Source organism: Verticiella alkaliphila, from assembly GCF_018904615.1.
Lineage (GTDB): Bacteria > Pseudomonadota > Gammaproteobacteria > Burkholderiales > Burkholderiaceae_B > Verticiella > Verticiella alkaliphila.
The window spans coordinates 1-57,671 of record NZ_JADCNH010000012.1 but is presented as its reverse complement, the minus strand read 5'-3'; the positions used below and the strand labels follow the sequence as shown (position 1 = coordinate 57,671).

Below are 57,671 nucleotides of genomic sequence, written 5' to 3'. Positions count from 1 at the left end.
TGGTCGAAGGCCTTGCCGAGTTCCCACGGACGGCCGACTTCGCGCATCTGGATCTGCAGATCGCGGCGGGTCATGTCCAGGCCCACGGCATAGCCGAAGACGTGTTCCAGGGCCTTGTCCTGTTCGATCTCGAAGCCGCCCTTGCCGATCGCCACGACGAGTTCGATCTCGTAATGCAGATTGGACGTCTGGCTCGGATAGGCGAGATCCAGCGTGCTGCCTTCGGCCACGGGTACGACGGCATCGGCGGGCTTGCAGAAGAAGAACGGCGGTTCGCGATCGGGATCGAAGCCCATTTCGCGCGCATGCGCCGCGTAGTTGCGGCCCACGCAGTAGACACGGCGCACGGGGAACTGGGCGTCGCTGCCGACGACGGGAACGCCCACGGGAGGGGCGGGCTGGAAGACGTAGCTCATGGAAGTCCTTTCAGAAAGTCGATTACAGGCGCTCTTCGCGCAACAGGTTGAGTGCGGCTTGCACCGGCCGGTCAGAGTAGCTGAACAGCACCGCATCTTCCATGGCGCCCAATTCGAGCGGGGCCCACGGCGGGACGACGAAGATGTCGCGCGGGCCGAAATGGAAGGACTGTTCGCCGACCCGAGCCACCCCCGTGCCTTCGACGACGCTGAAGATGGTGCCATCCGTGCTGCGGTGCGGCCGCCCCTGGAAACCCTTGGGCAGCAGCTGCATGAAGGTGGCCATGGTGGGCATCGGCCAGCCGCCGGTGGCGGGATTGACGTAGCGCAGCTTCACGCCGTCCCAGGCGTCGAGTTCGCCGTGACGCGCGAGCTGGTCGAGCGCTTCGCGGCTGCGCACATAGGGGTAGTTGAAGATGGGGGACGATGCGCGGCTCGCCTGGTGGCGCACCGGCAGCATGTTGTAACCAAAGCGCGCGAAGCTGTCGCCCTCGTTGCGGGTGACCGGCTGCACGGCCTGCGGGTAGTTCTCGGCGAAGCCCGCATCCAGGCTGCGGATCAGGGGGATGTCCAGGCCGTCCAGCCAGATGACGGGCTCGCCGCCATCGGCCTCGGTGGGATTGCCGTGATCGTGCCAGGTCCAGGAGGGCGTGATGATGAAGTCGCCGGGGTGCATGGTGGTGCGCTCGCCATCCACCGCCGTGTAGGCGCCCTTGCCTTCGACGATGAAGCGCAGCGCGGACTGGGTGTGGCGGTGGCTCGGGGCGACCTCGCCCGGCAGGATCAGTTGCAGGCCCGCATAGAGCGTCTGCGTGATGCTGGCCTGACCGGTGAGGCCGGGATTCTCCAGGATCAGCACGCGGCGCACGGCCTCCTCGGCCGAGATCAGCGAACCCGACTTCATCACGTCGGCGCGCAGGTCGTCGTATTTCCAGAACGCGGGCAGGCAACGTGGCGCCGGCTGACGGGGGACCAGCGAATGCAGCGATTCCCAGAGGGGCGCGAGATGCTTGCGAGCAATGCTGTCGTAGTACTCGGCACGCTCGGCCGAGGGCTGGGAAGCGGACATGGCAGTCTCCGGATCGGGACCGGGGCAGCGAATCGCCGACCACGGCGGCCCCGCATTCAAGGCACGGTGGCTCTGATCCGGAGTTTGCGCGTCATGCCATGCTTTTCAAAATGACTTTATCGTATCATCCATACATAAACGAATATACCTTGGGTGAGACGATGGACTGGACGCACCGACTGCGCCTGCGCAACCTGCGCATGCTGCTGAGCCTGGCCCAGACGCGCAACATCAGCCACTCGGCCGCCGCGCTCAATACGACCCAGCCAGGGCTCTCCAAGTGGCTCAAGGATCTGGAGGACGACATCGGCCTCCCGTTGTTCGAGCGCCATGCGCGCGGTCTGCGCCCCACGCCCTACGGCGAAGTGCTGATCGACCATGCCCGACGCATGGATGCCCAGCTCGAGCGTGCCGCCGAGGACATGGCCGCCTTGCGCGAGGGTGGGAGCGGGCGCGTGGTGATCGGCGCCTCCGGCGCCTCGGCCTCGGACACCGTGCCGCTGGCGGTGCTGCAACTGCTGGAACGCATGCCGCAGGCGCGCATCAAGCTCGTCGAGAACACGATGGATGCGCTCATGGTCAAGCTCGGCCAGGGCGAACTCGATATCGTGGTGGGTCGCTCCGCGCCTGAGCATCTGGATCCCGGCCTGCGCCACGAGACGCTCTACATGGAGCCCTTGCACATGGTGGCCCGGCCCCGGCATCCGCTCCTGTCGCAGCAAAGCCTGGCCTGGTCGGATCTGCTGGCTTACCGCTGGCTGCTGTGGCCCAAAGGCACGCCGATCCGCACCTCGCTCGAGGCCGCGCTGGAATCCGCCGGTCTGACCGTGCCCACCGACCACATCGAGTCCAACTCGGTCACGATCAATCTCACGCTCCTCAACACCACGGACATGATCGGGGTGGCCTCGCACCGCTCGGCCCTGCGGCTCTCGCACATGAACACGCTGCGGCTTCTGCCGATCCGGCTGCCGGGTTTCGGATCCGTGGCGATGTACTGGCGTCACGCCGAACTCTCCGGCAACGCGGCTGTGAGCACCGCCCTGGACTGCCTGCGCGCCGTCAGCGCGAACGCATCGCCACCCTGACCAAATCAATTCAATAAAAGTATCGGTCCATTCGTTTTGAGCATGGAAACGAAATGGATCGTGATCCGCTCCTATACTCGGCTGACGGGCCCGCCTCACCAGAAGACCGAAGACGGAGACGAGACATGCAACGCCATTCTGCTGCGCGCCTGCGCGGCGGCCTGCGCCAGGCCGCCGCTTTGTTCACCCTTGCCTGCCTGCCGCTGGCAGCCACGGCAGCCAACACTTACCCGGAGCGTCCGATTTCCCTGGTCGTGCCTTTTTCCCCCGGCGGCGGCACCGATATCTCGGCCCGCCTGCTCGCCAACGAACTGGGCCGCATCACGGGCAGTACGGTGGTGGTGGACAACCGCCCCGGCGCGGGTGGGCAGATCGCCGCCGACGGCGTGGCCCGGGCTGCCGCGGACGGCTATACGCTGCTCTTTGCCAACTCCGGCATGATGGCCATCAACCCCTGGCTCTACACCCTCCAGAACGATCCCGCGACAGCGTTCGAGCCAGTCTCGCTCTTCTCGGACCTGCCCTTCGCGCTGGTGGTGTCGCCGCAGCTCAAGGCCAATTCCGTGGACGAACTCCTGGCGCTGGCGCGGGCCGAGCCCGGCAAATACACGTTCGCCAGCTCAGGCCCCGGTGGCGCTCCGCACCTCGCAGGCGAGATCTTCCAGCAGGCCACGGGCGTCGAGCTGCTGCATGTGCCCTACAAAGGCGGGGGGCCGGCGATGGCCGATCTCGTGGCCGGCCACGTCGACATGCTCTTCGCCTCGGTGCTGGAGACGGTATCGTATGTGCGCGCCGGTCAGCTGCGCGCGCTCGCGGTCACCGGCGAAGCCCGCTCGCCGGCCATGCCGGACGTGCCGACCCTGGCCGAAGCCGGCGTGCGCGATGCCCAGGTCGGCTCCTGGACGGCCGTGCTCACGCCTGCCGGCACGCCAGCCGCCGTCATCGACCGCCTGGCGAGCTTGATCGCGCAGGCCGCGGCCGACCCCGCCGTGCAGGAAAAGCTCACGGTCCAGGGCGCCGTGGCCCGCAGTTCCACCCCCGAGGAACTCGCCGACGTGGCCAAGCGTGATCGCGCGCACTTCGGCAAGATCATCGAGACGCGCCAGCTGAAATCCCCTTGAACCTGCGCCCGGCCATGCGCCGGGCATCACCGACAACCGCATGACGACCCAGCCCACTTCCTTGCCCGAACTCTGGATGGCCGGCCCCCTGGCCCCCGATCTCATCGCCCAGATCGAGACCCGCTACCGCGTGCACCGCGGCTGGACGATCGACGATCCGGCCGCCTACCTGCGCGAGCATGGCGCGGCTATTCGCGGCATCGCCACGAGCGGGCGGTTCGGTGCCACCCGCGAGCGCATGGCCCAACTGCCGGCGCTCGAGGCGATCATCAGCTATGGCGTGGGCTATGACCCCATCGACATCGACGCGGCCAAGGCACTCGGCCTGCAGGTGAGCAACACGCCCGGCGTGCTGGACGACTGCGTGGCAGACACGGCACTCGCGCTGATGCTGGCCGTCTCGCGCCGCATCTGCGAGGCAGACCGCTTTGTGCGCTCGGGCGCGTGGCCCACGACCGGCTTCGGCCTGGGCCAGCGCATGAGCGGCAAGCGCTGCGGCATCGTCGGCCTGGGCAACATCGGGCTGCAGATCGCGCGACGGGCCGAGGGCTTCGGCATGCAGGTGGCCTATCACAACCGCCGTGCGCGCCCGGATGCGCCGGCGCACTATCGCTACGTGGCGGATCTGGTCACCCTGGCGCGCGAGAGCGACTACCTGGTGCTCGTCGTGCCCGGCGGCGCAGCCACGCGCCACATGATCGATGCTGAGGTACTCGCTGCCCTGGGCCAACAGGCCTATATCATCAACGTGGCACGCGGCACCGTGGTCGACGAGACAGCGCTGGTCGAGGCGCTGCAGGCGGGCCGCATCGCGGGTGCCGGGCTGGATGTGTTCGAGCACGAACCGCAGGTGCCCGAGGCGCTCTTTGCCATGGACAACGTGGTACTGCTGCCGCACATCGCGAGCGGCACCCACGAGACGCGCCAGGCCATGGCGGACCTCTTTCTCGCCAATCTGGACGGCTGGTTCGACGAGCGTCGGCTCGTCACACCGGTGTTCTGACCTTTCCACCTTCCGCGCGGCCGGGCCCTGTGCCTTGACGCGCCTCACGACTACAGGACTCTTGCCATGGCTCTGACCGGCAACATGATCATCGGCCGCGACGCCGTGCGCGGCACCGAGGGCGTCCAGCGCGCCTACGACCCCACCCGCGATCAACACCTGGATACGGAATTCGGCCTGGGTGGCAAGGCAGAGGTCGAGCGCGCCGCCGCCCTCGCCCAAGCCGCCTTCGATCCGTACCGCGCGCTGTCGCCCACGCGCCGCGCCGAGTTCCTCGACGCCATTGCCCAGAGCATTCTCGACCTGGGTGACGAGCTCATCGAGCGTGCCCACGCCGAAAGCGCCCTGCCCGTGGCCCGCCTGACCGGCGAGCGCGGCCGCACCGTCGGCCAGCTGCGCCTCTTCGCGCAGGTGCTGCGCGACGGCCACTACCTGCACGCCACCATCGACCAGGCCCAGCCGCAGCGCCAGCCGCTGCCGCGCTCGGACCTGCGTCTGGCACGCATCCCCGTGGGCCCCGTGGCCGTCTTCGGCGCGAGCAATTTCCCGCTGGCCTTCTCCGTGGCCGGCGGCGACACCGCCTCGGCCCTGGCCGCGGGCTGCCCGGTCATCGTGAAGGCGCACAGCGCCCACCTCGGCACCTCCGAGCTCGTCGGCCAGGCGATCCAGAAAGCTGCGATTGCGACGGACATGCCGGAAGGCGTGTTCTCGCTGCTCTTCGGTGCGGGCCGCTCCGTGGGCGAGGCGCTGGTGGCCCATCCGGTCATCCAGGCCGTGGGCTTCACGGGCTCGCGCCAGGGCGGCCTGGCGCTGGTGAACATCGCCAACAACCGGCCCCAGCCCATCCCGGTCTATGCCGAGATGAGCAGCATCAACCCGGTCTTCCTGCTGCCTGCCGCGCTGCAATCGCGCGCGGACGCCATCGGGCGCGGCTTTGCGGATTCGCTCACGATGGGTGCGGGCCAGTTCTGCACGAACCCGGGCCTGGTGATCGCCGAAGCCGGCGCGGGCCTGGATCGCTTCCTGGCCTCGGCCACCGAAGCCCTGGCCGCCAAGCCGGCCACCACCATGCTCACCGACGGCATCCACCGCGCCTACGACCAGGGCGTGTCGAGCGTGAGCAGCCAAGCGAACGTGACCTGCGCCGTGCAAGGCCAGCAAGCCCAAGGCCCGAACGCCGCGCGTGCCGCACTCTTCGTGACGGATGCCGAGAGCTTCCTGGGCAACGAGGCCCTGCAGGCGGAGATGTTCGGCCCGGCCTCGGTGGTGGTGCGCGTGCGCGATGCTGCCGAGATGCGCCGCGTGGCCGAGCACCTGGAAGGCCAGCTCACGGCCACGATCCAGCTGGACGATGCCGACATCGACGCCGCGCGTGCGCTGCTGCCGGTGCTCGAGCGCAAGGCCGGCCGCATCCTGGCCAACGGCTTTCCGACGGGCGTGGAAGTCTCGCACGCCATGGTGCACGGTGGCCCCTTCCCCTCGACTTCGAGCGCGCTGCACACCTCCGTGGGCGCCTCGGCCATCGACCGCTTCGTGCGCCCCGTGTGCTATCAGGACCTGCCAGATGCGCTGCGTCCGGACGCGCTGAAGGATGCCAACCCGCTGGACGTGTGGCGCCTGGTGGACGGCCAGCCGGTCGCGCCCAAGGCCTGAGCCTGCAGGTAGACCGCCCGGCCACTCAGGCCGGGCTTGCCCCTGGGGCCGCCGGCTCCAGGGGATCGAAGGCCCCGCGCACCACGTGATCGAGGAACAGCGCGAGCGCCGGATTGTCGTGTGCCGTGCGCCACGCCAGAAAGACATCGGCCACCAGGTTCGCCTGGCGCAGGGGCCGGAATACCACGCCTTCCGGGCACAGTTCGCGCGCCGAATCCGGCACGATCCCTACCCCCAGCCCCGTGCGCACCAGCGTGAGCAACGTGTGCGTCTGGCTCGCCCGCTGCACGATGCGCGGACTCACGTTGCGCAAGGCGAATGCCCCGGTGATGCGTTCATGGAAGTACCGGCTCGCGCCAGGCTCGTAGGCCACGAACGCAAACGCATCGAGCGCTTCCAACGGCACGCTCGCGTGCTCGGCGAGTACGCAGTCCGGCGTCATGGCCAGCACCAGCGGCTCGCGATCGATCAGGTAGTGCGACACGTCGGGCACGCGGGGAATCTGCCGGCTCAACACCACATCCAGCTCGCCCGTGAGCAGCAGGCGGCTCAGCTCGCCTGAGACCATCTCCCGCAACTCGATGTCCAGGGTGGGCATCATGCGCTGCGCGCGCATCACGAGCGCCGGCATGAGGCGATAGCCCGATACGGCGGTGAAGCCCAGCGTGATGTGACCCGCCTCGCCGCTGGCGGTGCGCTGTGCAAGCTGCACCGCGCGATGGGCGTAGGCGAGCAGATGGCGCGCATCGCGCAGGAAGCGGCGGCCCGCCGCGGTGAGGTGCACGACGCGGCTGCTGCGCTCGAAGAGACGCACGCCGACATGGGCCTCCAGCAGCTGGATCTGCCGGCTCAACGGCGGTTGCGTCATGCACAGCCGCACGGCCGCACGACCGAAGTGGAGTTCTTCGGCCACGGCCACGAAGCATTCGAGTTGGCGCAGGTCCATAGCAATATCAAAGAAAAACGCGTCCGCACAGCGGAATGGCCCAATCTGAGCGGCCCCACGCCAGCCCGATGACGCCGCCCCCCTCCTGTATCATCGATCGAGACCCGCCGCGAGCGCGGCACCTCTTTGGAGACACGGACGATGAATGGCGCGGACAGCCTTTGTACCACCTTGCTCGATAACGACGTTGACGTGTGCTTCGCCAACCCGGGCACCTCGGAGATGCACTTCGTGGCCGCGCTCGATCGCCAGCCACGCATGCGTTGCGTGCTGGGTGTGTTCGAAGGCGTGGTGACGGGCGCGGCCGATGGCTATGCCCGCATGATGGGCAAGCCTGCCGCCACACTGCTGCACACGGGCCCCGGCCTGGCGAACGGTCTGGCCAATCTGCACAACGCGCGCCGGGCCCGCTCGCCCATCGTCAACGTGGTCGGCGATCACGCGAGCTATCACCTCGCCCTCGACGCCCCGCTCACGAGCGACATCGACAGCCTCGCGCGGCCCATGTCGCATTGGGTCCGTCGCGCCGCCTCCGCCGATACCGTGGGACGCGACACGGCTGACGCCATCGCCGTGGCGCGCGAGGGCAAGGTCGCCACGCTCGTGCTGCCGGCCGATACGGCCTGGACGGAGACGCGCAACACGGCGCGCGTTCCCGCCGCGTCCGATGAGCCTGCCGACATGCCTGCCGCCCGCGAGATCGCCCGCGCCGCCCAATCGCTGCGCAACGGGCGTCGCACCACGCTCATGCTGGGCTTCGGTGCACTGACCGAAGCCGGCCTGGCCACCGCAGGCCGCATCGCCCAGGCCACGGGCGCGCGCCTGCTCGCCGCCACGTCGAATCCGCGCATGGCGCGCGGCGTGGGTCGCGTGCCCATCGAGCGCCTGCCCTATCCCGTCGATGCCGCCGTGGCCAAGTTGAAGGAAGTAGAGCAGTTGATCCTCATCGGCCCCACCGAGCCGGTCGGCTTCTTCGCCTATCCCGGCAAGCCCGGCCGCCTCGCCCCCGAAGGCTGCGACGTGCATGCCCTCGCCACGGCAGACCATGCCCTGGAAGACACGCTGCAGGCGCTCGCCGAAGCCCTGCGCATCCCCGCCGATGGACCCACGGGTGCCACGCCCGGCCGGCATCTGCCGGACATGCCGGCGGCGGGCCGCCTCACGGTGCAGACGGCCAACGCCGTCGTCGCCCGGCTGCTGCCGGAGAACGCCATCGTCGTGGACGAGTCCGTGACCTCGGGCGCCTCGTTCTTTCCGCTGGCCCAGGGCGCACCCGCGCATGATCACCTGCAACTCACGGGCGGCGCCATCGGGCTGGGCATGCCCATGGCGACGGGCGCCTCAGTGGCCTGCCCCGAGCGCCGCGTCGTGAACCTGCAGGCCGACGGCAGTGGGCTCTACACCGTGCAGGCGCTCTGGACCCAGGCGCGCGAGCGTCTGAACGTGGTCACGATCGTCTATGCGAACCACGCCTACAACATCCTGCGCGGCGAGATGGCGCAGGTGGGCGGCGGCGAGCCTGGCGAGAACGCACGGCGTCTGCTCATGCTCGACGACCCCTGCGTCGACTGGGTCGGCGTGGCGCGCGGCTTCGGCGTGCAGGCCGAGCGGGCCGACACCGTGGAGCGCCTTGCGGACGTGCTCGCCGCCGCCCTGGCGGGCAACGGCCCCTTCCTCATCCAGGCCGACATCGCGAGCTGATCCTGAGGGATGGCACGGCGCTGGCTGACGAGCTGGCGTCGCGCCGGAGCCGGTCTGGCGCACCCACGTGGACGCCGCATGACCCTGCTCCTGAGCTTCATCGAACCGATCGGTCTTTTCCTGGAACTGGTCGGGGTCTTCATCATCGTGGCAGGCGCCGCCTATGCCACCTGGCGCTGTCTGCGCACGCGCCACGAACCGCACGCCTTCGGCCGCTATCGCCTGGACCTGGGCCGCGCCCTGCTGCTAGGCCTGGAATTCCTCGTGGCGGGCGACATCATCCGCACGGTGATCATCGATCCCACGCTGGAGAGCGTGCTGATTCTTGCGATCATCGTGCTGGTGCGCACGGTGCTGGGCGTGGCCCTCGCCTTCGAGCTGACCGGGCGCGGGCCCTGGCGGCCCAACGACAGCAATGCCGCGATGGCCCCGCCGCCAGAGGCCACCCGGCCCCGCGACCTCAGTTCGCCTTGATGCCGCGCTCGCGGATCAACGCACTGAAGCGCTCGGAGTCTTCCTTGGCGCGTGCCGCGAAATCCTGCGGGCTCATGGGTGCGGGCTCACCGCCCAAGTCGATGATGCGCTGCTTGACGTTCGGCACGGCGAGCGCCTTGTTCACTTCGGCGTTCATGCGCTGGACGATGGCCGCGTCCACGCCGGCGGGCGCGTAGAAGCCGAACCAGCTGTCGGCATTGAAGCCTTTCAGGCCCGCTTCGTCCAGCGTGGGCGTATCGGGAAAGAGCCCGGAACGCTTGGGGCTGCCCACGGCCAGGAGCTTCAGCTTGCCTTCGCGCACATGCTGCAGCCCGATGCCGGGATCGAACATGTAGTTCACCTGACCGGCGAGCAGATCCACCATGGCGGGGGCTGCGCCGCGATACGGCACATGGACGGACTCGGTGCCCGCGGCGGCATTGAACATCTCGCCCGCGAGGTGCGGTGAGCTGCCGTTGCCGGCCGAGCCATAGCTCAGCTTGCCCGGGTTGGCCTTGGCATACGCGATGAAGCTCTTGATGTCCTGTGCGGGCAGACCGGGGTTGGCCACCAGGAAGACGAGGATGCGCGCCGCGGCGGCCACGGGCTGCAGATCCTTGTTCGGATCGAAGCTCATGTTCGGATAGAGGTGGGGATTGACCGAGGCCACGCCGCCCGAACTGAAGAGAAAGGTGTAGCCATCGCCATCGGCGCGCGCCACCGATTCGCCCCCGATGTTGCCGTTGGCCCCCGCGCGGTTCTCCACCACGACAGGCTGGCCGATCGCCTCGGAAATCGGCTGGGCGATGACGCGCGCCATCACGTCGGCCGCGCCACCCGGCGGGAAGTTCACGACCAGGCGCACGGGCTTGTTCGGCCAATCGGCCGCGGCAGCCTGAGCGGTGGGCAACGCCGCCGCACAGGTGGCCGCGATCGCGACGGCCAGAAAGGTACGGCGGCCTGCGCCGCGTCGGGAACTCGCTTGCATGGGGTGTCTCCGAAAGATTGTTGTTATGCGGGGGGCTATCGCGCCCACCTACATAGTTTGGCATCAAACAATCTCGCCGCAAACCCAGGGGAATCCTGAGGGTCCGCCAGGCACCCGGTGGTATCGTACGCGGCCCCCCTGAAGGAGATGGCCATGGCCGACGTCACGATCTACCACAACCCCGCCTGCGGCACGTCCAACAAGGTGATCGCGCGCGTACGCGAACGCGGCATCGAGCCGACGGTGATCGAATACCTGAAGACGCCGCCGGATCGCACCACGCTGCTCGCCCTGATTGCAGCCACGGGCGAGCCGGTGCGCGCCATCGTGCGCGAGAAGGCGCCGCCCTATGCCGAGCTGGGCCTCGACGACCCGGCGGTGAGCGACGAGGAACTCGTCCAGGCGATGCTCGATCACCCCATCCTCATGAACCGCCCGGTGGTGGTGACCGAGCGTGGCACGCGGCTCTGCCGCCCGGCCGAGCTCGTGGACGCGCTGCTGCCCGAATAAGGTGTGCTGAGGGGATGCCCCGGGCGTAGCGCCAGGGGTGAACCGGAGGAAGACGCGCGCCGCGCCTAGGCCGGCACGTCGTCCAGGATGCGGTAGAGCAGGTCGAAATCCGCGGGCTTGACCAGATGGTGATCGAACCCCGCGGCGCTCGCCCGCGCCCGGTCCAGATCGGTGCCGTAGCCGGTCACCGCGATCAGCACGGGCGTGCCCAGCTCGGCGTCGCCGCGAATCCGGCGCGCCACTTCATAGCCATCCATGCCCGGCAGACCGATATCCAGCAGCACCGCCTGCGGACGGTAATCGCGCATCACGGCGAGCGCCGTGCGGCCGTCTGTGGCCACCTGGACCGTATGCCCACGCGCCTTGAGTACCAGACTCATGGCCTCGGCCGTGTCCGGGCTGTCGTCCACCACCAATACCCGTCGTGGATTGCCGTCGGCAGCAGGTTCGGGCTCGATCGACAGGGGCTTGGGTACGCGTGCCGTCAGCGGCAGTGTCACCACGAAGCGGCTGCCCTGGCCCAGACCAGCACTGTCCAGCGCCACGTCCCCGCCGTGCAGACGACTCAGCCGCTTGACCAGTGAGAGTCCGATGCCCAGGCCGCCCTGGGCGCGGTCCAGCGGCCGCTCTTCCTGGGTGAAGATGTCGAACACCTGCGGCGCGAGTTCCGGACGAATGCCCGGGCCGTTATCCTGCACCCACACATCGATGCTGGTGCCATCGGGCGATACCGCATGGCCAATCTCGATGCGCCCGCCCTCCTCGGTGAACTTGGCGGCATTGTTGAGCAGATTGCCGAAGATCTGCACGAGGCGCGTGAGATCGCCATCGACCGCCACGAGCGGATCCGGCAGATCCACGACCAGACGATGGCGCTTGGCCTGCACGAGCGAGTGCACGGTGTCGGCGGCGGCCTCGAGCACCGTGCGCAGCGACAGCACTTCGCGGCGCAACACGATCTTGCCGTGATTGATGCGGGAGACGTCCAGCAGATCGTCCACCAGGCTGGAGAGGTGATCCAGCTGGCGACCGACGATGGCCAGCGCGCGGGGGTTAGGCGCATCGCCACGCTCCTGCGCGAGCAGCATCAGCTCGACCGCGCTGCGCATCGGTGCGAGCGGGTTGCGCAACTCGTGCGAGAGCATCGCCAGGAATTCGGACTTGTGCCGATCGGCTTCGATCATGACAAGTTCAGCCTGCTTGCGCAGGGTCACGTCCTGAGCGACGCCGGCTACCTGGAAGACGCCCGGCGCGTGCGGATCGTCCAGCCGGAAGCCGCGTTCGGCCACCCAGCGCTCGACGCCGTCCCCCGTGCGCATGCGGTACTCCATCTCGTAGGCCGTGCCATCCTGGCAGAGCATCTCGAAATGCGCGCGCAGTTGGGGCTGGTCATCGGGATGCACCGCGTCTAGCCACGTGAAGACGTCCTGCTGCAAGCGCTCGGGCATATGGCGCCAGTGCGACACATAGGCCGGGCTCACGTAGACCAGGGTGCGATGCACCGGGTCCACCACCCAGAAGATGTCCGACAGCACCTCGGTGAACCGGCGAAAGCGCGCCTCGCTCACGTCGCGTGCGCTCTCGGCCAGTCGGCGGGCCGTCTCGGCCTGACGCATGCGCAGCAAAGCGCGCACGCTCGCGACGAGCTCCTCGGGCTCGATGGGCTCGATCAGGAACGCATCGGCACCCGCGTCCAGCGCCTTGACGCGGCTCTCCAGATCGATCATCGCCGCCGAGGTCTGCAGCACGAGCGTCATGGCCGTGACCGGATCCTGCTTGATCCGACGGCACACCTCCCGGCCGTTGATGTCGGGCAGTTTCACGTCCAGCAGCACCAGATCAGGCGCGTCCGCGCGCACACGGTCCAGGGCTTCCTGGCCGCTCGCGGCGTCGATCACCTCATAACCGGCAAGACGCAACACCCGGCCCTTGGCATAGCGGGCGCCGTCGCTGTCGTCGACATTGAGGATGCGGGTAGTCATGGCGTTGAACCGTTGGGTGGAACAGCGTCATCCCGTGACGGATGACGTTGACGAGGGCGCCGCCTGCGGCCCCGGCAACCAGAGAGCAAAGATGGAGCCACGCCCGGGTTCGCTCTGCACCTCGATGCGTGCGTGCAGCAGATCGGCGAGGCGGCGACACAGCGGCAAGCCCAGGCCCGTGCCTTTGACGTTGCGTTGCAAGGGGTTCTCCACCTGGGTGAACTCCTCGAAGATGATGTCGAGCTGATCCTGCGGGATGCCGATGCCACTGTCGGCGACGACGAGCCGCACCGCGCCGTCCGGCAAGGCCTCGCAGCCGACGCTCACCCGACCCTGCGGCGTGAACTTCAAGGCGTTGGAGATGAAATTGCGCACGATCTGACCGACCTTCGCCTCATCGGAGGTGACCAACAGACTCGACGGGAGTTCATCGAAGACGAGCTCCACTTTGAGATCGCTGCTCAGGGGCTTGAGCATGCCGCGCAAGGCGCTGAAGAACTCAGCCACGGAAAACGGCTCGACGCGCAGCACGACCTTGCCGGCTTCGATCTTGGCAAGATCGAGCAGATCGTCCACCGTACCGATCAGATCGGCGGTGGCATGGTAGATGAGCTGGACCTGCTTGGTCTGCTCCTCGCCCAGATCCCCATCCGCCTTGGACAGCAGCAGTGTCGAGAGCGCGCGGATCGAAGCGAGCGGCGTGCGCAGCTCGTGGCTCATGCTCGACAGGAAGCGCGACTTGGCCTCGTCCGCTCGCTTGAGCTGACGCGCGTGCGCATCGATCTCGGCGTAGAGGGCCACCACGCCGCGGTTGGTGTCCTCCAGCTCGCTGGTGAGCCGGGCCAGCTCTTCCTGGCGCTCACGCAGGGCAGCCAGGGTGAGCACGAGCTCGCGGTTCTGGCGCTGGAGCTCCTGCAGGCTCGACGTCTCACCCTGGACGCCCAGGCGCTCGGCGAGCGCTTGCAGGTGTTCCGAGGACGGCGGCTCGCCTGCCGGCAGATCCTTGTACAGACGCAGGAGCGCGGCCCCCGTGGCGTCGACGGTCGTCTCGTAGTGATCCATGAGACGCGCGGCACCGTCCAGATCGCGCAGCACGGCGGCGGCGGGATCGTCGGCACCGCCGGACGCGGGGCAGCCGACGTCGAGGATCAGGGCCCGTTCGCTCGTGCGCGAGGCGCCGACCCAAAACCCCAGATGCCCGCCGTCGCCCAGACGCCGCGCGTGGCGCGCCGCCTCCGAGGCAAGCGTGGCGACGCGGATCTGGTCCTGGCTCGACGCGCCCAGCCACTGGGCCACCTCGCGCGCGGCCCGGCGTGCGCTGACCACGGCGTGATCATCCACGAGCGGCAGATGCAGGAGAAGAACGGGTTCCATCACGCGAACGAAGCCTGCAAGGGAAGCCGCCCGACAAGCACGGCCAGATCGTCACGGCGCCGCGAATGATCGCGATAGAGCACAGCTGCGATGACCGACGGATGGTGTTCACGCAGGCCGGGGTAGTCGTTCAGCGACCAATGCTGACCCAGGCCGTCGGAGGCCAGGATGATGACATCGCCGCCGTGGCAGGCGTGGCTGTTCTCGAGGAAGCGCCGCGCATTGTGACCGACGATCCCATTGTGCGAGAGCAGGCTGCGGGCCTTGCCTTCGCCTGTGAGGCTGCCGGCGATGTTGCCGATGCCCGCGTAGAGCAGCGTGCCGCGCGGCGCGTCGATCGCAGCGACCGCCACGGCGGCGCCGCGCGTACTGCGCAGCCGCTCGTGCATGCGCGCCAGCACGGCCCCGGGGGCTTCATCCGCCCGATGCACCTGTCCGATCGCGGCCAGCGACGCGTCGTTGGCGAGATAGCCATGTCCCAGACCATCGGCGACAGACATCAGGACATGACCCGCGGCGTCCTGCTGAACGACCCAGGCATCGCCTGAGACGCGCTCGCCGGCGAGCGGCACCCCCACCACGCCATACACGAAGCGCCCGGGCGCGGGTTCGGCCGTTCCCGCCGCGTGGACCACCATGCGGATCACCGTGCCCTGCCCCGGCCGCGAATACATGTCGAACGCCGAGGACTGCCGGCGCATGGCCCCCAGCCCGGCCCCCAGCGTACCCGCCGACGAGAACCCATCCGACAGGAGCCGCTCGGGCGCCAGGCCCGGCCCACGGTCGATCACCAGGATCTCCAGGCTGGCGGGCGTACCCGGCAATGCCCGCAGCAGGATCTCGCCCTGGCCGGCATGCTTGAGGAGGTTGGTGGCCGCCTCCGTGACGAGCAGCGAAATGCGCCCGACGTCGGTTTCGCCCAGCCCCCCGCGAACGGCGAGATCCGCCGCCGCGCGCCGCGCCGCGGCTACACCGCTCGGATCAATGACCTCTGCGAGCCGTGACGACTCCGGGTCGATGGAACTCACCGGAGTCATGGCTTCCACTTGACGACCGTGACTCGGGTGCCCTTGCCGGGCGCCGTCTGCAGATCGAACTCGTCCGCGAGGCGACGCGATCCGCTCAGGCCCAGGCCCAGTCCATTGCCGGTGGAATTGCCACCAGCGAGCGCCCGCTCGACATCCACGATGCCAGGGCCCTCGTCGACGAAGCTCAGCCGCAGGCCGTGACGCGGGGCATTCACGAGTTCGAGCTCGGCGTGGCCGCCACCGCCGTAGACGACGGTGTTGCGCGCAAGCTCGCTGGCCGCGGTCACGATCTTGGTGAGGTCGACGAGGCTCAGGCCGACTTGGGAAGCGAGCTTGCGCACCGTTTGGCGCAAACGGACGACATCGTCCTGATCCCGCAACGGTGCGATGACCGCGGACGAACCCGGCTGGCCTGTCATGATGGCGGTTCCTGTGGCGTTCAGGCAGAGCCTGCGCGCAGCAACCGCATGCCGTTCTCGAGATTGAGCGCCGTGCGCACGCCTTCGAGGCTAAGACCCAGTTCGACGAGCGTGATGGCGACGGCGGGCTGCATGCCCACGATCACCGTCTGGGCGTCCAGCACCCGAGACATGCCCGCAATGTTGCTGATCATCCGCCCGATGAAGGAATCCACGATGTCCAGGGCCGAAATATCGATCAGCACGCCGCGGGCGCGCACAGCGGCGATGCGCTCGGTCAGGTCGTCTTGAAGCGCCATGGCGAGCTGGTCGTGCATGTCCACCTGGATGGACACGAGCAGGAATTCACCGATCTGCAGTACCGGGATGCGATCCATGGCGTCACAGCTTGCCGTAGAGGCTGGTCTCGGCCGTGCTGTCGGGGCGCGTGAGCGCGAGTGCCTTGCGGAATGCGTCGGCCAGCGAGGCCTTCGTGTGCACCCCGCTCAGGTCCACGCCCAGATGCACGATGGTCTGTGCGATCTGCGGGCGGATGCCGCTCAGCACGCATTCGGCACCCATCAGCCGGGCAGCCGCCACGGTCTTGAGCAGATGCTGGGCGACCAGCGTGTCAACGGTCGGCACACCCGTGATGTCGATGATCGCGACTTCGGAGCCGGTGTCCACGATCTTCTGAAGCAGGCTCTCCATCACCACCTGGGTGCGGGCACTATCCAGCGTGCCGATGAGCGGCAGCGCGATGATCTTGTCCCAGAGTTGCACGACGGGGGTGGAGAGCTCGAGCAGCTCTTCACGCTGGCGCGAGATGATCTCCTCGCGGGCGCGCTGATAGGTTTCCATGGTGAAAAGACCCAGCGAATCGAAGAGCAGCGACGTCGCCCAGACATCTTCGGCAGTGGACGCGCTGTCCGCATCTTCCCGGGTGCGCAGCAACTCGAAAATCGGCTCTTTGAAGGAGAAGACGTAGCGAGCGGTCTGACCCGGCGACAGGCCGCGACGCGCGCCCTGCACGGAAAACTCCTCGAGCAGGCGACGCACATCGTGCCAGGCCGGACCTTCCACCGTCGCCACGGACGAGACGGTGCTTGCCTGGACGATGGCACTGAAGAGGTCGCGCCCCTGACGCTCGTCCTGTGCCGACGAGAATGCCGCTGCATCACTTGCGCGGCCCTCGGTCCAGCGGCGGAGGATGGCTTGCTCGTGGCGCGAGAGGAACTCGCCGAGGCGCTGGAAGACGGATACTGCAGTCATGACGGCTCCGGCAAAGCTGGGGTCGGAAAATGAGGCATCCGCAATATAGCACCGGTGTTACGTGCGTGGCCTGCCGCGGTCGGCCCGTCGCAACGCCGCCACATCCGCCTGCGCGTCAGGCCACCGGGCGCAGCGGATCGCTGCACCATTCACTCCACGAACCGGGATACAGACGCGACCCGTGCAGGCCCGCATGCTCCATGGCGATGAGATTGTGGCAGGCCGTGATGCCCGATCCGCACTGGTGCACCACGTCGATGGGGTCACGGCCGTCCATCAGGGCACCGAACTCCCGGCGCAGGGCATCGGCCGTCTTGAAACGGCCGCCCGCATCGAGATTCGTGGTGTGCGGCCGGTTCAGTGCGCCCGGGATGTGCCCTGCCACCGGGTCCATGGGCTCGATCTCGCCCAGATAGCGCGCCTTGGCCCGAGCGTCGAGCACGAGCCACTCGGCCGTTTCCAGATTGGTGACGAGCGCGTCCGCATCGACGGCGCCAACCAGGGAGTCACCCAGCGGCAACGGGCGGCTGCACTCGCCAGGAAGCTCGCGCACCTGCGTCAGAGCGACGTCCTCGACGGGCAACCCCGCGCTGCGCCAGGCCTGCCAGCCACCGTCGAGCACAGCCACGCGGGCATGCCCCAGCCAGCGCATCATCCACCACAGGCGGGCGGCCATGGCGCCGGCCTGGGCGTCATAGGCCACCACCAGGTCGTCTTCGCCCACGCCGGCCTCGCACATCAGCGTGTGAAAGGCGGCGCGATCAGGCAAGGGATGCCGACCATTGCCGGAGGTGCGCGTGCCCGACAGATCAGCGTCCATGTCCAGGAACACGGCCCCGGGCACGCGGGATTCGCGGTGCGCCAGCCAGCCTGCGGCGGGGTTGGCCAGATCGTGGCGAACGTCGAAGACGCGCACGCTGCCGCGGTCCAGACGCGACGCCAGCGAGGGTGCGTCGATGAGGGTTGTCATCATGGTGGATGTCCTGAAGATGTTGCCGATGGACATCCTGTTGCAAGATCCAGGCCAGAACGTCAGCGCCGGCCCCGGTTACCGCCGTGGCGGCGCCCGCAGGCCCTCACTCGGGCAGCTTGATGTCGTCGCCGAACGGCTCGAGCTGCTGGCCGACACCCTGCGCCCAGGTGCGGGCGATGGACTCGGCATCCCAGCCGCCGTCGCGATAGGCCACGCGCACCTCCGTGGGCTGCGACCACAGCGAGAGCTTGTCGCCGCCGATGCCGATGCACTGGCCGGTGATGTGCGCGGCCTGGCTCGACGCCAGGAAGAGCAGCAACGGCGCCACATCCTCGGGCATGCCCAGACCCAAGCCTTGACGCAACGATGGCGGCAACGGCTCACCACGGGCGACGCCTTTGGCAAACGGCGCGAAGACGGGAATGGTGGCCACCATCTGCGTCATCGCCACGGGAACGATGGCGTTGACGGTGATGCCGGCCCGCGCGCATTCCGTGGCCCAGGTACGGGCCATGGCCGCGATGCCCCCCTTGGCCGCGGCGTAATTGCCCTGGCCGAACTTGCCGCGCTGACCCGAAATGGAACTGACGAGCACGATCCGCCCGCCGTGCCCTTGCGCACGCATCTGGCGCACGGCAGCGCGTGCGCAGGTGAAGGTGCCGCGCAGGTGGGTCTGCGTCACCAGGTCGAACTCCTCGTCCGACATGTTCCAGAGCACGCGGTCGCGCAACACGCCGGCGTTGGTGCACATGAGGTCGAGTCGGCCGTAGGTTTCGACGGCTCGTGCGACCAGGCGATCGGCGGCGTCAGCCGAGCCGACCGCGACCACCTCGGCCACGGCACGCCCGCCCTCAGCCGTGATGCTGTCGACGGCCTGCTGAGCGGCCTCGGCATCCACGTCGTTGATGACCACGCCCGCGCCAGCCCGGGCCAGGGCCTGTGCGAAGGCCAGCCCCAGGCCGCGGCCGCTGCCCGTGACGATGGCCGATTGTCCTGACAAATCGATGGTGTTGTTGTGACTCATGCTGGATGTCCTTTGCCTGGCCTCAGCGGCCGGTGAAGCGCGCCGGGCGCTTTTCCATGAACGCCCGCGGGCCTTCGCGCGCATCCTCGGAGGCCATGACGATGCGCTTGGCCTCGTCCTCCAGGGCATACGCCTGCGCGAGCGGCAAGCCACTGCTCTCGCGCACCGTGCGCTTGACGGCCTGCACCGCCACGGGCCCGTTCTCGGCAATGCGCTGCGCGAGTGCCATGGCCTGGGGCAGCACGTCCGCGGCCGGCACGATGCGGTTGATGAGCCCGAAGCGCAGCGCCTGCTCCGCGGTGAAGGTGTCACCCGTGAGCAGCAGCTCCATGGCGAGCGCATGCGGTATCTGGCGTGTGAGGCGGGCCAGCGATCCCGCGAACGGAATCACCCCGCGCCGCACCTCGGGCAGGCCGAAGATCGCGTGCTCGGCCGCGATCCGGATGTCCGTGCCCAGCACCATCTCCATGCCGCCCGCCAGGCAGGGGCCGTTGATCGCGGCGATAAGGGGCTTGTCGATCGGGTAATCGCGCAGGCTGGACGCGGCCATGACGAAGGGCTCCTCGAGTACCCGGCGATCCCAGTCGTCCGCCGGCGCGCGCTCACCGCTCATCAACGGCAGCATGGTGCCCAGGTCGCCGCCGGCACAGAAGGCCTTGTCGCCGGTACCCGTGAGCACGCCCACCCGCAGCGCCGGGTCTTCGAGGAAGTCCCGAACGGCATCGGCCAGTCGGCAGACAAGCTCTGGCGTGAGTGCGTTGCGCGCCTGCGGCCGGTTCAGCGTGAAGATCGCCACCGCCCCGGATGTCTCGTACAACAGCGGCAGGGACTCAGACATCGCTCACACCCTCCTCACGCAGCGCGGCGATGAATTGCTCGCGCAGATCGAACTTCTTGACCTTGCCGCTGGGGGTGAGCGGATACTCCTGCACGAAGCGGATGTACTTCGGCAGCTTGTGCCGGCTCACATTGGCCCGGCAGTAGGCCTCGACCTCGGCCGCATCCAGCGCGTGGCCTTCGCGCACCTGGATGAACGCCGCCGATTCCTCGCCCATGTACTTGTCCGGAATGCCCACCACCTGGGCCTGGCGGATCGCGGGGTGGCGCATCAGAAAGCCCTCGACTTCGGCCGGGTAGACGTTCTCGCCGCCCCGGATGATCATGTCCTTGATGCGGCCGACGATGCGGATGTAGCCCTGGGCATCCATCGTGGCGAGATCGCCGCTGTGCAGCCAGCCGTCGGCATCGATGGTCTCGGCCGTCTTCTCGGGCATGCGGTAGTAGCCCTTCATGACCCCGAAGCCCTTCACGAGAAGCTCGCCCACCTGGCCCAGCGCCACGGGCTGGTTGTCCCCATCCACGATCTGCACCGACACGTGTGCGAGCGGCTTGCCCACCGTGGACGACTTGAGCTCGAAGCTGTCGCTGGCCAGCGTGCCCGTGACCATGGGGCTCGCTTCGGTCATGCCAAAGCCGATGACCGGATCCGCGCCGAACTCCCGCTTGACCTGCTCCAATACCGGCACCGGGATCGGCGTGCCACCCGAAAGCACCAGGCGCAGCGTGCTGGTATCGATCGCTGACGCCTGCGGATGCTGCAGCATGGCGATCAACATCGTGGGCACCCCGTGCAGGATCGTGGCGCGCTCCTGCTCCACGAGCTGCAGCAGCTTCAGCGGATCGAACTGGATGGCCTTCACCAGCGTGCCGCCATGAGCCAGCAGCCCCAGCACGTCGACGACGTTGCCGGCGGTGTGGAAGAACGGCATGGCGGTGACCATGCGGTCACCCGGTCGATAGCCCGCGCGCAGGCCAAAGAGCCGCGCGTTGTTCAAGGTACTGCGATGCGTGATCATGGCGCCCTTGGGAGCGCCCGTCGTCCCACTGGTGAACTGGATCTGCGAGACGTCATCGGGACGCACGGCGGCCTGCCGCGCCTCGAGCTCCTTGGCCGGGATGCAGGCGCCCTGCGCCACCATGGCATCGAACGGCATCAGGCCAGGACACCCCGTATCCGCGCCGATGAGCACGGCGTGGCGCAGGCTCGGGAAGGCCGCGCATGCAAGAGGCTCGCTATCCCCATCGGCGCGCGTGGCGAGTTCCGGCACCAGGCTGGCGAGCGCATCGTAGTAACGATTACCCCGGTGTTCGGCCATCAGCAGCACCGTGTGCACTTCGGCCTGGCGCAGCAGGTAGTCGAGCTCACTCAAGCGCGCGTTCGTGTTGACGGTGACGAGCACAGCGCCGATCTTCGGCACGGCAAGCTCGAGCAGCAGCCATTGCGGCACGTTGGTGGCGAGCACCGCGACCTTGTCGCCTGCCTGCACGCCCAGCGCCAGCAATCCGCGGGCAACCTCATCCACCCGATCGCGCAGCGCCCGGAATCCCAGGCGCAGTTCCAGGCCGTCTTCCGGGTAGCGGTAGACGACCGCATCCTGATCGCCATAGGTCTGCGCCTGCTGATCCAGCAAGTCACCCAGCGTCAGATCCAGCAGTTCCGTGCCTTCTGACTCCGGCTCCCAGATCGAAGCATCGCCCCGTATCGCCATCTCCTGCCCCTGAAAAAAAGCCGCACAAGGAAAGGCATCATAGTGGCGCCATGCTCACCGAATGCTGTCCTCCTAGATGACGACAGCCGGGGGATTGCCGGTGCCTGCACGGGAGAAGAGTTCGTTGCGAAAGCGGATGCCCATGCGCGCGAAGGCGCGCTGGCGGTAAGTCTTGACGGTGGTGAGGGTCACACCCAGGTCCGCGGCGATGCCGTCCAGGCTCCAGCCTGCCAGGATACGCGCGCACACGTCCATCTCGCGCTCGGTCAGCCGCGAGACGTCATGCTGCAGACGGGAACGCCAGTACGGCACCCAGTCGCGCTGGGAGCAGTCGGGCGGCATGAGCTCGGCATGCTTGCGCGCCAGCGCGAGCAGCATGGGGCCGACATCGTCCAGCGCGGCCAGGTGCCGGTCGTTGAACGCGGATTGGTCCCGATGCCGGTAGAAGTTGACGGCGAAGACCGGGCCGTCGTCGCGCTGCTGCACGATCGAGATGCGCTCGGCCATGCCGTGGGCCTCATAGACGCGCTCTCGGTGCTCGGGCGGCATCTCGCCGGACGTGATGTGCGACAGGAAAGTGCCACCCGCGCCAGCATCGTCCCAGTACAGGGTACGGTCGCGATCATGGGGACCGGAGAGATAGGCCTGCCAACAGCGCACGGTGCGGTCCGGCGCATCGCGGCTGGCGGAGAAGTACAGGCGGGGGGCGCACTGGGCACCGATCTGGTAGGCGCTCCAGGAACCGGCGGGAATGAGCGTCTGCATGGCCTGCAGCACCGAGCCCGCGAACCCGCGCGTGCCGATGGCATCGATCAGGGACACGATCGTGTCCGGCGACGCACCCCGCCCTTGGGTGGCAAGCCACTGTCTCATGTCTGCTCCCGACGCCGTGAAAGGCAGGGCGCAACCCTCCTCCTTCCCGCGACGTCAATCCGACCGGTCTGAACGCCGGTGTCCTTGGGCTCAAGATTACTGCATCGGGCGGTGCCCAGGCACCGCCCGGCTCGCGTCAGACGGCGATCGGCGCCTTGATGCCGGGATCCGGGTCATAGCCGTCGATCTGAAAATCCTCGAAGCGGTAGTCGTAGATCGAGTCCGGCTTGCGCAGGAGGTTCAGGCGCGGCAGGGCCTTGGGGGTGCGCGTGAGCTGGAGGGCGATCTGCTCGAGATGGTTGGAATAGGCGTGCAGGTCGCCAATGCTCACCACGATCTCGTGCGGCACCAGATCGCATTGCTGGGCGAGCATGTGCGTGAGCAGCGCGAGCGAGGCGATGTTGTAGGGCAGGCCGAGGAAGCTGTCCGAGCTGCGGATGTAGAGCTGCGACGAGAGCTTGCCGTTGGCGACGTAGAACTGGTACAGCAGGTGGCACGGCGGCAGCGCCATGCGCCCGCTCGCGGCGTTCTCCACCGGGCTCTTGCGCTCGTCGGGCAGATATTCCGGGTTCCAGCCCTGAAAGAGGATGCGGCGGCTGTTCGGGTTGGTCTTCAACGTCTGCACGACGTAGTCGATCTGGTTGATCGTGCCGCCGTCGCGAGTCGGCCAGGCCGTCCACTGCTTGCCGTAGACCGGGCCGAGCTCGCCGTCCTGCGTGGCCCATTCATCCCAGATCGTGACGCCGTTCTCGTTGAGCCAACCGATGTTGGTGTTGCCGCTCAGGAACCAGATCAGTTCGTTGGCGATGCTCCTGAAGTGCAGGCGCTTCGTGGTGAGCAGCGGGAAACCGTCCGCCAGACGGTGACGCATCTGTCGGCCGAACACCGACGTCGTGCCGGTGCCGGTACGGTCGCCTTTGGTCTCGCCGTTCTCGAGGATGTCGGTGAGGAGATCGAGGTATTGCTTCATGCAGGCACCCTGTCAGCGGGTTGTCGGGTCATCCCAGGTTCCTTCGTCGCCAAAGAGGCTGGCCGTCCCGCCCAGGCCCTCGGCGTCCAGCAAGGCGTAGACGATGTCGGGATTGCGCTCGAAGCTGCGGCGGATCGCCGCCGGCAAGGTCTGACGCGTCTTGCGGCACAGGCCGGGCATGGCCTCGACTTCGATGGCGATGCCGCGCACCGTGCGCACGCCGCGCGCGCTGGGCGTGATGCGCAGCACGATGCCGAGTTGCGCCTGCAGCTTGCCTTCCACGCGGCGCAGGTCAGCCAGGGACTCGAGGGCCTCCAGCCGCTGCACCAGCCGCTTTTCTTCCTCGCGGGTGAGCATCAGCACGCGGGCGTCGGCCTGCGGATCGGCCAGCACGCGCTCGCGCTCGCAGGTACAGGCGCCGGGCGGGCATTCCTGACGGATGGGGAACGACGGGGTCATGCGGCATTTTAGCGGGTGCCGGCGGCGCCTCGATCACCCCGGCGAGCCTGCCAGCGCTTGAGGTACGGCGCCGTCGCGCTGTCCTGGCTGCGCGCCACCGCAGCGGGCGGGCCCTCGGCCACGATACGCCCACCGGCAGCACCCGCCCCTGGCCCCAGGTCGATCACCCAGTCGGCGTCGGCGATCACCCGCAGGTGGTGTTCGACCACCATCACGGTATTGCCGGCATCGACCAGGCCGTGCAGTTGCCGCATCAGGCGATCCACATCAGCGGCATGCAAGCCGGTGGTGGGCTCGTCCAGCACGTAGAGGGTGCGGCCCGTCTGGCTGCGCTGCAGCTCGGTGGCGAGCTTGATGCGCTGCGCTTCGCCGCCGGACAGCTCCGTGGCCGGCTGGCCGAGCCGCAGATAGCCCAGGCCGATGTCGCGCAGCACGGTGAGCGGGCGATGCACGGGCGGCTCACCGGCGAATGCCGCCAACGCTTCCTCCACGGTCATGGCGAGCACGTCCGCGATGGTGTGGCCCTCCCAGCGCACCTCCAGCGTCTGCGCGTTGAAGCGGCTGCCATGGCACGTCGGGCACGGGGCATACACGCTGGGCATGAAGAGCAGCTCCACCTGGACGAAGCCCTCCCCCTCGCAGGTCTCGCAGCGGCCCTGGGCCACGTTGAAGGAGAAGCGCCCGGCGCTGTAGCGCCGCTTGCGCGCCAGCGGCGTCTGCGCAAAGCGCTTGCGGATGTGGTCGAAGAGGCCCGTGTAGGTGGCAAGATTGGAGCGCGGCGTGCGGCCGATCGGCTTCTGATCCACATTGACCAGACGACGGATGGACTCGGCCCCGGCGGCAATGCGCCCTTCGGTCGGTGCTGCCACCGTCTGCAGGCCGTCGTCGTCGTCTTCGTCGGCAGCCGCCTGCCCCAGATGGCCCGCGACGAGCTCGACCAGCGACTGGCTCACGAGGCTGGATTTACCCGAGCCCGACACACCCGTGACCGCGGTGAACACCCCCAGCGGCACGCGCACGTCCACGCCCTGGAGATTGTTGCGCGTGATGCCAGCCAGCGCGAGCCAGCCCGCCGGCGTGCGCAGCTCGCGCGGGGCGGCGTCGGGCGGCGCGAAGAGGTACTGCCCGGTGACGGATTCCGGCACGTCGCGCAGGCCTTGCGGCGGCCCGCTGTAGACGATCCGGCCGCCATGCTGGCCGGCGCCGGGCCCCACGTCGACGATCCAGTCGGCGCGGCGCAAGGTCTCCAGATCGTGCTCCACGACGAACACGGTGTTGCCCGCGGCCTTCAGTTGATCCAGCGCGTCGTGCAAGGCTTCGCCATCGGCCGGGTGCAGGCCGGCCGAGGGTTCGTCCAGCACGTACACCACCCCGAAGAGATTGGCCCGGATCTGGGTCGCCAGGCGCAGCCGCTGCAGCTCGCCCGGCGAGAGCGTAGGCGTGGTCCGATCCAGCGACAAATAGCCGAGGCCGAGCGCCTGCAGGCTGTCGATGCGCCCGCACAGGTTCGCAGCCAGGCGCTGCGCCGCCACGCGCTTTTCCTCGGACAGGTCCGGCGTGCGGCGTACGTCCGGGCTGCCGGCATGGGCCGCGCCCCCGGCGGCGAGGCGCTGGGCGGCGTCACGCTGGCTGGCCGCGCGGCTGCGGGGCTTCTGGGGTGCGGGGGTATCGAACTGACCCTGCGCGGCCGGACGCAGCAACTCGCCCACCTGCGCCAACGGGAGTTTGGCCAGCGAGCCGATATCCAGACCGGCGAACGTGACGGCCAGCGCCTCGGGCTTCAGGCGGCGCCCGTCACACACCGGGCATGCCTGCCCCACCAGATAGCGCGACACGCGCTTCTTCATGAGCGCGCTCTGGGTGGTGGCGAAGGTGTGCATCACATACCGACGCGCACCGGTGAAGGTGCCCATGTAGCTCGGTTCGCGCTTTTGACGCAGCGCCTTGGCGGTCTCGGCCGGCGACAGCCCGGCATACACCGGCACGGTCGGCTGCGCTTCGGTGTAGAGAATCCAGTCGCGGTCCTTCTTCGGCAGATCGCGCCAGGGGCGGTCCACGTCATAGCCGAGTGACACCAGGATGTCGCGCAGGTTCTGTCCGTGCCAGGCGGGCGGCCAGGCGGCGATGGCGCGCTCGCGGATGGTGAGCGAGGGGTCCGGCACCATCGAATCCTCGGTCACCTCGTACACGGACCCCAGCCCATGGCAGCGCGGACACGCGCCCTGCGGTGTGTTGGGCGAGAAATCCTCCGCATACAGCATGGGGGCGTCGGGCGGATAGGTGCCGGCGCGCGAATACAGCATGCGCAGAAGGCTCGAGAGCGTCGTCACGCTGCCCACGGTGGAGCGCACGTTGGTGCTGCCGCGTTGCTGTTGCAGCGCCACGGCTGGCGGCAGACCGTCGATCGTGTCCACGTCCGGCACGCCGGCTTGATCAATCAGCCGCCGCGCGTAGGGTGACAAGGACTCCAGATAGCGGCGCTGCGCCTCGGCGTACAGGGTGCCGAACGCGAGCGAGGACTTGCCTGAGCCCGAGATGCCGGAGAAGGCGACGAGACAATCCCGCGGGATATCGACGTCCACGTCCTTCAGATTGTGCTCGCGTGCCCCGCGCACGCGGACCAGGGCATCGAAGGGGCGGGAGGCAGCGGGACGTTGAGGCATGCGACGACGAGACCGTGGGTGGGATGCCTCGTGCATCGCAGCCTGCGTGCCAGCCACTCAGACGCCCTTGAAATAGGCAAACGCTATTCTTGGATTCGTTTAATTTGATTTTACCAATCGAAGGCACGTGGGTAGGCTAGAGACCTCGACAATAAGCCCAGGGCCACACGGCCTTCACCGCCCTGACGCCATGACCGGAGCCGACGCCATGTCCCATGAATCCCGATGTCCCTTCCACGCCGCCGGCAGCGGCACGAGCATTCGTGACTGGTGGCCGAACCAGCTGCGCGTGGATCTGCTGAACCAGCATTCGACCCGATCCAACCCGCTGGGCGAGGCATTCGACTATGCCGCCGAATTCCAGAAGCTGGACTACCACGCGCTCAAGCGCGACCTGCGCGCCCTGATGACGGCCTCGCAGGACTGGTGGCCCGCCGACTTCGGCCACTATGGGCCGCAGTTCATCCGCATGGCGTGGCACAGCGCCGGCACGTATCGCATCCAGGACGGCCGTGGCGGCGGTGGCCGCGGGCAGCAGCGCTTCGCGCCGCTCAACAGCTGGCCGGACAACGTCAATATCGACAAATCGCGCCGCCTCCTGTGGCCGATCAAGCAGAAGTACGGCCAGCAGATCTCCTGGGCCGATCTGCTCATCCTCACTGGCAACGTCGCCCTGGAGACCATGGGGTTTCGCACCTTCGGCTTTGCCGGTGGCCGCGAAGACACCTGGGAACCCGACCAAGACGTGTACTGGGGCCGGGAGACGACCTGGCTGGGCGGCGACAAGCGCTATGCGCATGGATCCGATGGCACGGGGAAAGACCACAACGCGCTTGTGACCGATGACGACGCCGATGGCGACACGCACACCCGGGATCTGGAGAACCCGCTTGCCGCCGTGCAGATGGGCCTGATCTACGTCAACCCGGAAGGCCCTGACGGCAATCCCGATCCGCTCCTGGCCGCTCGCGACATCCGCGACACGTTCGCGCGCATGGCCATGAACGACGAGGAGACCGTGGCCCTGATCGCGGGCGGCCACACCTTCGGCAAGACCCATGGCGCCGGCCCGGCCGAGCACGTGGGTGACGACCCCGAAGCCGCCGACCTGGCCGCGCAAGGCCTGGGCTGGCACAGCAGCTTTGGCTCAGGCAAGGCAGGCGACGCCATCACCTCCGGCCTGGAGGTGACCTGGACGACGACGCCCGCGCAGTGGAGCAACAACTTCTTCGAGAACCTCTTCAAGTTCGAATGGGAACTGGAGAAGTCGCCCGCGGGTGCCCACCAATGGGTGGCCAAGGATGCCGGCGAGATCATCCCCGACGCGCATGACCCCGCCAAGAAGCGCCGTCCGCGCATGCTGACCACCGACTTGTCGCTGCGCGTGGACCCGGCCTACGAGAAGATCTCGCGCCGCTTCCTGGAGGATCCGCAGGCGTTCGCCGAGGCCTTCGCCCGCGCGTGGTTCAAGTTGACGCACCGGGATCTCGGCCCGAAGTCGCGCTACCTGGGCCCGGAAGTGCCGAAGGAAGACCTGGTCTGGCAGGACCCGCTGCCCAAGGCAGACCATCTGCCCGTGCAGGCAGCCGACGTGGCCGCCCTGAAGGCGAAGATTGCCGCCAGTGGATTGAGCGTGGCCGAGCTCGTGTCGACTGCCTGGGCGTCGGCCTCCACCTTCCGGGGTGGCGACAAGCGCGGTGGTGCCAATGGCGCCCGCATCCGCTTCGCCCCCCAGAAGGACTGGCCCGTCAATCAGCCGCAGCAGCTCGCCAAGGTGCTGCAGACGCTCGAAGGCATCCAGACCGCGTTCAACCGCGAGGCCGACGGTGGCCGCCGGGTGTCGCTGGCCGATCTCATCGTCCTGGCAGGCGGCGTGGGCATTGAGCAAGCGGCCCAGGCCGCCGGCGTGAGCATCGACGTGCCGTTCACCCCGGGCCGCGTCGATGCGCGCGAAGACCAGACCGACGTCGAATCCTTCGCCGCGCTCGAGCCGCGTGCCGATGGCTTTCGCAACTACGTGAGCGGCGCGCGCATCGCCTCCGGCGCGGAACATGTGCTGATCGACAAGGCCCAGCAACTCACGCTGACGGCACCCGAGCTCACCGTGCTGGTGGGCGGCCTGCGCGTGCTGGGCGCGAACCACGAGGGCAGCGCAAACGGCGTCTTCACGGATCGCCCGGGCACGCTCACCAACGACTTCTTCGTCAACCTGCTCGACATGCGTACCGAGTGGAAGGCAACCTCGCCCATGGCCGGCACCTTCGAGGGCGTGGACCGCGAGAGCGGCGAGCGCCGTTGGACGGGCAGCCGCGTGGATCTGGTGTTCGGCTCGAACTCGGTGCTGCGCGCCGTGGCGGAGGTGTATGCGAGCGCGGATGCACAGGCGAAGTTCGTGCACGACTTCGTGGCGGCCTGGACCAAGGTGATGAATCTGGATCGATTCGACCTGGCGTGATCGCCCCCCACGGCAGGTGAGATGAAGAGGGCCGCCTTCGGGCGGCCCTCTTCGTACAGAGGACAGGCGCCGCGCACCGACGGCCCTGGCAACGATCCGCTCAGCGGCTCACCCGCTAGCACCCGCGGAGACGTCGTCCTCCAGATAATCCTCGACGAGCCGATCGTCCTTGACGATGCCATCGGTGCGCGGCGTGCCGTCGGGCTCGTTCTGAATGTACCGACCATTGGCCATGCCGTTGACGAACGTCGCATGCATGAGCAGACGGCCATCCTCGGCGAAGCGGTACATCGGCCCATGCCGCTCGCCTTCGTCATTGAACGTCACGCGTTCGATCAGATAGCCCGGACCCAGTCGCGCTTCCCAGGTGCCGACGCGCTTGCCCAAGCGGTACTCGCCTTGCGCCATGCTCACCATTGCCTCGGACTCAAGGCGCAGATCCTGCAATGCGACGATCCATGGACCATCGCGCTCGCCATCGACATAGTTGCCTCGCTCGCGAACCACGCCGTCGCTGTTGCGCATTTCATAGCGACCGTGGCGCACGCCGTGGCGATATGTCTCGAAGCGGCGCAGTTCGCCCGCCACGGTGAGACTGACCTCGCCATGCGAACGACCTTCCCGGTTGTATTCAGAGACCCGTACCGTGTCGTCTTCGTACCGCTCCCAGCGGCCCGTGCGTTGGCCTTCGTGGTATTCACCACGCTCGAACAGCTTGCCGTCCCGGTGAGACTCGAACTTGCCATGGCGCTTGCCATCGGCATACTCGGTCAGCGAGTAGCCATTGCGCCCGGTCATCCGGCGCGCCAGCCCATCAGGGCTGCCGTCCAGGTAGTAGATGTCCTGGCGCAGGGTGCCGTCTGCCCCCCACCCTTTCACCCAACGGTGGCGCCTGTCTTCGGAACGAAGGGTCTCGCTGAGGATCTGGCCATCTCTGGCAAAGCGGCGTTCAGCTTGCACGGGCTTGCCTTCGAAGGTTTCCTGAGACCAGACGCGCTGCACCTGGCCGTCGGGGTAGAACCGCGTGTCCTTCTGCCGCGCCCCCTCATCGTCGTAGATGACCACCCGCCGGGGCGTTCCGTCATTGTGGAAATGCCTGGACTCGCCGATCGGCTTGCCGTTGCGCAGCGTTTCATCACGCGTGAGCGTGCCATCCTGGGCCCAGCGGCGCGAGGCCCCTTCGACGGTGCCGTCCTCGTAGGTCAACTCGCTACGCAGCTGTCCGTTGGGGTAATAGTGACGCAACACCCCGTGCCGCTTGCCTTCACGAAAGTGAGCCTGCGTTCTCAGCGCACCCTCGCCGCCAGGAAAGTAGGCTCGATGGGTACCGTGCTGCTTGCCGTCGACAAAGTCGGTCTCGCTGCGCACGGTCTTGCCATCGTCGTGATAGCGGATGTCCTTGCCGTGTCGATCATTGCCGCGCACCTCGATGCGGGACAGCTGCACGCCCTCGTCATTGAATCCCTTGAGGACACCGGTAAAGTGGCGCTGGTCGTCATACTCGCCGACGGTGCGCGGCTGGCCGTTGTCGTGATACGTCTGAAATCGACCGGCATGCGAAGCGGTCGCGGGATCAGGGCCATCCAGCGTCAGCGACGCTCTGCGACGCCCGTTGTCCAGATCCAGCACATGCAACGTCCAGGCGTCATCCTCGTTGGCCTCCAGCTCGCCGCCAAATTCGGCATCCTCGCGTGCCACGGGGCGATAGTCACCGTCGAGCCACAGGGCCGGAGCAATCGCCGCCGGCTCCGGAGCGTCAGTGGCCTCGGTTGCCTCGGCGGGTTCGGCCACGTTGTCCGGTCGAGCCACATTGGCGGCTCCATCCACGGCAGCGGGAACGACCGCGACGGCAGACTGAGTCACGTCAGCGGGTTGGGTTGCGTCGGCCGTATGCGCGGGCTGCTGCCCCTGCGCCCATGCGGGCACGGTCACGAAAAAGCTCAGCGCCAGGGCCGTCCAGAGTGAAGTCATTCTCATGGCAGGGCCTCCAATTGCACGGTCCACTCTCGCGCGACGGGCTCCCCGTCCAACGCAAGCCGTTCGACGGACGCCACCGGACGTGCAAACCGCAGCCGTCCGTCGTGCAGATAATCCTCGAGCGTCAGCTCGTCCTGATTCGCCTCGAGCTTGTCCAGGGCATTGGGCAGCGGCAGCATCACGGCACCACCCTGATCGCGCACCCGCACCATCGTCCACAGGGCCTCCCTGTCCTTGATGGGTGTCTGCCCCTGCACGGCCTCAAGGGGCACCATCCAGCCCGGATCCTGCTGCGGCAATTCCAGTGACTGCCACCCCGGCTCGCCGTTGCAAGCCAGCGTGACCTTGGCCTCGATACCATAGAACACGGATCGCACGCCGTCCTGCGTTTTAATCTGGTAATGCGCCAAGGCGTCGCCCGTCTGCTCCTTCGAGAAGAGATTGAGTTGCCGTGGAGCGGGCGCGGGGTCGCTCTGCTGCCAGGTGAGCGCCACTCCAGCCTCATCGGGTGCCTCGCTCCCCAGGCGGCATGCCTGCGCCACGGCGGGCGGCAACGCGAAGCGAATTTCGTTGCGTTCGATGCCAGTGGGCACCAGGGTGTCCCACGTCCAGTCTGATGACGCCTCGGCCACGGCATCTGCCGGGATCCGCCGAGGTGGCAATGGCCTGTCCAGCATCGCATAGCGCGCCTCGCCCGTGACGAGGGTGACCATGCGTTCGGCGCGCTCAGGTTTTGCCCAATAGGCGAGTGGCAGCCCTCGGGACGGGTCATCCACCCGATAGCGGAAGGCATAGGTCGACGTCGAAAACAGATCGCCGCCACGGGTCATGCGCAAGAGCGTCGTGTCTGCCAGGGGACGCTCCGTGCCCGGCACGGATTCGAGATCGTGCCACTGACCTGCTGGCGGCGCGCTCGTGATGTCCATGAAGATGAAGTCACCCTCCGCGTTCTTGATGGTGACATCCCACTCGCCAAGCGCGTCGGCAGGCTGCGCCGTGACCGTCGATGCCCCCTCCCGCAGCACCGTAGGCTCATCCTGCAGCGGCAGCAGGATGCGGGCGGGGTCGCCTTCGTCGAGGTGGTTGACGCGGGCCTCGATGCGGTCGATCCGGGCCATCAATGCGTGGTCCCAGGTGAGGGGCACGAGCCGATAGCGCGTGCCGTCGCGTTCCGTACCGGCCCTGACCTGGCCTGTGGTGAGGAACGCGAGATCCAGGGGCTCACCCCGCGCGCCGTAGGCCACGACATCGCTCAGCCAGAGGCGACCGGGATCGACATCATGATCGAGGGAAGCACTGTCGAGGAACACGTCCAGACCGCGGTCGTTGGCCACGAACTCATGCACGTCGCCAGCCACGCTCTGATCAAGGCTTGCCGGCTTCAACGTGAACAGGGTGAAGTCGCCTGGCTGCGCCATCATCGGAGGGTATTCGCCCAGGAACTCCAGGGCGCCGTAACCCGGGTCGTCCAGCGGACGCATCAGCAAACGCATGGTCTGGTGCGACGTCTCGTCGCCCCCGGACGCAGGCAGCTCGCCCGCCATGGTGAGCGCCAGCGACTGCACCCAGCCGGTCTCGCGCTCGATGCGCAACCGGCCATCCACCCGAATATCGCCCTCGGCCTGTGCCAGGTTCAGCGTGACGACATCGTCGGAGACGTCCACGACCTCCAGGCGCAGCGCCGGCAGTGGTGCGCGCGCGGGAAGGGTCTGCGTGGCACCGACCTTGGCCGGCAGGTCCACGCTGGCGAAGGCGGCTGGCCCCCAGTCCTCGCGCACGAGCGAACGCATGACTTCCTCGTGGTTGGCGGCGGATGCTGGGAGATCCCCCTTGTCCAGCAGCGCCTTCCACGCGTCCTCGGCCACCAGGCGCGCCGCCACGGGATGCCCTGCCTCGTCGAGTTCCACGTCGACACCCGGAGCCAGCAACTCGCGCAGGCGTTGCTGGGCCTGCGTATCGCTCAGGCTGTTGATGGTGTCGGCAGAGGACCGATCCGTCGAGACATGCAGATAGAGCGGCTCGGCGCGCATGATGCGGGTGTCACCCTCGGCGCGTAGCGATTGCCGCACCACGAGTTCGGATTGGATCTGGGCGGCTCGGCGCGAACCCTGGGCCGCGATGCTGCCACTCGTCTGCAAAAAATAGGTGCGCTCGCCGCCAGGCTCAGGCAGGGTGAGCACGCGCGGATCGAGCGCGTCACGCAGGGGGGTCCAGGCCAGCCAGACGACCAGGAGGACAAGGAAGAGGAAGAGGGCAGAGAGGGAGAGGCGACGTCGAGTCCAGAGCAAAACCGAGGGTTCCAGCGCGTGTATGGGCCCCCGATGGTATCAGCCGCCGATACGTGCCAAAAGGGGACGACGGGCCTACAAGCCCAGGCCCGATAGCATCAGGAACGTCGCGAACAGAACGAAGTGGGTCATGCCTTCGATGGCGTTACTCTGGCCGTCGCCCAGATTGATGGCCGCGGCGATCAGCGTGAGCGCCACCATCACCGTCTGCACCGGGGTCATGGCCATCTGGAAGGGCACGCCCAGGTACAGCGCCCAGGCTTCCATGATGGGGACGGTGAGGATCACCGTGGACAACGATGCGCCCATGGCGATGTTCACCACGGACTGCATGCGGTTGGCGAGCGCCGCGCGCAGGGCGGTCAGGATCTCGGGGCCGGCCGAGATGGTGGCCACCACCAGCGCGATGAGGATGGGTGGCGTGCCCAGGCCTTCGATACCCACATTCAGGCTCGCGGACATCACCTCGGCCAGCGCGCCGATCACGACCACGCCGGCGACCAGCGTCAGGATGGCCGTGCGGGTCGTGACAGGCGGCTCGTCGTCATCCTCGGCATCCGCAGGGCTCGCGGGTACGCTCGCCGCGTCATCGGCGCCCACGGCGTCGTCTGCCTGGGCGCGCGCCGGCGCCGCCTGCAGCAGCACGCCGAGCTTGCGGCCACGGTTGCGCCGGCGTTTCTCGGGGTAGGCATAGCTGAAGAAGTAGCTGTGCGGCCCGGTCTGCATGCGCAGAAAAAGCGCATACAGCATCAGCATGGCGAAGATCGTGAAGACCGAATAGGCCTGCCATTTTTGTTGCGGGATGAACTCGGGCACGATCATCGAAATGCCCATGGCCGTGAGGATCATCACCGCGTAGGTCTTGCCCGAATCGTCGTTGTAGGACAACTCGCCGTGCTTCAGGCCGCCCATCAGCGCGGCGAGGCCGAGGATGCCGTTGATGTCCAGCATCACGGCGGCGTAGATGGTGTCGCGCACCAGCGTGGGCGAGGCATCGTGGGTGACGACGATGGCGAGCACGATGACTTCGACCAGCACGGCCGAGAGCGTGAGGATCATCGTGCCGTACGGGTCGCCCACTTTCTCGGCGAGGATCTCGGCATGGTGCGCCACCCGCAGCGAGGCGCAGACGATGGCGGCGACGAGTGCGGCGGCCCCGAGCAAGGCCACCATGCGTCCGCTCTCGAGCAGCACATGCTCCAACGGGTAAGCGATCAGGCCGGCGACGATGGCCAAGAGGAGCAGACGTTCACGAGCGAGGAGGGCGGACACGGGTAGCAGGGGCGGACGGCGCGACAGCGCGCCGGGGCACCCAGCATGGCACATGCCCGAGCGCGTCGGCAAGGCTGTGCACGCGCGCTATAGTGGCGGCCCCGGCCCGCGCGGTCGCGTCTGCCCCACGTCCTGCCATGCCCCAGCTTTCCCTCATCGTCGCCTACGCCCGCAACCGCGTGATCGGCCGCGACAACACCCTGCCCTGGCGGCTGCCGAGCGATCTTGCACACTTCAAGCGCACCACGCTGGGCAAGCCGATCGTGATGGGCCGCAAGACGTGGGAATCGCTGGGCCGCCCGCTGCCGGGTCGGCACAACGTGGTGATCAGCCGCGATCCGGGCTATGCCGCCCAGGGCGCCACCGTGGTGACCAGCCTGCCCGATGCACTCGCAGCCTGCCACGACGCCGAGGAGATCTTCGTGATCGGCGGCGAGGCGATCTTCGCGCTCGCACTGCCGCTCGCCGACCGCCTCATCGCCACCGAGATCCACGAGGACGTCGAGGGCGACACGTGGTTCCCGCCGCTGCCCGAGGGCTGGCGCGAGGCGGCCCGCGAGCCGCAGCCTGCGGAGAACGGCATCACGTTCGACTTCGTGACCTACGTGCGCGGCTGACCCTCCTGCCGTCGCATGGCAACACCGCGGCCCATGCTGGTCGTGACACCCTGGCCCCGCAGCCGTGGGGCGCATCGCCCCCCTTGGCTCAGGCGATAGCGCCACCGCCGGCCTGCCCATGTCGCCATGGGTAGAGCACATTCACGCCGCCGCGAGCCACGCCCCATAACGGGCCATGTCCACATTGCCGCCGCTCAGGATGATGCCCACCCGCTGCCCGCGCAGGCGCTCGCCGAGCTGCCGCACGGCCGCCAGCCCAAGGCATCCGGACGGCTCGACCACCAGCTTCATGCGTTCGGCCAGGAACCGCATGGCGGCGACGATCTCTTCCTCAGTCACCGTCAGAACATCCGTCACGTCGCGCTGGATGATGCCGAAGGTGAGCTCGCCCAGCGACTGACTCTGCACGCCGTCAGCGATGGTGGCGGGCGTCGGGATGCTGATGATGCGACCGGCGCGCAGCGACTGCTGGCCATCGTTGCCGCTCTCGGGCTCCACGCCGTACAGCCGGACGTCGGGTGCGTGGGCGCGCGCAGCCAGGCAGGTGCCGGACAACAGCCCGCCCCCGCCCAGCGGGGTGAAGAGCGCGTCGAGCGCGCCCACGTCCTGCAGCAGCTCGTGTGCGGCGGTGCCTTGTCCTGCGATCACGTCAGGGTGATCGAAGGGCGGAATCAGCGTGAGGCCGCGGCGCGCAGCGAGGTCCCGCCCGATGGCGAGGCGATCCTCTTTGACGCGGTCGTAGCCGATCACCTCGGCACCATAACCTTCGGTAGCCTCGCGCTTGGCGGCGGGCGCATCGTGCGGCATGACGACCACCGCCGGCATGCCCAGGAGCCGCGCCGACAGCGCGATCGCCTGCGCGTGATTGCCGGACGAGAAGGTGACCACACCCGCCCGCCGCTGCGCGGCATCGAACTGCGACAAGGCATTGAACGCGCCGCGAAATTTGAAGGCGCCGATGCGCTGCTGGTTCTCGCACTTGAAGAAGACCTGGGCGCCCAGCGCCTCGTCCAGGGTGCGCGAGCGCAGCACGGGCGTGCGGTGCGCGTGACCGTCCAGGCGAGCGGCAGCGGCCTGGACATCATCGAAGGTGGGAAGCGCAGACAGCGACATGATCGTGAACTCTCCATGACAACGGCATCAGTCTGCCACGCCTCGCGCCGCGCAGGCAGTCACAGTTCTGCCATATTTCTGCCACAACAGCGCAATCCTGGCTGCGTATCGTCCGCCCCGACTCGCCCCGAGCGCAACGCACCAGGAACATCGCCCATGAGCAATATCGATCTGGACAGCCCCTCCACCAACCCGACGCAGACCCGGCACTTCAACGACATCGTCGCCGGCATCGTGTCGCGCCGCGGCTTCATGAAGCGTGGCCTGGGTCTTGGTGCCGTCGGCTTCATGGGCGCGAGCCTGGCCGCCTGTGGCGGCGGCAGTGATGACGACACGGTCACGCCCGAGCCGACCCCGACGCCCACGCCCACCCCGCCGAAGACGATGCTGGGTTTCACGCAGGTGGCCGCCAACACGGGGGACGCCATCACGCTGCCCACGGGCTACAGCCACCAGGTCTTCTGTGCCTGGGGCGATCCGCTCTTCCCGCAAAGCCCCGCCTGGCAACCCAACGCGAGCAACGATGGCGCCGCCCAGGCCCTGCAGTTCGGCGACAACCACGACGGCATGCACTTCTTCCCGCTGGCCGAGGGCAACAGCGCCGAAGGCCTGCTGGTGATGAACCACGAGTACCTGAACGACGAGTTCTTCTACGCCAAGGGCATCGAGCCGGGCGTCGAAGGCAAGTGGACGCTGGACAACGTGCGCAAGGGCCAGCACGCCCATGGCATCACCGTGGCCCACGTCAAGCTCGAGGGCGGCCAGTGGAAGGTCGTGATCCCGTCGCGCTACAACCGTCGCCTGCACCTGAATTCGCCGATGGTCCTGACCGGCCCGGCCGCCGGCCACCGCCTGCTGCAGACCAGCGCCGATCCGTCGGGCACGTCGGTGCTTGGCACGGTCAACAACTGCGGCAACGGCTTCACGCCGTGGGGCACCTACCTCACCTGCGAAGAGAACTTCAACGGCTACTTCGGCACCCTGTCGGGCGCCGACAGCCGCGACGCCCAGCAGCGCCGCTATGGCCTGTCCGCGCAGCGCTCGGGCTACAAGTGGGAAGACTTCGACGCCCGCTTCGATTACGTGAAGGAACCCAACGAATCCAACCGCTTCGGCTGGATCGTCGAGATCGACCCCTTCGATCCCTCCAGCGCCCCCAAGAAGCGCACCGCGCTGGGCCGCTTCAAGCACGAGAACGCCGCCGCCACCTTTGCCAACGACAACCGCGTCGTGGTGTACATGGGTGACGACCAGGCCAACGACTACGTCTACAAGTTCATCTCGGACAACAAGTTCGACGCCGCTACCCCCGCGCTGAATCGCAACCTGCTCGAGACCGGCACGCTGTACGTCGCGCGCTTTGGCGACGGCCCGACCAAGAACGACATGATGGGCGCGGGCGAGTGGATCCCGCTGGTGCTCGCCACCCGCACCACCGACGGCCGCACCCTGGGCGATCTCTTTGCCGACATGGGCGAGTTGCTGGTCAAGACCCGCCTGGCCGCCGACGCCGTGGGCGCCACGCCGATGGACCGTCCGGAGTGGGTCAACGTCCACCCCGAGACCCGTGAGCCCTACCTCACCCTCACCAACAACAGCGGCCGCCGCGAAGGCAACACCGACGACGCCAACCCGCGCGCCAACAACGTCTACGGCCAGATCATCCGCTGGCGCGAAGAGAACGGCGATCCGGCCGCGCTCGCCTTCACGTGGGATCTGTTCGTGCTGGCCGGCAACCCGGTCGTGGGCACGGGCCTGAACAAGGGTTCGGACAACGTCAACGCCGACAACATGTTCAACAGCCCGGACGGCCTCGCGTTCGACAACGACGGGCGGCTGTGGATCCAGACGGACGGTTCGTTCGCCAATACCGGTGCCTACGCCGGCATGGGCAACAACCAGATGCTGGTGGCCGATCCCGCCACGCGCGAGATCCGCCGCTTCCTCGTCGGCCCCTCGGGCTGCGAGATCACCGGCATCACCTGGACTCCGGACCAGAAGTACGTCTTCATCAACGTGCAGCACCCGGGCGAGTACGGCAGTCACCCGCGCAAGCCGGCCGCCGCGCCGCAGGATGATCCGCTGGCCTTCTCGCAGTGGCCCACCCGCGAGGGCGGCCGTCCGCGCTCGGCCACCGTCGTGATCTGGAAGAACGACGGCGGCGTGGTCGGGACCTGATCCTCCGACAGGGGGAGGCGGCAGCCTGTACACTGGGCCCGAACCCAAAGGCTGCCGCATGCAACCCTCTCCCACCTCGTTCGATGCCGCCGTCGTCGGCACCGGCATCGCGGGCATGGCCGCCGCGCTCGCCCTGGCGCGACGCGGCGTGCGCGTGTCCTTGCTTGGCCCGCGTCCGGCGCTGCCGGACGCCCGGCCGGACGTCTTCGATCCCCGCGTCTACGCGCTCTCCCCGGCCAGCCAGGATTTCCTGATGCAGCTGGGCGCCTGGGGTGCCATCCCGCCTGAACGCATCACGGCCGTCGAGGCCATGGACATCGCCGGTGACGGCGCCACCGTGCATCTGGCTGCCGCTCAGGCCGGCCTGCCCGCCTTGGCCAGCATCGTCGAAGGCCAGGCCCTCGAACGCGCGCTGCGCACGGCGCTGCAGGTGTTCGGCGTGCCCTGGACGGCCTCGCGCTTCACCGGGCTCACGCGCCGCACCGACAGCAGCGATCTCGAACTGCACGTGGAAGGCGGTGCCCGCCTGGCCACGCGTCTCGCGGTGGCGGCCGACGGTGCGGCCTCGCCGCTGCGTGCCGCCGCAGGCCTGTCCGTGCAGCAGCGCGATTACGACCACACCGGTCTCGTCGTGCATCTGGATGCCGAGCTTCCCCATCTGGGCACCGCCCTGCAGTGGTTCACCGATCATGGCGTGCTGGCCCTGTTGCCACTGCCGGATACGGCCGATGGCGCGCAGGTGTCGATGGTGTGGTCCATGCCGCGCGAGCGCGCCGCCGAACTTCAGGCGCTGCCGCCGGACGATCTCGGGCCGCGCCTCACGGCCATGCTCGCCGACGTCACGGCCGGGCGTCTTGGCCGGCTCACGCCGCGCTCGGCGCTGCACGGCTTTCCGCTCACGCTGCTCACCGCGCCCCAGATCGTGGCGCGTGGCGTGGCGCTGGTCGGCGATGCGGCTCACGTCGTGCATCCGCTGGCCGGCCAGGGGCTCAACCTCGGGCTGGGCGACGCCCATGCCCTGGCTGAGGCCGTCGGCGGTCGTGAAGCCTATCGCGGCCCCGGCGACGAGCGCGTGCTGCGCCGCTATCAGCGCGGTCGTGCCGAGCCCGTCACCGGCATGCGCCTGGCAACCGATGGTCTCTACCACCTGTACCAGGCACCGGTCGGGCTGCTGCGCTTCGCGGGCATGCGTCTCGTCGAGCAGTTGCCCTTTGCCAAGCGCGCGCTGATCCGCCGCGCATCCCAGTTCTGAGAGGTTTGCCATGATGTCCCGTCTGCTGCGCGCCGCTGGCGCGCTTCTCCTGTCCTTTGCCACCGCCGCTGCCTGGGCCGCCGACGCCGATACCGTCAAGGCGCGCTTCGCGGAAAAGTTCGGCGGAGTGCCTGTGGAGAGCGTCACGGCCACGCCCTATGACGGCCTCTTCGAAGTGCAGATCGGCGACGAGCTCGTCTACACGGATGCCGACGTGCGCTTGTGATGCAGGGCGCGCTGGTGGACGCGGAATCGCGCCGCAACCTCACCACGGCCCGCCTGGAGCAGCTCAACGCCGTGGCCTTCTCGGACCTGCCGATGGAACTCGCCTTCACGCAGGTGCGCGGCAACGGCAGCCGGCACATCGCGGTGTTCGAAGACCCGAACTGCGGCTACTGCAAGCAGTTCCGGCGCACGCTGCTGGAGGTGGACGACATCACGGTGCACACCTTCATGTATCCCATGCTCGCGCCGGACTCGGCCGACAAGGTGCGTGACGTCTGGTGCGCCAAGGACAAGGCAGCGGCCTGGGATGCCTGGATGATCGAAGGCAAGCGCCCGGCCACGGCCAGCTGCGACGCGCCGCTGCCGCAGATGGTGGCGCTGGGCCAGAAGCTGCGCGTGCGCGGCACGCCCACCATCATCTTTGCCGACGGCACCCGCGTGGGCGGCGCCCTGCCCCGTGCGGCGTTCGAAGAGCGCCTGGCGAAGGTCGCCGCGCGCTGAGGCTGACCGCGGGCCCCCGGCCCGCACGCCCTGCCTTGCCCCGGCCGCGCCGGGCCGCGATCCCGATGCCGCTTCGCTGGATCTCTCGATACGCAGCGACACACCCCGAAACTAGACGACCGGTCTATTTTTTCCTAGACTGGTCACATGACACTCACGAAAAAGGCTGAAGCCACGCGCGAGCACATTCTCGACACGGGTCGGGCGCTGGTGTTGCGCAAGGGCTTCTCGGGCCTGGGGCTGCAGGAAATCCTCACGACCTGCGGGGTGCCCAAGGGCTCGTTCTATCACTACTTTCCGTCGAAGGAGGCCTACGGCTGCGCCCTGCTGCAGCACTATGTGGACGACTACGCCCGACGGCTGGAGGCGTTGCTTGCCCCTGCGCCCCACGATGGCCGCACGCTGCTGATGCGCTACTGGTCGGCGTGGCTGGGGGATGCCGAGCGGGCAGCGTGGGTGGATGGCTGTCTCGTCGTGAAGCTCGCGGCCGAAGTCTCGGACCTGTCCGAGGACATGCGGCAGGTGCTGGACGCCGGGGTGCAGCGACTCCTGGCCAGGCTCGCCCGCCTCATCGATGCCGGGCGCGCCGACGGGTCGATTCCTCCGGGCGCACCTGCGCTGGCCGTGGCCCGCCTGCTGTATCAGATGTGGCTGGGCGCGGCGCTGCTGGCCAAGCTCGGGCGCGATCCCGCCCCGTTGCGGCAGGCGCTGTCCGCCACAGAACACCTGCTGGCCTGCGGCACGGATGCCGCGGTGCCCGCGTCCCTGCAATGATCTCTGGAGAACGTCGATGCACAAGATCCTGATGGTACTGACCTCGCATGACCGCCTGGGCGACACGGGCAAGAAGACCGGCTTCTGGCTGGAAGAATTCGCAGCGCCCTACTATGTCTTCAAGGACGCGGGCGCCGACGTGACGCTCGCCTCGCCTGCCGGCGGGCAGCCGCCGCTGGACCCGAAGAGCGACGCGCCCGACGCCCAGACGGACGCCACGCGACGCTTTCGCGAGGACGCGCAGGCCCAGCAGGCGCTGGCCAGCACGGTGCCGCTCGCGCAGGTGGATGCCGCCGCCTTCGACGCCGTCTTCTACCCGGGCGGCCACGGCCCGCTGTGGGATCTGGCCGAGGACACGGCTTCGATCGCCCTGATCACCGCCACCGCTGCCGCCGGCAAGCCGCTCGGCCTGGTCTGTCATGCGCCGGGCGCGCTGAAGAACGTCAAGACGGTTGATGGCAAGCCGTTCGTTGCCGGCCGCCGCGTCACGGGCTTCTCCAACGCAGAAGAAGCCGGGGTGGGTCTGACCGACGTCGTGCCCTTCCTCCTCGAGGACGTCTTCAAGCAGCAGGGCGGCGATTACCAGAAGGGCGGCGACTGGCAGCCCTTCACCGTCACCGATGGCCGCCTGGTCACCGGCCAGAACCCGGCCAGTTCCGAAGCCACTGCCCGCGCGCTGCTCAGCCAGCTCGCCTGACCCGCCCGACCCCACAGGAGTACACCGCATGCGCAGCGCCATCCACACCACCTTCGGTGAACCGGCCGACGTCCTCACCCTGGCCGATCGCCCCATGCCTGAACCGGGCCCGGGCCAAGTCCGCATCAAGATGCGGCTCGCACCGATCCACAACCACGATCTCTGGACCGTGCGCGGCAACTACGGCTACAAGCCCGAGCTGCCGGCCATCGGTGGCAGCGAAGCCGTGGGCACCATCGATGCCCTGGGCGACGGCGTCACCGGCGTCACGATCGGTCAGCGCGTGGCGGTGGCGTCAGCGCGCGGCTCGTGGGCAGAGTACTTCGTCGTATCGGCCAAGGGCCTCCTGCCCGTGCCGGACAGCATCCCCGACGAGGCCGCCGCGCAACTCATCGCCATGCCCTTCAGCGCCATTTCGCTGCTGGATTTCCTGAACGTCGAGAAGGGCGACTGGGTGCTGCAGAACACCGCCAATGGTGCCGTGGGCAAGACGCTCGCCATGCTGGCGCGCAGCCGCGGTGTGCACACGATCAATCTGGTGCGCCGCGACGCGGGCGTGGCCGAACTCAAGGCCCTCGGCATCGAGAACGCCGTGTCCACCGCACAAGCGGGCTGGCAGGACAAGGTGCGCGCCATCGCGGGCGACGCCCCGATCAAGGCCGCGGTGGATTCCATCGGCGGCGAGGCGGCTCGCGACCTGCTCGCCTTGCTGGGCGAGGATGGATTGCTCGTGTCCTTCGGCAGCATGGGCGGCGATCCCATGGTGGTCCCCTCGGGTGACGTCATCTTCAAGCAGATCACGATCAAGGGCTTCTGGGGCTCGAAGGTGAGCGCGGCGATGCCGGCCGACAAGCGCACCGCGCTCATCGGCGAGCTGGTGCAACTCGTGGCGAAGGGCGAGCTCACGCTGCCCGTTGAGGGCATCTTCGACCTCGCGGACGCCGACAAGGCGGCTGCCGCCAGCCTGCAGCCAGGCCGCAAGGGCAAGATCCTGCTGCGCGCCTGAGCCCGCGAGGACTACGGTGCGACGGAGCCCTGGGCGTGGATGTCCAGGGCTTCGAGAAACCGCGACACCATGTTGTAGGCCGCCACCGTGGCCGTGAGCTCCACGACGTGCTGGGGCGAGAAGCGCTCACGGATCGCCGCGAACACCGAGGCCTCGACCTGCACGTGGCGGGTCATGGCATCGGTGTACGCCAGCACGGCGCGCTCGGTGTCGTTGAAGTGCGGGCTGTCGCTCCACTGGGCCAGATCGTCCAGCTGCGCCTGCGTGATGCCTTCGCGCAACGCGATCGGCGCATGCTGCTCCGCTTCGTAAGGTGCGCCGTTGATGACGGCCACGCGCATGATGACGAGCTCGCGCAAGTCCCCCGGCAGCGTGCTCTGCTGCCGGATCGCGGTGAGATACGTCAGCCATCCTTGCGCGACAGGCGGACTGTGCATCAGCATCTGATACAGATGCAGCACGCTGCCACGTTCAGCCACGATGCGGTCCGCGAGGGCTTTCACCTCCGGTCGGGACACATCCGCGTAGGGAAGTCGGGCCATGGAAACAGACTCCTTGTTCATGGGTTGATGATGGTCGCACGAATATGACGGGACCCCGGTGACGGTGCCTCAGCGCGTCGCGACGACAAGGCCCCCATCGACGACGAGATGGGTGCCGGTGATGTACCGGCTTTCGTCTGCGGCGAGAAACAGGGCGGCGTGGGCGGTGTCCCAGCCATCGCCCATGTGCTGCATCGGCACCTGCTTCTGCCGATGCGCGATGAAGCCCGCGGTGTCGCCTTGGGCGTACTTGGCGGCGAGCCCGTCGATGAGCGGCGTGTGCATCAAGCCTGGCACCACGCAATTGAGACGGATGCCCTCGGCGGCGTGGATCACGGCCGTCGTGGCCGTGAACTGCATCAAGGCGGCCTTCGCGGCCGCATAGGCGACCTGAGGCTTGCCGATGTAGCGCAGGCCCGCCACGGACGACACGTTGACGATGCTGCCGCCGCCCTGACGCTGCATGACGGGGATGACGTGCTTGCACGTGAGAAAGGCGCTCTTCAGATTGACCTCGAGCTGCGCATCCCACACGGCCTCGTCCATGTCCACCGGCCCGCCGGGCTGCGAGAGCCCGACGTTGTTCACGAGCACGTCGATGCGGCCGTACAGCGCGAGGCAGTCGGCCACCATGGCGCGCACCTGCTCGCCATCCGTGGCATCGCATGCGACCACGTGGATCTCATTCCCCTCCTCGGCGATCACGTCGCGCGTGCGCTGCGCGTGAGCCAGGTGCAGATCCGAACCATAGACCTGTGCGCCCTGTCGAGCCAGCAGGGCCGCGGTCGCGCGCCCGTTGCCCCAGCCTTCGGCCACCGAACCACACCCTGTCACCAGGGCCACCTTTCCATCGAGTCTGAGCACGCTGCCTCCGCCACTTTGCTGTTCGAGGCCTCCATCATAGAGACTAGCGACGGGATGGACTGCGCCACGAGGATTGCCGCAGGCCGCCCGACAGCCGCCGCCACAATTGCGAAGACTTTGTGAAGCCCGGCGCGCGCGCCTTGCGCCCTGGCGCGCGCCCGTGGAACACTGCGCCATTGTGTTGAAGGCGCCCTGGTCTGGCCATGCGTTTCGGCATCACCTCCAAGCTGTTCCTCGCGATCCTCGCCACCTGCATCGCCGTGGCCATTGCCATGGGCATCGCCGTGCGCTGGAGTTTCGAATCGGGCTTCGAGAGCTACGTGCGCGAACGCGAGGAGCGCCGCGCCGATATGCTGAGCGACGTGCTGGCCGACATCTACCAGGAATCGGGTGACTGGCGCGCGCTGCGTGCCGAGCCGCGCCGCTGGGCGCGCATCCTGCGCTCGATGCCGGATCCCAACGCGGTGCCACCCGGCCCGCATACCGGTCCCGGGCCCGGCCCGGGCCCACGCCCCGGCCCGCCGCCTCGCTACACGCCTCCGCCGCCCTTCTATCTGGTCGATACCGATGGCACGCTCGTGGCCGGCGAGCCGCTCGGCCGCCAGGACGCCGCCTCGCCGCGCTACCCCGTGGACGTGGGCGGGCAGACTGTGGGCTGGCTCGTGGTGCAGCCGCGCGGCCAGGCGCCCAACGCGCTGGACGAACGCTTTCTCGCGCAGCAACTGAAGGCAACCTGGATCATCAGCGGGCTCTCCGTGGTGCTCGCCGCGCTGGTGAGCGTCCTGCTCGCCCGCGGTCTGCTCGCGCCCGTGCGCCGGCTGGGCCGCGCCACCCAGCGCCTGGCCGCCGGCGATTACGCCACCCGCGTGCCGGGCGAGACCCGCGACGAGCTTGGCCAGCTTGCGCGCGACTTCAACCATCTCGCCCTCACGCTGGAGAAGAACGAGCGACTGCGCCGCGACATGGTGGCCGACGTCTCGCACGAGCTGCGCACGCCGCTGGCGGTATTGCGCGGCGAACTCGAAGCCCTGCAGGATGGCGTGCGCACGCTGACGCCCGCCTCGCTCGAATCGCTGCAGGCCGAGGTGGCCACGCTCAGCAAGCTCATCGACGACTTGTACGAGCTCTCGCTCGCCGACATCGGCGCGCTGAGCTATCGCATGACGCGGGTCGACGTCGCCGGCCTGCTGCGCGCCGCCTGCGGGCCGTACCACGACCGCCTCGCCGCCAAGGGCATCGGACTCTCAGTGGACGCCCCCGAGTCAGTACCCGCCGTGATGGCCGATCCGCAGCGTCTCACGCAACTCTTCAACAACGTGCTCGAGAACGCCTTGCGCTACACGGATGCCGACGGCCTGGTCCAGGTGCGGCTGCGCGCGCTCGCCGGTCATCTGACCATCGATATCCTGGATTCGGCCCCCGGCGTGCCTGAGCATCTGTTGCCGCGCCTCTTCGACCGGCTCTTTCGCGCCGAGACCTCGCGCAACCGCGAGCGCGGTGGTGCAGGACTAGGCCTTGCGATCGTGCAACGCATCGTGGAAGCTCACCGTGGCACGATCCAGGCGCTGCCCTCCAACCTGGGCGGCGTGCGTATCGCCATCACCTTGCCGCTTGCGCCCGTGCGCACGGCGCCCGCCTGACCGAGACTGCCATGCCCCGTATCCTCATCGTCGAAGACGAACCCAAGCTGGCGGCACTGCTGGTCGATTACCTGCAGGCCGCAGGCTTCGAGACGGTCCACGTCGCCGATGGCCTGGCCGCCCTGCCGGCCATCGAGCGCGAATCGCCGGATCTCATCGTGCTCGACATCATGCTGCCGGGGCGCGACGGGCTGGACATCTGCCGGGAGCTGCGCCGCACGCGCGAGACGCCCGTCGTCATGCTCACGGCCCGGGTCGAGGAGATCGATCGCCTGCTCGGCCTCGAACTGGGCGCGGACGACTACATCTGCAAGCCCTTCAGTCCGCGCGAGGTGGTGGCACGCATCAAGGCTGTGCTGCGCCGTACGGGTCCGGGTCGCGCCGCGGCCGCCGAGTCCCTGGGCGCCCTGCAGATCGATGCCGGCGCCTATCGCGCCAGCCTCGATGGCAAGCCGCTGGATCTCACCCCGGTGGAATTCCGCCTGCTCAAGGCCCTGGCGAGCGCACCGGGCCAGATCTTCTCGCGGGATCGTCTCCTGGATCACCTCTACGACGATCACCGCGTGGTGACGGACCGCACCGTGGACAGCCATGTGAAGAACCTGCGCCGCAAACTCGAGGCGGTACGAGACGGCGAGACGATCCGCTCGATCTACGGCGTGGGCTACCGTCTGGACCTCTGAACCGGACCAACGCTCACGTGTCTTCACATTGCCTGCGCATTCCGGCCTGATTTCCTGCCGGTTCGGTGCGTAAGCTGGGTTCCATCGGCTGGCACTCAGGCCACCGTGATCGGAAATCCCTGGAGGTTGCCCCATGAAACACCATCGCGCCACTCGCATCGCTCTCATGTCCACCCTGGTGGCTGCCTTTGCCGCGCCCGTGCTGGCCCAGCAGGCTCCCACCGCCACGATCAACGAATCCGTCTCCACCACCGCAGCCACGCCGCGCCCGGATGCGCCGCCCCCCGGCCCGCACGCCCATCGCCCGGGTGGCCCCGGCGGCCCCGGCATGCACCACGGCCCGCGTGGCGACCGCCTGCTGCATGGCATCGAGCTGACCGAGGCCCAGAAGGACAAGGTGTTTGCCCTGCGTCATGCCGCGGCACCCGAGATGCGTGAGGCCATGAAGGCCTCGATGAACGCCCGCAAGGAGCTGCGCGAACTCGCCAACGGCACGAACTTCGACGAGGCGCGTGCCAAGCAGATCGCCGACGCCGGCGCTGCCGCCCAGTCCAAGGCCGCCGTGCTGCGCGCCAAGACCGAGCACGACATCCTTGCCGTGCTGACCCCCGAGCAGCGCACTACGCTCGAGACGCGCCGCAAGGAAGCCGAGGCGCGCTGGGAGCAGCGCCGCGAGGAGCGTCGCGAAGCCCGCGCCGAGCGCGGCGAACGGGGCGGCGAACGCCGTGCCGGCACGGCGGGTGCTCCGCCTGCGCCCGCCGCCACCGACGCGCCGCCCCCTGCCCCTGCAGCCCGCTGATGCAGGAGGACGGCCTGACGCCCGTCCTCCTCTATAGTGCGGTCTGGCCCGCCGGTTGCTTCACCCCGGCGGCCATGCCCGGCGGGCCCTCGTGCCCGCCGGTTTGTCTTTTCCGCCCGCCTCCTGTCGCCTGAGCATGAAACCCACGAAGAAGAACCGCGTGGTTCGGACCCTCCTGATCCTGGCCATCCTCGTGGCCGTGGCCGTCGTGGTCAAGGTCCTGTTCTTTCCGCCCGCACCGCCGCCCGCGCCCGTCACCGCCGAAGCCACCCGCGGCAATATCGAAAACACGGTGCTTGCCACCGGCACGCTGGAGGCGCTGCGCCTCGTCAGCGTGGGCGCCCAGGTGTCCGGCCAGTTGCGCACGCTGAAGGTGGAGCTGGGTGACGAGGTCAAGCAAGGACAGGAGCTCGCCGAGATCGATTCGCTCACCCAGCAGAACACGGTGCGCAACACCGAGGCGCAGATGCGCACGGTGCGCGCCCAGCGCGCGGCGCAGGTCGCCTCGCGCAAACAGGCCGAGCTCGAGTTCGCGCGGCAGAAGCAGCTGCTTGCCATCGACGCGAGCTCGCGCCAGGAATACGAGGCCGCCGAAGCCACCCTCGGCACCGTGCGCGCCCAGATCGCCGCACTCGACGCGCAACTCGCGCAGGCAGAGATCGCCGTCGACACGGCCAAGGTGAATCTCGGCTACACGCGCATTCTCGCCCCCATGGACGGCACCGTGGTGGCGCTGATCGCGCAGGAAGGCCAGACCCTGAACGCGAACCAGCAGGCCCCCACCATCCTCAAGCTCGCACGCCTGGACACGCTCACCGTGAAGGCGCAGATCTCCGAGGCGGACGTGGTGCGCGTCAAGCCCGGACAAGAGGTGTACTTCACCATCCTCGGCCAGCCCGACAAGCGCTATTACGCCAAGCTGCGCTCGGTCGAGCCCGCCCCCGAGTCGATCGCCACGGAATCCAGCACCTCGCAGGGCAGCTCCTCGAGCAGCTCGTCGAGCTCGGCCATCTACTACAACGGCCTCTTCGACGTCCCCAACCCGGACGGCACGCTGCGCATCTCCATGACGGCGCAGGTCAACATCGTGCTCGATAGCGCCAAGGATGCCGTGATCGTACCGAGCGCCGCCGTGCGCCCGGGCAACAAGCCTGGCACGTCGATGGTGCGCGTGCTGGATGACCAGGGCGTGCCCCAGCCGCGCGAGGTGCAGGTGGGCATCAACAACAACATCAATGCGCAGGTGCTGTCCGGTCTGGAGCCGGGCGAGCGCGTGGTGATCGGGCCGGGCGCACGTCCGGCAGGCGCCGGCGGCAATCAGCCCGCCCGCATGCCCCCGCGCATGAGGCTGTAAGCCGTGGCCCAACCGCTGCTCGAACTGAAGGGCGTTCGCCGCGAGTTCCCGGCCGGCGACGAGATGGTCGCCGTGCTGAAGGACGTCGATCTCACGATCGAAGCGGGCGAGATGGTCGCCATCGTGGGCGCCTCCGGCTCCGGCAAATCCACGCTCATGAACATCCTGGGCTGTCTGGACCGGCCCAGCGCAGGCGTGTATCGCGTGGCCGGCCGCGAGACCGGCAAACTCGAACCGGACGAGCTCGCCGAGCTGCGTCGCGAGCACTTCGGCTTCATCTTCCAGCGCTATCACCTGCTGTCGGATCTCACGGCGCGCGGCAACGTCGAGGTGCCCGCCGTGTATTCGGGCACGGAGCCGGATGCCCGCCACGAGCGCGCTGCCGCCCTGCTCACCCGGCTGGGCCTGGCCGAGCGCGTCGATTACCGTCCGGGCCAGCTCTCCGGCGGGCAGCAGCAGCGCGTGAGTATCGCGCGCGCTCTCATGAACGGCGGCGAGGTGATCCTCGCCGACGAGCCCACCGGCGCCCTGGACACGCACAGCGGCCAGGAGGTCATGACCATCCTGAAGGAGCTGCACGCCGAAGGCCACACCATCATCATCGTCACGCACGACATGAAGGTGGCCGAGAACGCACAGCGCATCATCGAGATCAGCGACGGGCGCATCATCGGCGACACGCGCCAGCCGGATGCAGTGCGCGGCCAACGCCACGTCGAGGAACGCACGCGCCGCGGCGGGCTTCTCGCCGCCGGCTGGGGCCGGTTGTCCGAAGCCTTCCAGATGGCCGTGCTGGCGATGAACGCACATCGCTTGCGCACCTTCCTCACCATGCTGGGCATCATCATCGGCATCGCCTCGGTGGTGTCCGTGGTGGCGCTGGGCACGGGCTCGAGCCAGCAGATCCTCTCGCGCATCAGCTCGATGGGCACCAATACCATCGACGTGCTGTCCGGACGCGGCTTCGGCGACGAGCGCGCGGGCCGGGTGCAGACGCTCGTGCCGGCCGATGCCGTGGCACTCGCCCAGCAGCCCTACGTGGACAGCGTCACGCCCACCGTGAACAGCAACGCGAGCCTGCGCTATCGCAACGTCTCGGCCAACGGCAACATCAACGGCGTGGGCGAGCAGTTCTTCCGGGTGCGCGGCTACACCATCGGCGAAGGGGTGGCGTTCGGCACCGATGCGGTGCGCCGGCAGTCGCAGGACGTGGTGATCGACCCCAACACGCGCGACACGCTCTTCGGCCCGAACGTGAACCCGGTGGGCGAGGTGATCCTGCTCGGTGCCTTCCCCGCCCGCGTGATCGGCGTGACCGAGCCCATGCCCAGCGCCTTCGGCAACAGCGACGCGCTGAACGTGTGGATCCCCTACACCACGGCGATGTACCGGATCCTCGGGCAGTCTCACCTGCGCAGCATCACGGTGCGGGTGAGCGACAACGTCTCGCCGGCCGAGGCCGAGGCCAACCTCACCGACCTCATGACCCAGCGCCACGGGGTGCAGGACTTCTTCGTCATCAACACGGACAGCATCCGCCAGACGATCGAGAGCACGACGGCCACCATGACGCTGCTCATCTCGGCCATCGCCGTGATCTCGCTCATCGTGGGCGGCATCGGCGTCATGAACATCATGCTCGTGTCCGTCACGGAGCGCACCCGGGAGATCGGCGTTCGCATGGCCGTGGGCGCGCGTCAGAGCGACATCATGACGCAGTTCCTCATCGAGGCCGTGCTCGTGTGCCTGATCGGCGGGGTGCTCGGCATCCTGCTCGCGCTGGGGGTGGGCGAACTCATCAGCAGCGTGGCCGGCGACAGTTTCACGATGGTGTACTCCACGACCTCGATGGTGGCCGCCTTCGCCTGCTCCACCTTGATCGGCATCGTGTTCGGCTTTCTGCCGGCGCGCAACGCCGCCCGTCTGGACCCGGTCGATGCCCTTGCTCGCGATTGATCTGCGCCGGGTGCCCCGCACCCGGCCCCTGAGGATGACGATGACCACTCGCCCGCTGCCGGGCGCGCTGCGCCCCCTGCTGCTCGCCGCCACGCTGGCCCTGGCCGGTTGTGGCTCGCTGCTGCACACCCCTTACGAGACCCCGGCGACCACCGTGCCCGCGCGCTGGAATGCCGAGCCGGCGCAGGCCGCCCCGGCCCCCGCCGTGGATGCCGATCCCTGGTGGCGCCGCTTCGGTGATCCCGGCCTGGACGCGCTCGTGGACACCGCGCTGCGCACCAACAACGATCTGGCCGCGGCGGCCATCCGCGTGCGCCGTGCGCAATTGTCGGCAGATTTCTCGCAGACCAATCTGTATCCCGGCATCTCTGCCGGCACCAACGCCAGCGCCACGCGCCCGCTGCGCGACAGCAGCGCACGCAGCGAATCCTTCGGCGTGTCCGCCACCGTGAGCTACGAGGCCGATCTCTGGGGCCGCCTGGGCAGCGTGCGCGACGCGGCCGTCTGGGAAGCGCGCGCCACGGATGCCGATCGCCAGAGCACGGCGCTGTCGCTTGTGGGCACCACCATGACGCTCTACTGGCAGACGGCCTTCATCAACGAGCGCATCGCCGTCGCCCAGCAGAGCATCGACTACGCGCAACGCACGCTCGATCTCGTGCGGGGCCAGTACGGGGTCGGTGCGGTGTCGGGTCTGGAGGTGTCGGAAGCCGAATCGGCCCTGGCCACGCAGCAGGCGAACCTCACGCAGCTGCAGCAACAGCGTGTGGAGAGCCTGAACGCGCTCGCCATCCTGCTGGACGGCCCGCCCAACCAGGGCGTGCCCGTGCCGGCGAGCTTGCCGGACACCGCCCTGCCTGCGCTGCCGGCCGGCGTGCCCGCAGACTTGCTGGGCCGTCGCCCGGATCTGCGCGCGGCCGAGTGGCGCCTGCGCGGCACGCTGGCGAGTGGCGATGCCGTCCGGGCGAGCTACTACCCGACACTCTCGCTCACCGGCTCGCTCGGCAGCGTGAGCAGCGCGCTCGCCAACGTGCTGCAAAACCCCATCGCCACGCTGGGTGCCGGGCTGGTGCTGCCCTTCCTGCAGTTCAACCAGATGCAGATCGACAATGCGATCTCGCGAGCGGAATATGAAGAAGCCGTCGTGCAGTTTCGCCAGACGCTGTATCAGGCGATGAGCGACGTGGAGAACGCCTTGTCCGCACGCGAATCGTTGGCGCGCCAGGGCGAGCTCCTCACTGCCGCGCTCGAGGCGGCGGAGCGGGCCGAAACGCTGAACGAAGCACGCTATCGCGCTGGCGCCGTCGCCTTGCGTGTCTGGCTGGATTCGCAGGAACGCCGCCGCAGCGCCGAGATCGCCGTCTCCGAGAACCGCCTGCAGCAGTACACGAATCAGGTGTTGTTGTATCAGGCGCTCGGTGGGGATACGGTGCTGGCCGATGCTGGCGTGGCCCCTCGCGCAGCCGCAGCGGGGCAGACAGGCAGCTGACGCCGGCAAACCCCGGACGGGGTCTGGCTGCCGGCGAGCCATCCTCCGCGCAGGACACGAGGCGCCACATCACGTGGCGCCTCCCGCTTGATCAGAACGACGCCGTCATGGTCGCGAAGTACGCGCGGCCCGGCTCGTTGTACGTGGCAGCACCAGCATAATCGGCTGAGCCGCCGCGATACAGCTGCTTGTCGAAGAGATTGTTCACCCCAACGGCAAAGCGCAGGTTGCGGTTCACGCGATAGTTCGTGGAGAGGCCCACGGTGGCATAAGGCTTCACGTCCTGCCGGTTGGCTTCCGGGATCTCCACGTTGCGGCGCGCCGTGTAGGTGGGCGAGACCTGCTTGCCGTACCACGTGAGGCTGGCCTGCGCCCCCCACTGGTCATTGATCTGCCAATCCAGCGTCGAATTGACGGTGAATTCCGGGATGATGCTGAGCGGCTCGCCCGTGGCCTTGTCCTTGGACTCGATCATGTAGGTGACGTTGGTGTTCCAGTCCAGCGAGGGCGAGAGCGGAATGAAGACGTTGCCTTCGACACCCTCGACCAGCGCCTTGCCGGTGTTCTCCCACTGCAGCACGCGCGCGCCGTTGGGCAGCGTGGCGACGTTCACGTTGCTCGCAATGATCTTGTTGCGGTAATCATTGCGGAAGTACGCCCCGCTCGCGCGCCACGTGCCGGCGTCGTACGCCAGGCCGATCTCCTTGTTCACGCTGGTCTCGGGGGCGAGATCCGCGTTGCCCTGCAGGAAGCAGCCGTTCAGGTTCGTCTGAGCCTGGTTGCAGCCAAAGCCGCGGCTGTACAGCAGGTAGTTCGGGTTGGACTGATACAGGTTGGGCGCCTTGTAGGCGCGCGCGATCCCGCCCTTCAACGTCAGGGCCTCGGTGATGCGGTAGGACGCATTCAGGCTCGGGCTCCAGTTGCTGCCGAAGCGATTGTGGTGGTCCATGCGCAGGCCCGGCGTGATCGTCGTGCGCTCGCCCGCCTCGATGTTGTCCTCGAGGAAGACGGCATAGCTGCGCGCCGAGGTCTTGGTCTCGTTGCGCGAGAACCCGGGGATGAGACCGGGTGCTGGATCCCATGAGTTGCCGCGCAACGAGCCCGGATCGTCCAGGCTCTCGCGCAGGTATTCCACGCCCACGGTGGCCACGTGCTCGAAGCCCAGCTTGAAGGGCACATTCACTTCGCCCGCGGCGCGCGTGTTCTTCAGGCGCGAGGCGAACCAGCCGGCGCCTTCCTGCGGCGCACCTTCCGGGCCGCCCGCCAGGCCTTCGTTCAGGCGCGAATTGCGCGTGTTGTCCTGCGAGAGCGAGACCCGCGAATCCCCCCAGTCCCAGCGGCCGCGATGGGTCAGGCCCACGTTGGTGCGGTACATGACGTTGGTTTCCTGGCCGTACAGGCTGTTGATGTAGGCCGGGTTGCCGCCGCCGTTGTTGAGCATCGTGTCGCCCGCGTAACGGTTGCCCTGGCGGCTGTAGCCCACGTCCACGTCCAGGTCCTGCCGGTCGGTCAGTGCCCAGGTGAGCAGGCCGTTGACGTCCTTGTTGACCACGCCTTCGCGCCCCGCGATGTTGACCTGGTCGGCGGTGTAGTTGGCCGCGTTGATGTCGATGGCGTCAGGCTGGGTGCGGCTGTAGTTGCCGTACACGCGAAAGCCCACGCGGTCCGTCACTGGCCCGCTCAGGCGAAAGTTCGTGCGGTAGGACGCGCCCTCGGCACTGTCTTGCGGCTGCAGCGTGTACACCGTGGCCGAGCCGGACAGGCCATCCGTGGGGCGCTTGGTGATGATGTTGACCACGCCGCCCATGGCACCCGAACCGTAGCGCGCCGCCGCCGGGCCGCGCAGCACCTCGATGCGCTCGACTTCCTCGGCGGGCACCCAGTTTGTGTCGCCGCGCGTGTCGCGATCGCCGTTCCAGCCGTAGCGCACCGAATTGCGCGAGGACACGGGCTTGCCGTCGACGAGGATCAACGTGTTCTCCGGGCCCATGCCGCGGATGTCCACCTGGCGGTTGTTGCCGCGATTGCCGCTTGCGCTGTTGCCGGTGAGGTTAACGCCCGGTTCGCGACGCAGCACTTCGGACAAGTCACCCGCCGGCGGCGCTTCTCGATCTCTTCTGCGGTGATCACCGAGACGCCCAGCGACTCGCGCACTTCCTGTTCGGCGGTGCCCAGCACCTGGATCGTCTGCAACTCCTGTACGGCGGGCGTCGTCTGCGCCAGCGCGGCGCCGGATACGAACATGAGAACGGCGCAGCGCACCGGGGTGATGACAAAAGACATGGCCTTTCCTGGCGGAGGCTGCCTGACGTGAGCGACAGCGAGGGGATGAGAGGATGTAACTTTGCGCGACGCGCAGCCGCCATTCTAGTATCAAATGCGAATCGTTATTGTTGTTTTTTACAAGAAGACCCTTGTCCGTGCCCTGGATGGGCGCTCAAGAAGCACGATGGCGCTGCCGTGCCCGATCCTGGACGTGAGGACGGCGGAACGCGCCCAGGCCCGTTCCGCCGTCTTGTCCTGCCACCCTCACCCGGACAGACCGGGCGCGGCTTACTCCACGTTCAGCCCAGCGGCCTCGACCACGGCCTTGGAGGACGCGTAGTCGGCCTTGAGCACGTCGCCAAATGCCTGCGGGGTCATGGTGCGAGGCTCCACGCCCTGCGCGACGATCGCAGCGCGCACGTCAGGCATTTCCAGGATCTTGTTCACTTCCGTGTTGACCGTCGTGACGATCGCCGAATCGGTGCCCGTCGGCATGAACAGGCCATACCAGGTGCTCACGTCGAATCCGGGATAGCCCAGTTCCGCCACGGTGGGCACCTCTGGCAGCGAGGTGCTGCGCGCCGCCGACGTGACGGCGAGTGGACGCAGGCTGCCCGACTTGATCTGTGCCATGGCCGACGGCACGGACGACACCATCAGGTCCACGTTGCCTGCGAGCACGTCCATCATGGCCGCGTTCGAACCCTTGTACGGGATGTGGCGCATGTCCATGCCGGCAGCCGTCTTGAAGCTCTCGCCCGCCAGGTGAATGGTGGTGCCCGAGCCCGGCGAGCCATAGGTGACGGTATCCGGCTTGGCCTTGGCCGCCGTCACCACATCTGCCAGCGTCTTGTAGGGGGAGTCGGTGCGCGTGACGATCACGATGGGCGTGAAGCCCACGTGCGCCACCGGCACCAGATCCTTGACCGAGTCGTAGCCCACGTTCTTGTAGAGCCAGGGGCCCACGGCCAGATTGTCCTTCTGGCCCATCACCATGTGATAGCCGTCGGCCGGCGCGCGTACCGCCGCCGCGATGCCGATGGTGCCGCCTGCGCCGCCCCGATTCTCGGCGACCACGTTCCACTGCTTGTGTTCGCCCAGCTTGGCAGCGACCAGTCGCGCCAGGATGTCCGTGCCACCACCCGGCGGGAACGGCACCACCATCTGGATGGCCTTGGCGGGATAGGTCTGGGCGATCGCGCCCCCACAGACCAGCGTACCGGCCACCGCAAGGGCAGCGAAGGAAAAGTGGCGACGGTTCATCCGGATCTCCGGGGTTGTCATTGGGGGCGTCAAGGATACCGGAAAGCCGCCCCGGCGCTAGCCCTTCGAACGCGCCCCTCGCGAAAACCCTGAGACGGCGACGGCCTGCGGGCACCGCGCGAAATTCACCACAGTCATCGCCACGCCGCTTGCTTGTCCCGTACGGTTGAAGGTGTTGCCGAACCCATTCGCACGGCGTCGGCACAACGTCTTAAAGCTACCACTAGGTGATACACTTTTGCTGCGCACGCTGCTCGCTACCCGCTTGGCCGACACCTGGTTCTTCCTCATTGGGTTCGCCAAGAACGATCGCGCGAACATCACGAATGCCGAGCTACAGGCTCTGCGCGCACTGGCAGACGAGTTGCTGCCCTTGTCCCCGGCACAACTCGCGCTGGCCGCGCATGCCGGAACACTTCTGGAGATCTGCCATGACCTCGCCACGCAGCAACATCCTGGATGACGTTCACGAGACGGCGCTGGATCTGCATCGACTAGGGTTCATCGACAAGCGCAAGATGGCCAACTTCGATGCACTCTGCCTGGCACCCTTGCCAGATTACAACGCTGAACGCATTCGCGCGTTGCGCGATAGCCTGCAAGTGAGCCAGTCCGTCTTGGCGGCTGTGCTCAACACCAGCGTATCCACGGTCCGTCAATGGGAGCAGGGGGGCAAGCATCCCAGCGGCCCCTCGTTGAGACTGCTGGATCTGCTGGCGCGCAAGGGGCTCAGCGCCGTCCTGTAGACGGCGCCTTTCTCAACGGTCGACGCCGGCGCCCCTGCCCCCTTCGGCCACAGCACCCACATGCGGCCGTTTTGCTTCATGCGGCCGGCCACGGCGCCGGCTTCCTCGCCGAAGCCCCAGAAGAAATCCGCACGGGCCGCGCCCTTGATGGCACTGCCAGTGTCCTGGGCGAACACGAGGCGGTTCAGCGGCTGGTTGCTGCCCGGGTAGGTGGTCGAGAGCAGCACGGGGCTGCCCAGCGGCACGAACTGCGGGTCGACGGCGATGGCGTGCTGGGCGGTGAGCGGCACCCCGAAGGCGCCGCGCGGGCCTTCGCCAGCGCGCGCCACGGGTTCTTCGCGGAAGAACACCACGGACGGATTGGCGTTGAGCATCTCCTGCACGCGGGCAGGATTGCGGCGCGCCCATTCGCGGATGTTCTGCATGGAGGCCTGGGCCAGCGTCAGCTCGCCCTGATCCACCAGCCAGCGGCCGATCGAGTTGTAGGCGTGCCCGTTCTGGTCCGCATAGGCGAGGCGGATGGTCTCGCCACCGCCCCAGCCATCGAGCTGGGCGCGGCCCGAACCCTGAACCTGCAGGAAGAAGGCATCGACCGGATCGTCGACCCACACCAGTGCCTTGGGCTGGCGGTCGCCGCGCGACAGATCGGCCCGCGTGTCGTACGGCACCACGCGGCGGCCATCGACGAGCTTGCCGCGCACGCGCTTGCCGGCGAGCTCGGGATAGGCGCTACCCAAGTCGATGATGAGCAGGTCGTCCGGCACGGCGTACAGCGGCCACTGGAACGCCCCGCCACGCTTGCGCGAGGCGCGCACGAGCGGCTCGTAGTAGCCCGTGACCGTGTTGGTGGCGGCCTTGCCGCCGCTCGTGACCTGCCAGGGCTGCAGGCGATCCTGCAGGAAGCGCTGCACGGTGGCGGGCTGGGCGGGGTTGACGCCGTTGGCCGGATCGAACGCGGCCACGCAGACATCCCGCCAGGCGCGGGCGGCCACCACGGGCGAGCCACTGCCCACCGGGCGCATGCCGCGTTCGAGCACGGCCTGGCAGTTGCGCTGCAGGGCGTCCCAATAGGCGGAAAGATCACCGGGCTCCCAGGTGGGTACGCTGCTCCAGCTTGCCTGCGCGAAGCCCGGCAGCGCCTGCCCGGCGCGCAGGGCGCTCGCGGCAGGCAGCCGCGCGGG

General features: G+C 68.1%; 49 protein-coding genes and 2 pseudogenes (1 of these 51 running past the window's edge). 24 read left to right on the top strand and 27 right to left on the bottom strand.

The window, feature by feature from the left end:
- Both IMZ29_RS10210 and gtdA read right to left on the bottom strand, forming a co-directional pair.
- Positions 1-416: the 5' portion of a fumarylacetoacetate hydrolase family protein gene (locus IMZ29_RS10210; protein ID WP_216183381.1), read on the bottom strand. 283 nt of this gene lie to the left of the window's left edge; 416 of the gene's 699 nt are visible here — the first part of the coding sequence; its start codon is at positions 414-416; its stop codon lies beyond the left edge, outside the window.
- 22 nt (positions 417-438) lie between these two features.
- Positions 439-1,485, bottom strand: coding sequence for a gentisate 1,2-dioxygenase (gene gtdA, locus IMZ29_RS10205; RefSeq protein WP_216183379.1), 1,047 nt, complete (start codon positions 1,483-1,485; stop codon positions 439-441).
- A gap of 161 nt (positions 1,486-1,646) precedes the next feature.
- Between gtdA and IMZ29_RS10200 the strand changes: the two genes are divergently transcribed.
- The 4 genes from IMZ29_RS10200 (at position 1,647) to IMZ29_RS10185 (ending at position 6,350) form a co-directional block, all read left to right on the top strand.
- Positions 1,647-2,573: a LysR family transcriptional regulator gene (locus IMZ29_RS10200; RefSeq protein WP_216183471.1), complete on the top strand. Its 927-nt coding sequence runs from the start codon at positions 1,647-1,649 to the stop codon at positions 2,571-2,573.
- Between the two features lie 125 nt (positions 2,574-2,698).
- The gene (locus IMZ29_RS10195) at positions 2,699-3,694 is read left to right on the top strand and encodes a Bug family tripartite tricarboxylate transporter substrate binding protein (RefSeq protein ID WP_216183377.1); all 996 of its coding nucleotides are present in this window, start codon (positions 2,699-2,701) and stop codon (positions 3,692-3,694) included.
- 40 nt (positions 3,695-3,734) lie between these two features.
- Complete coding sequence (locus tag IMZ29_RS10190) at positions 3,735-4,697, top strand: 2-hydroxyacid dehydrogenase (protein WP_216183375.1); 963 nt, start codon at positions 3,735-3,737, stop codon at positions 4,695-4,697.
- Between the two features lie 66 nt (positions 4,698-4,763).
- Positions 4,764-6,350: an aldehyde dehydrogenase (NADP(+)) gene (locus IMZ29_RS10185; RefSeq protein WP_216183373.1), complete on the top strand. Its 1,587-nt coding sequence runs from the start codon at positions 4,764-4,766 to the stop codon at positions 6,348-6,350.
- A gap of 25 nt (positions 6,351-6,375) precedes the next feature.
- On the opposite strand, the gene IMZ29_RS10180 is transcribed toward IMZ29_RS10185, so the two are convergent.
- Positions 6,376-7,296, bottom strand: coding sequence for a LysR family transcriptional regulator (locus IMZ29_RS10180; RefSeq protein ID WP_216183371.1), 921 nt, complete (start codon positions 7,294-7,296; stop codon positions 6,376-6,378).
- A gap of 141 nt (positions 7,297-7,437) precedes the next feature.
- On the opposite strand from IMZ29_RS10180, the gene IMZ29_RS10175 reads away from it, so the two are divergent.
- Together IMZ29_RS10175 and IMZ29_RS10170 are read left to right on the top strand one after the other, a co-directional pair.
- Positions 7,438-8,997 (top strand): acetolactate synthase large subunit, encoded by a 1,560-nt coding sequence (locus IMZ29_RS10175; protein ID WP_216183369.1) that lies wholly within the window; start codon positions 7,438-7,440, stop codon positions 8,995-8,997.
- 78 nt (positions 8,998-9,075) lie between these two features.
- Positions 9,076-9,471: a DUF1622 domain-containing protein gene (locus tag IMZ29_RS10170; RefSeq protein WP_216183368.1), complete on the top strand. Its 396-nt coding sequence runs from the start codon at positions 9,076-9,078 to the stop codon at positions 9,469-9,471.
- On the opposite strand, the gene IMZ29_RS10165 is transcribed toward IMZ29_RS10170, so the two are convergent.
- Positions 9,458-10,459 carry a Bug family tripartite tricarboxylate transporter substrate binding protein gene (locus IMZ29_RS10165; protein WP_216183366.1) on the bottom strand — a complete coding sequence of 334 codons (1,002 nt, stop codon included), beginning with the start codon at positions 10,457-10,459 and terminating at the stop codon, positions 9,458-9,460. The two genes, IMZ29_RS10170 and IMZ29_RS10165, sit on opposite strands and share 14 nt — an antisense overlap.
- A 153-nt stretch (positions 10,460-10,612) precedes the next feature.
- Here IMZ29_RS10165 and arsC point away from each other — a divergent pair.
- Positions 10,613-10,966, top strand: a pseudogene (gene arsC / locus IMZ29_RS10160) (arsenate reductase (glutaredoxin)); the annotation flags it as partial.
- Positions 10,967-11,034: 68 nt separating this feature from the next.
- Here the strand turns inward: arsC and IMZ29_RS10155 are convergent.
- From IMZ29_RS10155 to IMZ29_RS10090, 14 genes are all read right to left on the bottom strand, one after another.
- Positions 11,035-12,951: a hybrid sensor histidine kinase/response regulator gene (locus IMZ29_RS10155; protein WP_216183362.1), complete on the bottom strand. Its 1,917-nt coding sequence runs from the start codon at positions 12,949-12,951 to the stop codon at positions 11,035-11,037.
- Positions 12,952-12,978: 27 nt separating this feature from the next.
- Complete coding sequence (locus tag IMZ29_RS10150; RefSeq protein WP_216183469.1) at positions 12,979-14,325, bottom strand: ATP-binding protein; 1,347 nt, start codon at positions 14,323-14,325, stop codon at positions 12,979-12,981.
- Positions 14,325-15,362 (bottom strand): ATP-binding protein, encoded by a 1,038-nt coding sequence (locus tag IMZ29_RS10145; protein WP_216183360.1) that lies wholly within the window; start codon positions 15,360-15,362, stop codon positions 14,325-14,327. Before IMZ29_RS10145 ends, IMZ29_RS10150 begins: the two co-directional genes overlap by 1 nt.
- Positions 15,359-15,772, bottom strand: coding sequence for an anti-sigma regulatory factor (locus IMZ29_RS10140; protein ID WP_216183358.1), 414 nt, complete (start codon positions 15,770-15,772; stop codon positions 15,359-15,361). Before IMZ29_RS10140 ends, IMZ29_RS10145 begins: the two co-directional genes overlap by 4 nt.
- A 20-nt stretch (positions 15,773-15,792) precedes the next feature.
- Positions 15,793-16,149, bottom strand: coding sequence for an STAS domain-containing protein (locus tag IMZ29_RS10135; protein WP_216183356.1), 357 nt, complete (start codon positions 16,147-16,149; stop codon positions 15,793-15,795).
- Positions 16,150-16,153: 4 nt separating this feature from the next.
- Positions 16,154-17,023: an STAS domain-containing protein gene (locus tag IMZ29_RS10130; protein ID WP_216183353.1), complete on the bottom strand. Its 870-nt coding sequence runs from the start codon at positions 17,021-17,023 to the stop codon at positions 16,154-16,156.
- A gap of 115 nt (positions 17,024-17,138) precedes the next feature.
- Positions 17,139-17,996, bottom strand: a complete 858-nt coding sequence (locus tag IMZ29_RS10125) for a sulfurtransferase (RefSeq protein WP_216183351.1) — start codon at positions 17,994-17,996, stop codon at positions 17,139-17,141.
- A gap of 103 nt (positions 17,997-18,099) precedes the next feature.
- Positions 18,100-19,020 carry an SDR family NAD(P)-dependent oxidoreductase gene (locus IMZ29_RS10120; RefSeq protein ID WP_216183349.1) on the bottom strand — a complete coding sequence of 307 codons (921 nt, stop codon included), beginning with the start codon at positions 19,018-19,020 and terminating at the stop codon, positions 18,100-18,102.
- Positions 19,021-19,042: 22 nt separating this feature from the next.
- Entirely contained in the window at positions 19,043-19,858 is an 816-nt protein-coding gene (locus tag IMZ29_RS10115; protein WP_216183347.1) for an enoyl-CoA hydratase/isomerase family protein, read from the bottom strand.
- Positions 19,851-21,569 carry an AMP-binding protein gene (locus IMZ29_RS10110; RefSeq protein ID WP_216183346.1) on the bottom strand — a complete coding sequence of 573 codons (1,719 nt, stop codon included), beginning with the start codon at positions 21,567-21,569 and terminating at the stop codon, positions 19,851-19,853. Before IMZ29_RS10110 ends, IMZ29_RS10115 begins: the two co-directional genes overlap by 8 nt.
- A gap of 72 nt (positions 21,570-21,641) precedes the next feature.
- A complete protein-coding gene (locus IMZ29_RS10105) occupies positions 21,642-22,442 on the bottom strand; it encodes a helix-turn-helix transcriptional regulator (RefSeq protein WP_216183344.1) in 801 nt (266 codons plus the stop codon).
- A gap of 136 nt (positions 22,443-22,578) precedes the next feature.
- A complete protein-coding gene (locus IMZ29_RS10100; protein ID WP_216183342.1) occupies positions 22,579-23,412 on the bottom strand; it encodes a thymidylate synthase in 834 nt (277 codons plus the stop codon).
- Positions 23,413-23,424: 12 nt separating this feature from the next.
- A complete protein-coding gene (locus IMZ29_RS10095) occupies positions 23,425-23,871 on the bottom strand; it encodes a hypothetical protein (RefSeq protein ID WP_216183340.1) in 447 nt (148 codons plus the stop codon).
- An 8-nt stretch (positions 23,872-23,879) separates the two neighbouring features.
- A complete protein-coding gene (locus IMZ29_RS10090; RefSeq protein ID WP_216183338.1) occupies positions 23,880-26,534 on the bottom strand; it encodes an excinuclease ABC subunit UvrA in 2,655 nt (884 codons plus the stop codon).
- Positions 26,535-26,742: 208 nt separating this feature from the next.
- On the opposite strand from IMZ29_RS10090, the gene katG reads away from it, so the two are divergent.
- A complete protein-coding gene (gene katG / locus IMZ29_RS10085) occupies positions 26,743-28,989 on the top strand; it encodes a catalase/peroxidase HPI (RefSeq protein WP_216183336.1) in 2,247 nt (748 codons plus the stop codon).
- A gap of 108 nt (positions 28,990-29,097) precedes the next feature.
- Here katG and IMZ29_RS10080 read toward each other — a convergent pair whose 3' ends face one another.
- The 3 genes from IMZ29_RS10080 to IMZ29_RS10070 form a co-directional block, all read right to left on the bottom strand.
- Complete coding sequence (locus IMZ29_RS10080) at positions 29,098-30,780, bottom strand: toxin-antitoxin system YwqK family antitoxin (protein WP_216183334.1); 1,683 nt, start codon at positions 30,778-30,780, stop codon at positions 29,098-29,100.
- Positions 30,781-30,962: 182 nt separating this feature from the next.
- A complete protein-coding gene (locus tag IMZ29_RS10075; protein ID WP_216183333.1) occupies positions 30,963-33,254 on the bottom strand; it encodes a hypothetical protein in 2,292 nt (763 codons plus the stop codon).
- A 75-nt stretch (positions 33,255-33,329) separates the two neighbouring features.
- On the bottom strand, positions 33,330-34,526 hold the full coding sequence (locus IMZ29_RS10070) for a calcium:cation antiporter (protein WP_216183331.1): 1,197 nt from the start codon (positions 34,524-34,526) through the stop codon (positions 33,330-33,332).
- Positions 34,527-34,663: 137 nt separating this feature from the next.
- Here IMZ29_RS10070 and IMZ29_RS10065 point away from each other — a divergent pair, with 137 nt between their 5' ends.
- Positions 34,664-35,143 carry a dihydrofolate reductase gene (locus IMZ29_RS10065; protein WP_216183329.1) on the top strand — a complete coding sequence of 160 codons (480 nt, stop codon included), beginning with the start codon at positions 34,664-34,666 and terminating at the stop codon, positions 35,141-35,143.
- A gap of 141 nt (positions 35,144-35,284) precedes the next feature.
- On the opposite strand, the gene IMZ29_RS10060 is transcribed toward IMZ29_RS10065, so the two are convergent.
- Complete coding sequence (locus IMZ29_RS10060) at positions 35,285-36,256, bottom strand: threo-3-hydroxy-L-aspartate ammonia-lyase (protein ID WP_216183327.1); 972 nt, start codon at positions 36,254-36,256, stop codon at positions 35,285-35,287.
- 156 nt (positions 36,257-36,412) lie between these two features.
- Here IMZ29_RS10060 and IMZ29_RS10055 point away from each other — a divergent pair, with 156 nt between their 5' ends.
- From IMZ29_RS10055 to IMZ29_RS10030, 7 genes are all read left to right on the top strand, one after another.
- Positions 36,413-38,434, top strand: coding sequence for a PhoX family protein (locus tag IMZ29_RS10055; protein WP_216183325.1), 2,022 nt, complete (start codon positions 36,413-36,415; stop codon positions 38,432-38,434).
- Between the two features lie 58 nt (positions 38,435-38,492).
- Positions 38,493-39,686 carry an FAD-dependent monooxygenase gene (locus IMZ29_RS10050; protein ID WP_216183324.1) on the top strand — a complete coding sequence of 398 codons (1,194 nt, stop codon included), beginning with the start codon at positions 38,493-38,495 and terminating at the stop codon, positions 39,684-39,686.
- Between the two features lie 10 nt (positions 39,687-39,696).
- Positions 39,697-39,912 carry a disulfide isomerase DsbC N-terminal domain-containing protein gene (locus IMZ29_RS23275; protein WP_371820206.1) on the top strand — a complete coding sequence of 72 codons (216 nt, stop codon included), beginning with the start codon at positions 39,697-39,699 and terminating at the stop codon, positions 39,910-39,912.
- Positions 39,912-40,412 carry a DsbC family protein gene (locus IMZ29_RS10045; protein WP_371820205.1) on the top strand — a complete coding sequence of 167 codons (501 nt, stop codon included), beginning with the start codon at positions 39,912-39,914 and terminating at the stop codon, positions 40,410-40,412. Before IMZ29_RS23275 ends, IMZ29_RS10045 begins: the two co-directional genes overlap by 1 nt.
- A gap of 147 nt (positions 40,413-40,559) precedes the next feature.
- Positions 40,560-41,186, top strand: a complete 627-nt coding sequence (locus IMZ29_RS10040) for a TetR/AcrR family transcriptional regulator (protein WP_216183322.1) — start codon at positions 40,560-40,562, stop codon at positions 41,184-41,186.
- A gap of 16 nt (positions 41,187-41,202) precedes the next feature.
- The gene (locus IMZ29_RS10035; protein ID WP_216183320.1) at positions 41,203-41,883 is read left to right on the top strand and encodes a type 1 glutamine amidotransferase domain-containing protein; all 681 of its coding nucleotides are present in this window, start codon (positions 41,203-41,205) and stop codon (positions 41,881-41,883) included.
- A 28-nt stretch (positions 41,884-41,911) separates the two neighbouring features.
- Positions 41,912-42,889, top strand: a complete 978-nt coding sequence (locus IMZ29_RS10030) for a zinc-binding dehydrogenase (RefSeq protein WP_216183318.1) — start codon at positions 41,912-41,914, stop codon at positions 42,887-42,889.
- 11 nt (positions 42,890-42,900) lie between these two features.
- On the opposite strand, the gene IMZ29_RS10025 is transcribed toward IMZ29_RS10030, so the two are convergent.
- The gene (locus IMZ29_RS10025; RefSeq protein ID WP_216183316.1) at positions 42,901-43,431 is read right to left on the bottom strand and encodes a carboxymuconolactone decarboxylase family protein; all 531 of its coding nucleotides are present in this window, start codon (positions 43,429-43,431) and stop codon (positions 42,901-42,903) included.
- A gap of 69 nt (positions 43,432-43,500) precedes the next feature.
- Positions 43,501-44,295, bottom strand: coding sequence for an SDR family NAD(P)-dependent oxidoreductase (locus tag IMZ29_RS10020; RefSeq protein WP_371820203.1), 795 nt, complete (start codon positions 44,293-44,295; stop codon positions 43,501-43,503).
- A gap of 203 nt (positions 44,296-44,498) precedes the next feature.
- Here IMZ29_RS10020 and IMZ29_RS10015 point away from each other — a divergent pair, with 203 nt between their 5' ends.
- The 6 genes from IMZ29_RS10015 (at position 44,499) to IMZ29_RS09990 (ending at position 52,216) form a co-directional block, all read left to right on the top strand.
- Entirely contained in the window at positions 44,499-45,935 is a 1,437-nt protein-coding gene (locus IMZ29_RS10015; RefSeq protein ID WP_371820202.1) for an ATP-binding protein, read from the top strand.
- Positions 45,936-45,946: 11 nt separating this feature from the next.
- The gene (locus tag IMZ29_RS10010; protein ID WP_216183312.1) at positions 45,947-46,618 is read left to right on the top strand and encodes a response regulator; all 672 of its coding nucleotides are present in this window, start codon (positions 45,947-45,949) and stop codon (positions 46,616-46,618) included.
- A 133-nt stretch (positions 46,619-46,751) separates the two neighbouring features.
- On the top strand, positions 46,752-47,417 hold the full coding sequence (locus tag IMZ29_RS10005) for a Spy/CpxP family protein refolding chaperone (protein ID WP_216183310.1): 666 nt from the start codon (positions 46,752-46,754) through the stop codon (positions 47,415-47,417).
- Positions 47,418-47,553: 136 nt separating this feature from the next.
- Positions 47,554-48,771 (top strand): efflux RND transporter periplasmic adaptor subunit, encoded by a 1,218-nt coding sequence (locus IMZ29_RS10000; protein ID WP_216183308.1) that lies wholly within the window; start codon positions 47,554-47,556, stop codon positions 48,769-48,771.
- Between the two features lie 63 nt (positions 48,772-48,834).
- On the top strand, positions 48,835-50,727 hold the full coding sequence (locus IMZ29_RS09995) for a MacB family efflux pump subunit (protein WP_253207025.1): 1,893 nt from the start codon (positions 48,835-48,837) through the stop codon (positions 50,725-50,727).
- A gap of 40 nt (positions 50,728-50,767) precedes the next feature.
- On the top strand, positions 50,768-52,216 hold the full coding sequence (locus tag IMZ29_RS09990; RefSeq protein ID WP_216183304.1) for an efflux transporter outer membrane subunit: 1,449 nt from the start codon (positions 50,768-50,770) through the stop codon (positions 52,214-52,216).
- Between the two features lie 91 nt (positions 52,217-52,307).
- Here the strand turns inward: IMZ29_RS09990 and IMZ29_RS09985 are convergent.
- Positions 52,308-54,499: pseudogene (locus tag IMZ29_RS09985) on the bottom strand (FepA family TonB-dependent siderophore receptor).
- 270 nt (positions 54,500-54,769) lie between these two features.
- Positions 54,770-55,744, bottom strand: a complete 975-nt coding sequence (locus IMZ29_RS09980; RefSeq protein ID WP_216183302.1) for a Bug family tripartite tricarboxylate transporter substrate binding protein — start codon at positions 55,742-55,744, stop codon at positions 54,770-54,772.
- A 238-nt stretch (positions 55,745-55,982) separates the two neighbouring features.
- Here IMZ29_RS09980 and IMZ29_RS09975 point away from each other — a divergent pair, with 238 nt between their 5' ends.
- Positions 55,983-56,207 carry a type II toxin-antitoxin system RelE/ParE family toxin gene (locus IMZ29_RS09975; protein WP_216183300.1) on the top strand — a complete coding sequence of 75 codons (225 nt, stop codon included), beginning with the start codon at positions 55,983-55,985 and terminating at the stop codon, positions 56,205-56,207.
- Entirely contained in the window at positions 56,176-56,490 is a 315-nt protein-coding gene (locus IMZ29_RS09970; protein ID WP_216183298.1) for a helix-turn-helix domain-containing protein, read from the top strand. Before IMZ29_RS09975 ends, IMZ29_RS09970 begins: the two co-directional genes overlap by 32 nt.
- On the opposite strand, the gene mltA is transcribed toward IMZ29_RS09970, so the two are convergent.
- The coding region (gene mltA, locus IMZ29_RS09965; RefSeq protein WP_216183296.1) for a murein transglycosylase A at positions 56,400-57,671 on the bottom strand (1,272 nt) is incomplete at its 5' end. The genes IMZ29_RS09970 and mltA overlap by 91 nt on opposite strands.

Coding starts and splice junctions, on each gene's coding strand:
- gtdA (WP_216183379.1), bottom strand. CDS start 1,485: ATGTCCGCTTCCCAGCCCTCGGCCGAGCGTGCCGAGTACTACGACAGC.
- IMZ29_RS10200 (WP_216183471.1), top strand. CDS start 1,647: ATGGACTGGACGCACCGACTGCGCCTGCGCAACCTGCGCATGCTGCTG.
- IMZ29_RS10195 (WP_216183377.1), top strand. CDS start 2,699: ATGCAACGCCATTCTGCTGCGCGCCTGCGCGGCGGCCTGCGCCAGGCC.
- IMZ29_RS10190 (WP_216183375.1), top strand. CDS start 3,735: ATGACGACCCAGCCCACTTCCTTGCCCGAACTCTGGATGGCCGGCCCC.
- IMZ29_RS10185 (WP_216183373.1), top strand. CDS start 4,764: ATGGCTCTGACCGGCAACATGATCATCGGCCGCGACGCCGTGCGCGGC.
- IMZ29_RS10180 (WP_216183371.1), bottom strand. CDS start 7,296: ATGGACCTGCGCCAACTCGAATGCTTCGTGGCCGTGGCCGAAGAACTC.
- IMZ29_RS10175 (WP_216183369.1), top strand. CDS start 7,438: ATGAATGGCGCGGACAGCCTTTGTACCACCTTGCTCGATAACGACGTT.
- IMZ29_RS10170 (WP_216183368.1), top strand. CDS start 9,076: ATGACCCTGCTCCTGAGCTTCATCGAACCGATCGGTCTTTTCCTGGAA.
- IMZ29_RS10165 (WP_216183366.1), bottom strand. CDS start 10,459: ATGCAAGCGAGTTCCCGACGCGGCGCAGGCCGCCGTACCTTTCTGGCC.
- IMZ29_RS10155 (WP_216183362.1), bottom strand. CDS start 12,951: ATGACTACCCGCATCCTCAATGTCGACGACAGCGACGGCGCCCGCTAT.
- IMZ29_RS10150 (WP_216183469.1), bottom strand. CDS start 14,325: ATGGAACCCGTTCTTCTCCTGCATCTGCCGCTCGTGGATGATCACGCC.
- IMZ29_RS10145 (WP_216183360.1), bottom strand. CDS start 15,362: ATGACTCCGGTGAGTTCCATCGACCCGGAGTCGTCACGGCTCGCAGAG.
- IMZ29_RS10140 (WP_216183358.1), bottom strand. CDS start 15,772: ATGACAGGCCAGCCGGGTTCGTCCGCGGTCATCGCACCGTTGCGGGAT.
- IMZ29_RS10135 (WP_216183356.1), bottom strand. CDS start 16,149: ATGGATCGCATCCCGGTACTGCAGATCGGTGAATTCCTGCTCGTGTCC.
- IMZ29_RS10130 (WP_216183353.1), bottom strand. CDS start 17,023: ATGACTGCAGTATCCGTCTTCCAGCGCCTCGGCGAGTTCCTCTCGCGC.
- IMZ29_RS10125 (WP_216183351.1), bottom strand. CDS start 17,996: ATGATGACAACCCTCATCGACGCACCCTCGCTGGCGTCGCGTCTGGAC.
- IMZ29_RS10120 (WP_216183349.1), bottom strand. CDS start 19,020: ATGAGTCACAACAACACCATCGATTTGTCAGGACAATCGGCCATCGTC.
- IMZ29_RS10115 (WP_216183347.1), bottom strand. CDS start 19,858: ATGTCTGAGTCCCTGCCGCTGTTGTACGAGACATCCGGGGCGGTGGCG.
- IMZ29_RS10110 (WP_216183346.1), bottom strand. CDS start 21,569: ATGGCGATACGGGGCGATGCTTCGATCTGGGAGCCGGAGTCAGAAGGC.
- IMZ29_RS10105 (WP_216183344.1), bottom strand. CDS start 22,442: ATGAGACAGTGGCTTGCCACCCAAGGGCGGGGTGCGTCGCCGGACACG.
- IMZ29_RS10100 (WP_216183342.1), bottom strand. CDS start 23,412: ATGAAGCAATACCTCGATCTCCTCACCGACATCCTCGAGAACGGCGAG.
- IMZ29_RS10095 (WP_216183340.1), bottom strand. CDS start 23,871: ATGACCCCGTCGTTCCCCATCCGTCAGGAATGCCCGCCCGGCGCCTGT.
- IMZ29_RS10090 (WP_216183338.1), bottom strand. CDS start 26,534: ATGCCTCAACGTCCCGCTGCCTCCCGCCCCTTCGATGCCCTGGTCCGC.
- katG (WP_216183336.1), top strand. CDS start 26,743: ATGTCCCATGAATCCCGATGTCCCTTCCACGCCGCCGGCAGCGGCACG.
- IMZ29_RS10065 (WP_216183329.1), top strand. CDS start 34,664: ATGCCCCAGCTTTCCCTCATCGTCGCCTACGCCCGCAACCGCGTGATC.
- IMZ29_RS10060 (WP_216183327.1), bottom strand. CDS start 36,256: ATGTCGCTGTCTGCGCTTCCCACCTTCGATGATGTCCAGGCCGCTGCC.
- IMZ29_RS10055 (WP_216183325.1), top strand. CDS start 36,413: ATGAGCAATATCGATCTGGACAGCCCCTCCACCAACCCGACGCAGACC.
- IMZ29_RS10050 (WP_216183324.1), top strand. CDS start 38,493: ATGCAACCCTCTCCCACCTCGTTCGATGCCGCCGTCGTCGGCACCGGC.
- IMZ29_RS23275 (WP_371820206.1), top strand. CDS start 39,697: ATGATGTCCCGTCTGCTGCGCGCCGCTGGCGCGCTTCTCCTGTCCTTT.
- IMZ29_RS10045 (WP_371820205.1), top strand. CDS start 39,912: ATGCAGGGCGCGCTGGTGGACGCGGAATCGCGCCGCAACCTCACCACG.
- IMZ29_RS10040 (WP_216183322.1), top strand. CDS start 40,560: ATGACACTCACGAAAAAGGCTGAAGCCACGCGCGAGCACATTCTCGAC.
- IMZ29_RS10035 (WP_216183320.1), top strand. CDS start 41,203: ATGCACAAGATCCTGATGGTACTGACCTCGCATGACCGCCTGGGCGAC.
- IMZ29_RS10030 (WP_216183318.1), top strand. CDS start 41,912: ATGCGCAGCGCCATCCACACCACCTTCGGTGAACCGGCCGACGTCCTC.
- IMZ29_RS10025 (WP_216183316.1), bottom strand. CDS start 43,431: ATGGCCCGACTTCCCTACGCGGATGTGTCCCGACCGGAGGTGAAAGCC.
- IMZ29_RS10015 (WP_371820202.1), top strand. CDS start 44,499: ATGCGTTTCGGCATCACCTCCAAGCTGTTCCTCGCGATCCTCGCCACC.
- IMZ29_RS10010 (WP_216183312.1), top strand. CDS start 45,947: ATGCCCCGTATCCTCATCGTCGAAGACGAACCCAAGCTGGCGGCACTG.
- IMZ29_RS10005 (WP_216183310.1), top strand. CDS start 46,752: ATGAAACACCATCGCGCCACTCGCATCGCTCTCATGTCCACCCTGGTG.
- IMZ29_RS10000 (WP_216183308.1), top strand. CDS start 47,554: ATGAAACCCACGAAGAAGAACCGCGTGGTTCGGACCCTCCTGATCCTG.
- IMZ29_RS09995 (WP_253207025.1), top strand. CDS start 48,835: ATGGTCGCCGTGCTGAAGGACGTCGATCTCACGATCGAAGCGGGCGAG.
- IMZ29_RS09990 (WP_216183304.1), top strand. CDS start 50,768: ATGACCACTCGCCCGCTGCCGGGCGCGCTGCGCCCCCTGCTGCTCGCC.
- IMZ29_RS09980 (WP_216183302.1), bottom strand. CDS start 55,744: ATGAACCGTCGCCACTTTTCCTTCGCTGCCCTTGCGGTGGCCGGTACG.
- IMZ29_RS09970 (WP_216183298.1), top strand. CDS start 56,176: ATGACCTCGCCACGCAGCAACATCCTGGATGACGTTCACGAGACGGCG.